This is a genomic window from Streptosporangium sp. NPDC050148 (assembly GCF_055586505.1).
Genome location: NZ_JBVJIA010000029.1, coordinates 1 through 57,671, shown reverse-complemented (window position 1 = coordinate 57,671; position 57,671 = coordinate 1). Strand labels below are relative to the sequence as shown.

At 72.4% G+C, this 57,671-nt stretch carries 47 protein-coding genes and 2 tRNA genes (1 of these 49 running past the window's edge); 19 read left to right on the top strand and 30 right to left on the bottom strand.

The features are described from left to right. The 3 genes from ACZ6RT_RS28245 to ACZ6RT_RS28235 all read left to right on the top strand — a co-directional run. Positions 1 to 369 carry the final stretch of an ABC transporter ATP-binding protein gene (locus ACZ6RT_RS28245; protein WP_470157100.1) on the top strand. Its footprint begins 1,470 nt before the window's first position, so 369 of the gene's 1,839 nt are visible here — the last part of the coding sequence; its start codon lies off the left edge, out of view; the stop codon is at positions 367 to 369. After that, positions 369 to 2,195, top strand: a complete 1,827-nt coding sequence (locus ACZ6RT_RS28240) for an ABC transporter ATP-binding protein (RefSeq protein WP_470157099.1) — start codon at positions 369 to 371, stop codon at positions 2,193 to 2,195. The genes ACZ6RT_RS28245 and ACZ6RT_RS28240 overlap by 1 nt, the downstream gene beginning before the upstream one ends. A gap of 173 nt (positions 2,196 to 2,368) precedes the next feature. After that, positions 2,369 to 5,923, top strand: a complete 3,555-nt coding sequence (locus ACZ6RT_RS28235) for a tetratricopeptide repeat protein (protein ID WP_470157098.1) — start codon at positions 2,369 to 2,371, stop codon at positions 5,921 to 5,923. A gap of 87 nt (positions 5,924 to 6,010) precedes the next feature. Here ACZ6RT_RS28235 and ACZ6RT_RS28230 read toward each other — a convergent pair whose 3' ends face one another. Both ACZ6RT_RS28230 and ACZ6RT_RS28225 read right to left on the bottom strand, forming a co-directional pair. Next, positions 6,011 to 6,685 carry a response regulator gene (locus ACZ6RT_RS28230; protein ID WP_399189972.1) on the bottom strand — a complete coding sequence of 225 codons (675 nt, stop codon included), beginning with the start codon at positions 6,683 to 6,685 and terminating at the stop codon, positions 6,011 to 6,013. Continuing rightward, the gene (locus ACZ6RT_RS28225; RefSeq protein WP_470157097.1) at positions 6,682 to 8,055 is read right to left on the bottom strand and encodes a sensor histidine kinase; all 1,374 of its coding nucleotides are present in this window, start codon (positions 8,053 to 8,055) and stop codon (positions 6,682 to 6,684) included. Before ACZ6RT_RS28225 ends, ACZ6RT_RS28230 begins: the two co-directional genes overlap by 4 nt. 233 nt (positions 8,056 to 8,288) lie before the next feature. Here ACZ6RT_RS28225 and ACZ6RT_RS28220 point away from each other — a divergent pair, with 233 nt between their 5' ends. Beyond that, entirely contained in the window at positions 8,289 to 8,813 is a 525-nt protein-coding gene (locus ACZ6RT_RS28220) for a hypothetical protein (protein ID WP_470157096.1), read from the top strand. 141 nt (positions 8,814 to 8,954) lie between these two features. Further along, a complete protein-coding gene (locus tag ACZ6RT_RS28215) occupies positions 8,955 to 9,500 on the top strand; it encodes an NUDIX hydrolase (protein WP_470157095.1) in 546 nt (181 codons plus the stop codon). Between the two features lie 64 nt (positions 9,501 to 9,564). Here ACZ6RT_RS28215 and ACZ6RT_RS28210 read toward each other — a convergent pair whose 3' ends face one another. The 4 genes from ACZ6RT_RS28210 to ACZ6RT_RS28195 all read right to left on the bottom strand — a co-directional run bounded on the left by ACZ6RT_RS28210 (position 9,565) and on the right by ACZ6RT_RS28195 (position 12,496). Next, positions 9,565 to 10,827, bottom strand: coding sequence for an NAD(P)/FAD-dependent oxidoreductase (locus tag ACZ6RT_RS28210; RefSeq protein ID WP_470157094.1), 1,263 nt, complete (start codon positions 10,825 to 10,827; stop codon positions 9,565 to 9,567). Then, a complete protein-coding gene (locus ACZ6RT_RS28205) occupies positions 10,824 to 11,015 on the bottom strand; it encodes a ferredoxin (protein WP_399189983.1) in 192 nt (63 codons plus the stop codon). The genes ACZ6RT_RS28210 and ACZ6RT_RS28205 overlap by 4 nt, the downstream gene beginning before the upstream one ends. A gap of 50 nt (positions 11,016 to 11,065) precedes the next feature. Further along, positions 11,066 to 11,995: a pyridoxamine 5'-phosphate oxidase family protein gene (locus ACZ6RT_RS28200; protein ID WP_470157093.1), complete on the bottom strand. Its 930-nt coding sequence runs from the start codon at positions 11,993 to 11,995 to the stop codon at positions 11,066 to 11,068. Between the two features lie 63 nt (positions 11,996 to 12,058). Continuing rightward, positions 12,059 to 12,496: a VOC family protein gene (locus ACZ6RT_RS28195; protein ID WP_470157116.1), complete on the bottom strand. Its 438-nt coding sequence runs from the start codon at positions 12,494 to 12,496 to the stop codon at positions 12,059 to 12,061. A gap of 176 nt (positions 12,497 to 12,672) precedes the next feature. Between ACZ6RT_RS28195 and ACZ6RT_RS28190 the strand changes: the two genes are divergently transcribed. From ACZ6RT_RS28190 to ACZ6RT_RS28165, 6 genes are all read left to right on the top strand, one after another. Then, positions 12,673 to 13,245 carry a CGNR zinc finger domain-containing protein gene (locus ACZ6RT_RS28190; RefSeq protein WP_470157092.1) on the top strand — a complete coding sequence of 191 codons (573 nt, stop codon included), beginning with the start codon at positions 12,673 to 12,675 and terminating at the stop codon, positions 13,243 to 13,245. Between the two features lie 142 nt (positions 13,246 to 13,387). Next, the gene (locus ACZ6RT_RS28185; protein WP_470157091.1) at positions 13,388 to 13,903 is read left to right on the top strand and encodes an SRPBCC family protein; all 516 of its coding nucleotides are present in this window, start codon (positions 13,388 to 13,390) and stop codon (positions 13,901 to 13,903) included. A gap of 203 nt (positions 13,904 to 14,106) precedes the next feature. After that, on the top strand, positions 14,107 to 14,634 hold the full coding sequence (locus ACZ6RT_RS28180; RefSeq protein ID WP_470157090.1) for a PadR family transcriptional regulator: 528 nt from the start codon (positions 14,107 to 14,109) through the stop codon (positions 14,632 to 14,634). Then, entirely contained in the window at positions 14,631 to 15,377 is a 747-nt protein-coding gene (locus ACZ6RT_RS28175; RefSeq protein ID WP_399189995.1) for an ABC transporter ATP-binding protein, read from the top strand. Before ACZ6RT_RS28180 ends, ACZ6RT_RS28175 begins: the two co-directional genes overlap by 4 nt. Before the next feature lie 5 nt (positions 15,378 to 15,382). Beyond that, complete coding sequence (locus ACZ6RT_RS28170) at positions 15,383 to 17,230, top strand: FtsX-like permease family protein (RefSeq protein WP_470157089.1); 1,848 nt, start codon at positions 15,383 to 15,385, stop codon at positions 17,228 to 17,230. Positions 17,231 to 17,317: 87 nt separating this feature from the next. Next, positions 17,318 to 17,485, top strand: coding sequence for an aldo/keto reductase (locus tag ACZ6RT_RS28165; RefSeq protein ID WP_470157088.1), 168 nt, complete (start codon positions 17,318 to 17,320; stop codon positions 17,483 to 17,485). A 28-nt stretch (positions 17,486 to 17,513) separates the two neighbouring features. Here the strand turns inward: ACZ6RT_RS28165 and ACZ6RT_RS28160 are convergent, their stop codons facing one another. Beyond that, positions 17,514 to 19,640 (bottom strand): response regulator, encoded by a 2,127-nt coding sequence (locus tag ACZ6RT_RS28160; protein WP_470157087.1) that lies wholly within the window; start codon positions 19,638 to 19,640, stop codon positions 17,514 to 17,516. 264 nt (positions 19,641 to 19,904) lie between these two features. Between ACZ6RT_RS28160 and ACZ6RT_RS28155 the strand changes: the two genes are divergently transcribed. Continuing rightward, entirely contained in the window at positions 19,905 to 20,966 is a 1,062-nt protein-coding gene (locus ACZ6RT_RS28155; RefSeq protein ID WP_470157086.1) for a hypothetical protein, read from the top strand. A gap of 15 nt (positions 20,967 to 20,981) precedes the next feature. Here ACZ6RT_RS28155 and ACZ6RT_RS28150 read toward each other — a convergent pair whose 3' ends face one another. From ACZ6RT_RS28150 to ACZ6RT_RS28115, 8 genes are all read right to left on the bottom strand, one after another. Continuing rightward, positions 20,982 to 22,256, bottom strand: a complete 1,275-nt coding sequence (locus tag ACZ6RT_RS28150; protein WP_399190006.1) for a glycosyltransferase family 4 protein — start codon at positions 22,254 to 22,256, stop codon at positions 20,982 to 20,984. After that, positions 22,253 to 23,548 carry a lipopolysaccharide biosynthesis protein gene (locus ACZ6RT_RS28145; RefSeq protein ID WP_470157085.1) on the bottom strand — a complete coding sequence of 432 codons (1,296 nt, stop codon included), beginning with the start codon at positions 23,546 to 23,548 and terminating at the stop codon, positions 22,253 to 22,255. Before ACZ6RT_RS28145 ends, ACZ6RT_RS28150 begins: the two co-directional genes overlap by 4 nt. Before the next feature lie 79 nt (positions 23,549 to 23,627). Continuing rightward, positions 23,628 to 24,932, bottom strand: a complete 1,305-nt coding sequence (locus ACZ6RT_RS28140) for a glycosyltransferase family 4 protein (RefSeq protein ID WP_470157084.1) — start codon at positions 24,930 to 24,932, stop codon at positions 23,628 to 23,630. Beyond that, positions 24,929 to 25,690, bottom strand: a complete 762-nt coding sequence (locus ACZ6RT_RS28135) for an NTP transferase domain-containing protein (protein ID WP_399190012.1) — start codon at positions 25,688 to 25,690, stop codon at positions 24,929 to 24,931. The genes ACZ6RT_RS28140 and ACZ6RT_RS28135 overlap by 4 nt, the downstream gene beginning before the upstream one ends. After that, positions 25,687 to 26,352: an HAD family hydrolase gene (locus ACZ6RT_RS28130; RefSeq protein ID WP_470157083.1), complete on the bottom strand. Its 666-nt coding sequence runs from the start codon at positions 26,350 to 26,352 to the stop codon at positions 25,687 to 25,689. Before ACZ6RT_RS28130 ends, ACZ6RT_RS28135 begins: the two co-directional genes overlap by 4 nt. After that, complete coding sequence (locus tag ACZ6RT_RS28125; protein ID WP_470157082.1) at positions 26,349 to 27,629, bottom strand: 2-phospho-L-lactate transferase CofD family protein; 1,281 nt, start codon at positions 27,627 to 27,629, stop codon at positions 26,349 to 26,351. The genes ACZ6RT_RS28130 and ACZ6RT_RS28125 overlap by 4 nt, the downstream gene beginning before the upstream one ends. Then, positions 27,626 to 28,441: a glycosyltransferase family 2 protein gene (locus ACZ6RT_RS28120; RefSeq protein WP_470157081.1), complete on the bottom strand. Its 816-nt coding sequence runs from the start codon at positions 28,439 to 28,441 to the stop codon at positions 27,626 to 27,628. The genes ACZ6RT_RS28125 and ACZ6RT_RS28120 overlap by 4 nt, the downstream gene beginning before the upstream one ends. A gap of 75 nt (positions 28,442 to 28,516) precedes the next feature. Continuing rightward, entirely contained in the window at positions 28,517 to 29,260 is a 744-nt protein-coding gene (locus ACZ6RT_RS28115) for a hypothetical protein (protein WP_399190020.1), read from the bottom strand. A gap of 548 nt (positions 29,261 to 29,808) precedes the next feature. Between ACZ6RT_RS28115 and ACZ6RT_RS28110 the strand changes: the two genes are divergently transcribed. Both ACZ6RT_RS28110 and ACZ6RT_RS28105 read left to right on the top strand, forming a co-directional pair. Beyond that, positions 29,809 to 30,621, top strand: coding sequence for a phytanoyl-CoA dioxygenase family protein (locus tag ACZ6RT_RS28110; protein WP_470157080.1), 813 nt, complete (start codon positions 29,809 to 29,811; stop codon positions 30,619 to 30,621). 84 nt (positions 30,622 to 30,705) lie between these two features. Beyond that, positions 30,706 to 31,572 carry an AraC family transcriptional regulator gene (locus ACZ6RT_RS28105; RefSeq protein WP_470157079.1) on the top strand — a complete coding sequence of 289 codons (867 nt, stop codon included), beginning with the start codon at positions 30,706 to 30,708 and terminating at the stop codon, positions 31,570 to 31,572. Positions 31,573 to 31,706: 134 nt separating this feature from the next. On the opposite strand, the gene ACZ6RT_RS28100 is transcribed toward ACZ6RT_RS28105, so the two are convergent. The 11 genes from ACZ6RT_RS28100 to topA form a co-directional block, all read right to left on the bottom strand. After that, entirely contained in the window at positions 31,707 to 32,042 is a 336-nt protein-coding gene (locus tag ACZ6RT_RS28100; protein ID WP_470157078.1) for a hypothetical protein, read from the bottom strand. 824 nt (positions 32,043 to 32,866) lie between these two features. After that, complete coding sequence (locus tag ACZ6RT_RS28095; protein WP_399190027.1) at positions 32,867 to 33,118, bottom strand: hypothetical protein; 252 nt, start codon at positions 33,116 to 33,118, stop codon at positions 32,867 to 32,869. Positions 33,119 to 33,451: 333 nt separating this feature from the next. Continuing rightward, positions 33,452 to 33,528: transfer RNA gene (locus ACZ6RT_RS28090), tRNA-Thr, on the bottom strand. A gap of 75 nt (positions 33,529 to 33,603) precedes the next feature. Continuing rightward, a complete protein-coding gene (locus ACZ6RT_RS28085; protein WP_470157077.1) occupies positions 33,604 to 35,109 on the bottom strand; it encodes an alpha/beta hydrolase in 1,506 nt (501 codons plus the stop codon). Between the two features lie 140 nt (positions 35,110 to 35,249). Then, the gene (locus tag ACZ6RT_RS28080) at positions 35,250 to 36,107 is read right to left on the bottom strand and encodes a PSP1 domain-containing protein (RefSeq protein WP_399190087.1); all 858 of its coding nucleotides are present in this window, start codon (positions 36,105 to 36,107) and stop codon (positions 35,250 to 35,252) included. A gap of 94 nt (positions 36,108 to 36,201) precedes the next feature. After that, positions 36,202 to 37,356, bottom strand: a complete 1,155-nt coding sequence (locus ACZ6RT_RS28075; protein WP_470157076.1) for a glycosyltransferase family 4 protein — start codon at positions 37,354 to 37,356, stop codon at positions 36,202 to 36,204. Then, positions 37,353 to 38,105 (bottom strand): hypothetical protein, encoded by a 753-nt coding sequence (locus ACZ6RT_RS28070; protein ID WP_470157075.1) that lies wholly within the window; start codon positions 38,103 to 38,105, stop codon positions 37,353 to 37,355. The genes ACZ6RT_RS28075 and ACZ6RT_RS28070 overlap by 4 nt, the downstream gene beginning before the upstream one ends. Positions 38,106 to 38,718: 613 nt before the next feature. Then, the gene (locus ACZ6RT_RS28065; protein WP_399190093.1) at positions 38,719 to 39,900 is read right to left on the bottom strand and encodes a DNA polymerase III subunit delta'; all 1,182 of its coding nucleotides are present in this window, start codon (positions 39,898 to 39,900) and stop codon (positions 38,719 to 38,721) included. Between the two features lie 129 nt (positions 39,901 to 40,029). Continuing rightward, positions 40,030 to 42,093, bottom strand: coding sequence for a dTMP kinase (gene tmk / locus ACZ6RT_RS28060; protein ID WP_470157074.1), 2,064 nt, complete (start codon positions 42,091 to 42,093; stop codon positions 40,030 to 40,032). A gap of 145 nt (positions 42,094 to 42,238) precedes the next feature. Further along, the gene (locus tag ACZ6RT_RS28055; RefSeq protein WP_470157073.1) at positions 42,239 to 43,639 is read right to left on the bottom strand and encodes a metallophosphoesterase; all 1,401 of its coding nucleotides are present in this window, start codon (positions 43,637 to 43,639) and stop codon (positions 42,239 to 42,241) included. 137 nt (positions 43,640 to 43,776) lie between these two features. Further along, positions 43,777 to 46,437, bottom strand: a complete 2,661-nt coding sequence (gene topA, locus ACZ6RT_RS28050; protein WP_470157072.1) for a type I DNA topoisomerase — start codon at positions 46,435 to 46,437, stop codon at positions 43,777 to 43,779. A gap of 157 nt (positions 46,438 to 46,594) precedes the next feature. Here topA and ACZ6RT_RS28045 point away from each other — a divergent pair, with 157 nt between their 5' ends. Beyond that, positions 46,595 to 46,780: a DUF5703 family protein gene (locus tag ACZ6RT_RS28045; protein WP_344892769.1), complete on the top strand. Its 186-nt coding sequence runs from the start codon at positions 46,595 to 46,597 to the stop codon at positions 46,778 to 46,780. Positions 46,781 to 46,960: 180 nt separating this feature from the next. On the opposite strand, the gene ACZ6RT_RS28040 is transcribed toward ACZ6RT_RS28045, so the two are convergent. The 3 genes from ACZ6RT_RS28040 to ACZ6RT_RS28030 form a co-directional block, all read right to left on the bottom strand. Next, positions 46,961 to 49,084, bottom strand: a complete 2,124-nt coding sequence (locus ACZ6RT_RS28040) for a chaplin family protein (protein WP_470157071.1) — start codon at positions 49,082 to 49,084, stop codon at positions 46,961 to 46,963. A 246-nt stretch (positions 49,085 to 49,330) separates the two neighbouring features. Beyond that, positions 49,331 to 49,951: a hypothetical protein gene (locus tag ACZ6RT_RS28035; protein WP_470157070.1), complete on the bottom strand. Its 621-nt coding sequence runs from the start codon at positions 49,949 to 49,951 to the stop codon at positions 49,331 to 49,333. A gap of 110 nt (positions 49,952 to 50,061) precedes the next feature. After that, positions 50,062 to 51,369 (bottom strand): M20/M25/M40 family metallo-hydrolase, encoded by a 1,308-nt coding sequence (locus ACZ6RT_RS28030; RefSeq protein WP_470157069.1) that lies wholly within the window; start codon positions 51,367 to 51,369, stop codon positions 50,062 to 50,064. A 167-nt stretch (positions 51,370 to 51,536) separates the two neighbouring features. Between ACZ6RT_RS28030 and ACZ6RT_RS28025 the strand changes: the two genes are divergently transcribed. The 3 genes from ACZ6RT_RS28025 (at position 51,537) to ACZ6RT_RS28015 (ending at position 53,539) form a co-directional block, all read left to right on the top strand. Next, positions 51,537 to 51,622, top strand: a tRNA-Leu gene (locus ACZ6RT_RS28025). A 512-nt stretch (positions 51,623 to 52,134) separates the two neighbouring features. Beyond that, positions 52,135 to 52,476, top strand: coding sequence for an Lsr2 family protein (locus ACZ6RT_RS28020; RefSeq protein WP_399190107.1), 342 nt, complete (start codon positions 52,135 to 52,137; stop codon positions 52,474 to 52,476). A gap of 385 nt (positions 52,477 to 52,861) precedes the next feature. Continuing rightward, positions 52,862 to 53,539 carry an SDR family NAD(P)-dependent oxidoreductase gene (locus ACZ6RT_RS28015; RefSeq protein WP_470157068.1) on the top strand — a complete coding sequence of 226 codons (678 nt, stop codon included), beginning with the start codon at positions 52,862 to 52,864 and terminating at the stop codon, positions 53,537 to 53,539. Between the two features lie 142 nt (positions 53,540 to 53,681). On the opposite strand, the gene ACZ6RT_RS28010 is transcribed toward ACZ6RT_RS28015, so the two are convergent. Then, positions 53,682 to 54,911 carry a hypothetical protein gene (locus ACZ6RT_RS28010; protein WP_399190110.1) on the bottom strand — a complete coding sequence of 410 codons (1,230 nt, stop codon included), beginning with the start codon at positions 54,909 to 54,911 and terminating at the stop codon, positions 53,682 to 53,684. Positions 54,912 to 55,405: 494 nt separating this feature from the next. Here ACZ6RT_RS28010 and ACZ6RT_RS28005 point away from each other — a divergent pair, with 494 nt between their 5' ends. Further along, on the top strand, positions 55,406 to 57,481 hold the full coding sequence (locus ACZ6RT_RS28005; protein WP_470157067.1) for a cellulase family glycosylhydrolase: 2,076 nt from the start codon (positions 55,406 to 55,408) through the stop codon (positions 57,479 to 57,481). Positions 57,482 to 57,671 lie beyond the last annotated feature (190 nt).

The window sequence follows — 57,671 nt, the reverse complement described above, 5'->3', positions numbered from 1 at the left end:
GGTGGCCAGCGCCAGCGTCTGGCCATCGCGCGGGCGCTGCTGACGAATCCGGCGATCCTCGTGCTCGACGACTCGACGAGCGCGATCGACTCCGCCACGGAGGACAGGATCCAGCAGGCCATCGACCGCGTCCAGGACGGGCGCACCACGCTCCTGATCACACATCGGCTCTCCCAGATCCGCTGGGCCGACAAGGTCCTGCTGCTCCGCCGGGGCGAGCTGGTGGACTTCGGCACGCACGACGAGCTGATCTCCCGGAGCCGTCTGTACCGGCGGATCTTCGCCCACTACGACGAGGTCGACCTGCCGGGCACCGGGGCCGCGGACCCGGCCGTGGTCGTGGCGAGCGAGCAGGGAGGGCACGCCTGATGGGCTTCGTCATGGACGGTCTCGACGCCGAGGACTACGACCGCACCTACAGCGACCGTGACCTGCTCCGCAGGATCCTGTCGTACTTCCGGCCGAAGCTGGGGTCGATGGTCCTGGTCGCGGTCATGATCGTGCTGTTCTCGCTGACCCAGGCGGCCATGCCGTTGCTGATCAGCGAGGGCGTGGACGGCATCCAGAACGGCACGATCGCCGACGTCGGCCTGCGGCTCAGCGCCGGCCTGCTGCTCGCCGGGGTGCTCGGCTGGCTGTTCAACTTCGTCCGCCAGTGGTACAGCGCGAAGGTCACCGGCGACGTCGTCCTGCGCCTGCGCGAGGACGCCTTCGACGCCGTGCTCGAACGCGACCTGTCGTTCTACGACGAGACCCCGTCGGGCAGGATCGTCAGCCGGGTCACCTCCGACACCGACGACTTCGCCACCGTCTCCACCCTCACGATGGACCTGATCAGCCAGGTGCTGATGGTCGGCTTCGTGGCGGTCCTGCTCTTCCAGCGCAGTGTCGGGCTCGCCCTGCTCACCCTTGTCGTGGCGCCGGTCGTCATGGCCGTGGCCCTGCTGTTCCGCAAGGTCGCCCGCACCAGCACCCGCAGGGCACAACGCTCGCTGAGCCGCGTGAACGCCACCCTGCAGGAGACCATGGGCGGGATCACCGTCGCCAAGAACTTCCGCCAGGAGCAGCGGATCTACGACGAGTTCCGCCCGATCAACCAGCAGAGCTACCGGGTGACGCTCCGCCAGGGCTTCGTCTTCTCCAGCATCTTCCCCGTGCTCTTCCTGGTCGCCGGGCTGGCCACGGTCGGTCTCGTCCAGGTGGGCGGCACCCGGGCGCTCGGCGGTGAGCTGTCCGCCGGTGACTGGTACCTCTTCCTGCAGAGCGTCGCGCTCTTCTGGATCCCGCTGACCTCCATCGCCGCGTTCTGGTCCCAGTTCCAGCAGGGCCTGTCCGCGTCCGAGCGGGTCTTCGCCCTGATCGACGCGCCGCCCCGGGTCGTGCAGACCGATCCCCGGCCGGTCGGCAGGCTCGCGGGCCGCATCGAGTTCCAGGGCGTCACGTTCGGCTACGAGGCCGGCAGCACCGTCCTGCGGGACTTCGACCTCGTCATCGAGGCGGGCGAGAGCGTCGCGTTGGTCGGCCACACCGGTGCGGGCAAGTCCACGCTCAGCAAACTGATCACCCGGTTCTACGAGTTCCAGGACGGCCTGCTGACGATCGACGGCCGTGACATCCGCACGCTGGACCTGGCCGGGTACCGGCGGCAGATCGGCGCGGTCCCGCAGGCGCCGTTCCTGTTCAGCGGCACCGTCGCCGACAACATCCGCTACCCGAGGCCGGAGGCGACCGACGAGGAGGTGCTGGCCGCCGCCGCGGCGGTCGGTGGCGGCGACTGGATCGACGCCCTGCCCGACGGCCTGCGGACCGACGTCGGCGAGTACGGCCGTGCCCTGTCCATGGGCCAGCGCCAGCTCGTCGCGCTGGCCCGCCTGCTCGTCCAGGATCCGGCGATCGTGGTCCTGGACGAGGCCACCGCCAGCGTCGACCCGCTGACCGAGGCCCAGATCCAGGAAGGGCTGGACCGGGTGCTGGCCGACCGCACCTCCATCGTCATCGCCCACCGGTTGTCCACGATCGAGCACGTCGACCGGATCATCGTGCTGGATCACGGCCGGATCGTCGAGGAGGGCGACCACGCCACGTTGCTGGCCCGGGGCGGTCACTACTGCCAGGTCTACAACACCTACTTCCGCCACCAGTCGCCCGACTACCGTCCCGGTTCCGGGTTCGTCTCCGTCACCGGTTCCACGTGACCGGAAACGCGGTCCGGCCGGGCCGGTCCCGCACACCAGGGCGGGATATCCGTAAACGGTGAAACGTCGCGCAAATATTATTAAGAAAGTCCTAAATTAGGATAAGGCGTTCTTCTGGATGCGTATTCTTGATTTAATCCTTAACGCCCTTCATAAAGGGTGATGATGTTGCGATGAGCGGCGATGAGAGCGGCGGCCGGGTCCGGCGGGGGTCGCGCCCTGTCACTCGCCCGAGGATCCCCCCGGGACCGCTGCGCGAGCTCAAGGATCTGCTGTACGAGCTGTACCTGGAGGCCGGCGCGCCCGCTCCCGGTGCCGTCGCAGCCATGATCGTCGCCGACGACGGCCTTCCCGCCGCTCCCGGGCCCGACGCCGTGCACCACATGCTGACCTCGGTCCGGCCGCCTCCCGTGCAGGCCGACGTGATCGCCGTCGTCACCGTGCTGGCCCGCCTGGCCGGGCAGGATCCCGGTCCTGCGGCCGGGCGGGCTCGTGAGCTGTGGGCGCGCAGCCGCCTGGCCGTCGCGGCGGGGGTGCCGATCCGCTCGCTGACCGACCCGTTCGCGCTCGGGGTGCACCCGTCGATCGACCGGGGGCCCGAGGCGACCGGCCCGGGAACAGGGACGGCGGGCCCGGGGGCCGGGACGACCGGCCCGGGAACCGGGACGACCGGCTCAGGAACCGGGACGACCGGCTCAGGAACCGGGACGACCGGCTCAGGAACCGGGACGACCGATCCGGGGGCCGGGACGAAGGGCCGGGGAGCCGGGACGACGGGCCCGCCGGGACTGCCCGTCTACGTACCGCGCCGGCACGACGAGGAACTGGCCGCCCTGGTACGGCGGGCGGCGGCCGGGCAGAGCGGCATCGCGATGCTGGTCGGCGACTCCTGCACCGGCAAGACCCGGACCTGCTGGGAGGCCGTACGGCTGCTGCCCGGCGGGTGGCGGCTGTGGCGACCGGCCGACCGGGACCGTCCCGAGGAGACCGCCGACGCCCTGGCCTTCGTCACGCCGAGGACCGTCGTGTGGCTCGACCGTTCCCAGCTCCACCTGCTCACCCCGGACGAGCAGGGCGAGCGGGTCGCCGCCGGGCTGCGGGCCCTGGTGCGCGACCCCGAACGCGGCCCCGTGCTGGTCCTGGGCACCATCTGGCCGGAGTACTGGACCGCGCTGACCGCCGCCCCCGCCGGTGCCGCGACCGGTACCGCCGCGGACGGCCCCGCCGGCGGTTCCATCGGCGGCCCTTCCCGTGCTCCCGCCGACCCCCACGCCCGGGCGCGGGCGCTGCTGACCGGCACCGCGGTCCACGTGCCCGGCCGTTTCACCGGGCCCGCGCTGGAGGCGGTGCGCGCGGCGACGGCGCGCGACCCTCGGCTGGCGCGCGCGTACGCCCAGGCCCGTGACGGCCGGATCGCCCAGTACCTCGCCGGCGCGCCCGCCCTGGTCAAGCGCTACCGCGACGCGCCCGCGCCGGTCAGGGCCCTGATCGAGGCGGCCATGGACGCCAGGCGCGCCGGCCACGGCCCGGTCCTGCCGGACGCCCTGCTCAGGGCCGCCGCACCCGGTTACCTGACCGGTCCGCAGCAGGAGGACCTGCCCCGGGACTGGTTCGACCGGGCCATGGCCCACGCCTGCGCGCGCCATCGAGGGGTCGGCGGCCCGCTCGTCCCGGTCCGTCCCCTTCCCGGCGTACCGGCCCGTTTCCGGCTGGCGGACCACCTGGAGCAGCTCGGCCGCGCCGGTCGCCGTACGCGTCCGGTGCCCGCGGCCGTGTGGGACGCGCTGATCCTGCACGCAGCCCCCGGAGAGCAGTTGTCCGTGGCCGTGCAGGCCCATGCCCGCGGCCTGCACCGCCACGCCCTCCGGCTGTACGGGAGCGCCACCGCCGCGGGCGATCCGGAGGCGGCCGGGCAGGCGATCACCCTGCTCCGGGAGGCGGGACGGGCCGGTGAGGTGCTGGCCTGGCTGCGGGCCCACGACGGGCTGGACGACGCCCGGGTCCTGCGCCGGATCACCCCCCTGCTGCGCGACGTGAGGCACCACGAGGAGGTGATCGCCGCCTACCGGCGCGCCGCCGAGGCCGGGAACACCGACGCGCTGAGGGAGGTGATCGAGCTGCTGGTGGAGACGGGACGGATCGGCGAGGCCGTCGTCCTGACGCGGGACCTCGCCCGGGAGGCCGACGCCGGTCTGCTCGGCTGGGCGGCGGCCCTGCTGGACCGGGCGGGACACCCCGAGCGGGCCCTCGCCGTCTACCGGCGTGCCGCCGAGGCCGGGAACCTGGACGCCCCGGCGTGGCTGGGCTCCCTGCTGCTGCGGACGGGCCGCGAGCAGGAGGCGATCACCGCCTACCTGCGCGCCGCGGAGACGGGCGACCGGCACGCCCTCGAACGGGCCGTCGCCCTGCTGGTGCGGACGGGACGGGCCGGGGAGGCGATCGCCCGGACGCGGGGCCTGGCCGAGCGCGGCGACCACCGCGCCCTGCGGCAGGCGGTCCGGCTGCTGGTGGAGGCGGACCGTACCGACGAGGCCGTCACCTGGCTGCGCGCCCGCGCCGAGCACGGTGACCATCGCGCCACCGCCGAGCTGGTCGAGCTGCTCCGGCGGCGGGGCCGGACCGAGGAGGCGGTCGGCTGGCTGACCGGGCGGGCGCGGGACGGCGACACCTACGCCTTCTGGCGGATGGTCGGGCTCCTGCGGCAGACCGGGCAGGTGGACCGGGCGATCGCCCGGCTCAGGGCACGGGCGCGGACCGGTGACGACCTCGCGCTCGAACAGGCGGCCCGGCTGCTGCGGCACACCGGCCGGACCGGGGAGGCCGTGGCCTGGCTGGCCTCCCGCGCCCGGGACGGTGACCGGCACGCCGTCGAGCTGGTGCCCTCCTTCCTGAGCGAGGCGGGACGCGTCACGGAGGCCATCGCCGCCCACCGGCGCGCCGCCGAGGCGGGCAACGCCGGTGCCCACTGGCCGATGGCCGTCCTGCTGTACGGGCAGGGCCGGTGGGAGGAGGCGCTGGACGCCTACCGCCGCGCCGCCGGGGCCGGCCGTGTCGGCGAGGGCTGGCGGATGGTCGAGCTGCTGGAGCGGACGGGCCGGACCGGCGAGGCCCTGGCCGCCTACCGCCGCGCCGCCGAGGCGGGGAACACCGACGCGGGCTGGCGGATGGTCGAGCTGCTCCAGCGGGCGGACCGGACCGGGGAGGCGATCGCCTGGCTGCGCGCCCGCGCCGGGAACGGCGACACCGACGCCCTGTGGAAGGCCGTCGAGCTCCTCCAGGAGTCCGGACGGACCGAGGAGGCCGTCAGCTGGCTGCGCGCCCGCGCCGGGGACGGGGACCTCGACGCCCTCGGGCGGCTCACCGCGCTGCTGCACCAGACCGGACGATCCGGCGAGGCCGTCGAATGGCTGCGGGCCCGCGCCGAGCACGGCGACGGAGCCGCCCTCGGGTACGCGGTGGACCTGATGCGCGAGACGGGCCGCGCCGAGGAGGCGATCGCCTGGCTGGACGCGCGTACCGAGGCGGGCGACCTGGAGGCCCTGGTCTGGTCCGCGGCCCTGCTGCGCGAGGTCGGCCGTCCGGACGGGGCGGTCCTCACCTATCTCAGGGCCGCCGAGCTGGGGGTCCCCGGGGCCCTGCGGCAGGTGACGGACCTGCTGAGACGGCTCGGCCGGACCGGCGAGGCCGACCGGCTGCGCAGGTACGGGATCACCCCCGGCGGGACCTGAGAGCCGGGCGGTCGGAAGAGAACCGGGTGGTCAGACGAGGACCGGGGGGTCAGACGAGAGCCCGGCGGTCGGGAGAGAACCGGGCGGTCAGGCCCCTCCGGGACGGACCAGGCCGCTCTCGTACGCGATGACGACCAGCTGGGAGCGGTCGCGGGCGTCGAGCTTGGCCAGCAACCGGCTGACGTAGGTGCGCGCGGTGGCCGGGCTGATGAAGAGCACGGCGCCGATCTCCGCGTTCGACCGGCCCGCCCCGACCTCGGCGAGCACCTCGCGTTCCCGCTCGGTCAGCCCCGCGATCAGGCCGGCGTCGAACCGCTCCGACGACGCCGCGACCGCGTTCAGGACCCGCTGGGTCACCGATGGCGAGAGCAGCGCGTCCCCGGAGGCGACGGTGCGCACGGCCTCCCGGAGCTCACCGGGCCCGGCGTCCTTCAGCAGGAAACCGGCCGCGCCCGCCCGGATCGCCGCGAAGAGGTACTCGTCGGTGTCGAAGGTGGTGAGCACGATCACCCGGACCGCGCGCAACCGCTCGTCCGCGACGATCCGCCTGGTCGCCTCGACACCGTCGAGGCCGGGCATCCGCACGTCCATCAGGACGAGGTCGGGACGCTCGGCGCGGACCAGCGCCACACCCGCCTCACCGTCGGCGGCCTCGCCGACGACCACGATGTCCGGTGCCCGTTCCAGCAGCGCCCGGAAACCCGCCCGGACGAGCTGCTGGTCGTCGACGAGCACGACCCGGATCGGCGTCCCGGCGCTCACCGGGCTCCCCCGGTGGTGTTCACGGAGGTGTTCGCGGAGGTGTTCGCGGAGGTGTTCGCGGAGGTGTTCGCGGCGGGGGTCTCGACGGGAGGCTCGACGGGAGGCCCGGCGGGAGCGGGGACGATGTCCGCGGCGGGACGGTCCGTCACCGCGAGCGGGAGCGTGACGTCCACCCGGAACCCGCCGCCTCCGCCGCCCGCCCGGACCGTGCCGCCGAGCAGTTCCACCCGTTCCACCATGCCGCGCAGACCGTACCCACCGCTCGTGACGCCCCGCGCGGCGTCCTTCCCGGCGGCGACGTCCGCAGCGAAGGGGACGGTGGTGTCAGCGGGGGACGCGAAGGGCTCGCCGCCGCGGCCGTCGTCGGTCACGCTGACCCGCAGCTCGTCCCCGTAGCGGACCACCACCTCGGCGGCGGTGGCGCCCGCGTGGCGCAGCGCGTTGGTCAGCGACTCCTGGACTACCCGGTAGGCCGTCGCCTCGACGACGTGCGGCACCGTCACCGGCTCGCCCAGGACCCGCACGGTCACCGGCAACCCGCTCTCGCTCGTGGTGCGGGCCAGCCGTTCCAGCTGGGCCAGCCCGCCGACCGGCGCGAGCGGGGTCGTCACCCCGCCTCCCTCGCGGAGCAGCCCGAGGGTCGCGCGCAGTTCCTTCATCGCGTTCCCGCTCGCCTGCCGGATGACCTCCAGCGCGGACCCGGCCGCGGGCGGATCGTCACCGAGCGCCTCGGCGGCGACCGCGGCCTGCACCGAGATGACCGTGACGGTGTGGGCGAGGACGTCGTGCAGCTCGCGGGCGATGCGCAGCCGCTCCTCCTCGGTCCTGCGCGCCGCCACCCGTTCTCGCTCCTCGGCCGCGGCCGCCTCGCGGTGGCGCATCTCGGCCCTGAGCAGGCGGCGGGTACGGATGCCGTCGCCCACCGTGATCATCGCGATCATCAGCGCCGCGGCCGAGGTCAGCTCCTGCCCGAAGAGGTAACCGGGGTCGTCGCCCTCACGGAGCCTGAAGAAGCCGGACACCGCGATCGTCGCCACGGTCACCCCGGCCGCCCACCGCCACCTGCCGGCCTCGGCCGCGGAGTACAGCGCGCCGGCCAGCGGGAGCGCCAGGCCGATCGGCGGGAAGTCCACGGCGTAGTACCCGATCAGTCCAGCGGTGGTGGCCAGCAGCACCAGGACCGGGAAGCGCCGCCGCAGGAGCATCAGCGCGCCGAACGCGGGCGCGAACAGGTAGGCGGCCACCGGTGGTGCCGGGCCGCCACCGAGGCCGGCGTCGAGGTCGGCGGCGATCGCGACGGTGACCACGGCCGTGACGGCCGCTCCGACACCCGCGTCGGCGACGCGGGCGTGGATCCGCACTGTCTGCACCCGGGCAGTGTACGAAAGGCGCACCGTCCGGCACCGCCGTCTGCGGGCGTATCCGTCGGGCGTCCCGGTACGTCGGGAGGCGACCCCGGGACGGGATCCCGGCCGGACGACCGGGCACCCCGCCGCCTCCTAGCCTCGTCCCGTCCCCGGACGAACGACCACTCGTCCCGTCCCCGGACGACCGACCACCCGAACGGACGGAACGGAGTTCCCTGATGATCCGCGCGCCGCGTGTGACGACCGCAGTCCTGATCGTGCTCGTATGGACCTCGATGATCTCGATGGGAGGTGTCATCGCCGAGACCGTGATGCTCTACCCGAACATCTTCCGGGACCCGCCCGCCTCGCTCGTCCTGACCCGCGAGTTCATCGTCGCCGCGGGTCCGTCCGACTTCTTCCCGCCGCTCGGGCTGACCACCGTGATCGGCGCCGTGCTGGCGTCCCTGCTCACCTGGCGTACGCCGTCGGTGCGCCGGTGGATCGTCCCCGCCACGGTCGTGTTCGTCTGCGCGGAGTTCCTGTTCTCCGCGCTCTTCTTCTGGCCGCGCAACACGATCATGTTCGTGGACCCGGTCGGCACCCACTCCGCCGCCTACCTGCGTACCGTCGCCGCCGAGTTCGAGACCGGCCACTGGGTACGGGTCGTCGGGGGCGTGGTGACCTCCGGGCTGGCCTTCACCGGCCTGCTCCGCTGGCACCGTGACCGGGTGGTCTCCGTCGCCGGCGTCGTCCGGCCGGGCGTGTCGGCCTCCCCGTGAGACGGGTCGTCCTCGTGCGATCGGGCCTTTCCGTGAGAGGGGCCTTTCCATGGGAGCGGCCTTCCCGCCGGAGTGGCGTTCCCGGTGTCGCGGCCGGATCGCGATGGCCGCCCCTCCGCGGCGGCATCTAGGATCATCGTCATGCCCGACGTGACCCTCCGACCGTCCGCGCGCATCCTGCTGGTCGACGGCGAAGATCGAATCCTGCTCTATCGCGGGCTGGGGATGACGGATGCCGCCGAGTACTCGTGGTTCACCCCGGGTGGCGGCATCAACGACGGCGAGCCCCTGAACCACGCCGCGGCACGAGAGCTCCGCGAGGAGACGGGGTACTCGGTCCCGCCCGAGGAGCTCGGGCACGTCGTGGCCGCCGCCGAGGGTCGCTGGCGCAGGGCCGACGGCCGGTTGTTCTTCTCCCGCGAGTCCTTCTTCTTCCTCCGCGGCCGACAGCTGGAGGTCGACGTCTCCGGCATGGAGGATCACGAACGGTCGCTGATCGACGGTTTCCGCTGGTGGTCCCTGCCCGAGCTCCGGAGCACCGACGAACAGGTGATCCCGTTCGGCCTGGCGGACCTGCTGGAACGCCTGCTCGCCGGTGACGTCCCCGACGAGCCCGTCACCCTCCCCTGGCACCATCCGGACCTCTTCGACCAGGTCACCGACCCGGGTCCGACCGGCCGCCGATGACCGGCAGGGCCGTGCCCGTCCCGATGAGCCGCGGCTCCCCGTCCCGACGAGTCGTGACGGGTGGTCACGAGCGGACTCGCGCGGGGTGGGCGCGTCCGTGCGCCGCGGACGACGCCGGGTCAAGGCTCGCCGCCTCCAGCCGGCGCCGGTAGGGGACGAGCCTGCCGGTACGGCCGACGGTCAGGGCTCCGACGAGCCTTCCGTCCCGGTGGTAGGAGACCTCCAGGTGCCGGCCCGGGAGGTCGTGCTCGTGGACGCGCACCTCGTCCGCCAGGGCGGGCAGGCCCGCCGACCGGATCCGGGCGCCGTGCAGGTCGGACCAGAAGCCGGGAACGCCGGTGAACGGGCGGGGCTCGTCCGGGTTCAGCAGGGTGTGCGCGGCCGCGGCGCCCTGCTCGGCGGCGTTGGTCCAGTGTCCGAGGACGATCGAGGTCCCGTCGGCGAGGCGGTGCGGGACGCGGGCGACGTCGCCGGCCGCGACCACGCCCGGCACGACGGTCCCGTCCGGGGTCAGGGCGCGCAGGTGGACGTCGCAGCGCACGCCGTCGCCGATGTCGATGCCGGACCCGGCCAGCCAGCCGGTGGCGGGTACGGCGCCGAGTGCCTGCACGGCCATGTCCGCGGGTGTCTCGGTGCCGTCGGACAGGCGGACACCGGACAGGCGGCCACGGGTGAACAGGAAGTCGGTCACCGTGGTGCCGGTCCGCAGGTCGATGCCCGCCCGGCGGTGCAGCTCGGCCACGAACGCGCCGGGGACCGACCCGATCGCCCGCTCCAGGGGCAGGCTCGCGGCCTCGACCAGGGTGACGGCCAGGCCGCGCGTGCGGGCGGCGGCCGCGATCTCCCCTCCCAGGAAGCCCGCGCCGGCGACGACGAGCCTGCGTCCCGGACGGAGTTCGGCCCGCAGCCTCAGCGCGTCGTCCCGGGTCCGGAGGGTGAGGACCCCGCGGTCCGGGTCGGGCCGGCCGCGGGCGGTCGCGCCGGTCGCGACGAGCACGCCGTCGTAGGCCAGCCGGGTGCCGTCGGCGAGGGTGACCGTCCTTCCCCGCGGGTCGAGGCGGACGGCCGGACGGCCGAGTTCCCACCGCGCCTCCAGGCCGTCCGGCAGCGGCAGGTCGTTGTCCCACGTCAGGCCGGGTGCCGGGTCGTGCGCCGGGTCCGCCGTCAGGATCCGCTTCGACAGCGGTGGCCGGTCGTAGGGCAGGTGGGGTTCGTCCCCGACGATGGTGAGGTCGCCGGTGAAGCCGCCGGCGCGCAGGGCCTCCGCCGCCCTGAGACCGGCGAGCGAGGCTCCGACGATCACCAGCCGGCCGGTGGTCGCGTTCACCGGGGGGTGACGCCGATGGCGCGGACGGGACAGCTCGCCGCGGCAGCCTCCACCGTGGCCCGCAGGGCGTCGGCGGGGGTGGCGTCGTACAGCAGGTGGTCGTCGTCGTCGAACGAGAAGACGCCGGGCGCCGCGAAGACGCACTGTCCGTGGCTCTCGCAGAGGTTCATGTCCACGGTGATCTGCACGGGTGGCTCCATTACGGGGTCGGGTACGCCGCGCGCCGAGCGGAAGACGCTCAGCGCACCGGCGGGTTGAATCGGGAGTAGGCCGGGGCGCTCCACCGCAGGGGGCTCGCGGCGGAGATCTCCCGTACGGCCTCGATCGAGAACTCCACCAGGCGCCGGGCTCCGGGGATCCGGGCGGCCTCCGCCGGATCCCACAGGGTGCGGGCCGTCCCGGTGAGGTGCAGCGCGGAACCCGTCTCCCAGCCGGGCAGGACGATGCCGGCCGCGGGGTTGAGGGCCAGGTTCCCCAGCGTCAGGAACATGGCGTTCCCGACGTAGTCGGGCCAGCGGAGCAGGGTGGGCGAGAGCACCTGGACGAAACCGGGGTTGCCGCCGCGGTGCGAGGCGTCGGCGTCTCCGCGGTCGGAGACGGTGGCGACGAAGAAGGTGTCGGCCTCGCGGACGGTGCGCCGCTGAGCCGCGTCGAGCGCGGTGCCGTCGGTGACGGTACGGACCAAAGCCGCCTCGGCGTCGGGTTCGAGGACGCGGTGGTCCCGCTTCTGCAGGTACTTGGGGCAGTTCGCGATGACCTGGTCGATGTCGACGCGCAGGCCGTCGCGTTCGACGACGGCGCGGCCGTTGATCCGCATCCGCCGCCGGGTGGCGGGCTCGATGGCGATCATGCCGACCGGGACGGACCCGTGGTGCCCGGCGACCCCGGCCAGGACGTCCTCCAGGGGGTCGCCGGGCGCTGGGAGCGCGCCGACGGTGAGGACCCGGGGCGTGGGCGTGCGCAGGAACCCGGGCGGGCCGGTGAGCTGGCTCGCCCAGACCCGTCCCGAGGCGTCCGCGCCGCCGACGACGATCATCGGCTGCTCGGCGAGGAACGCCGCGGCCACCTCCGGCACGGTCTCGCCGATACCGCCGAGGGAGAAGCCGGCCTGTTCGCCGAGCCCGGCACGGTTCTGTACCGCGATCTCGCCGCTGTGGTAGGTGGCCACGGTGATCCTTTCTCCGTGAGTCGTACGGCCGCGTGACCGCGGGTGCTCCGCGAGACGGTCCTTTCAGAAGAAGCCGCAGGTCGGAGCGCCGGGGACGGGGGCGGCCGCGGGGTCGGCGCCGGTGGGCGCGTAGATCTCCAGGCGGATGCCGTCGGGGTCGGTGAAGTAGACGCCCCCGGAGACGCCCTGCTCGCCGTGCGGGACCACGCCCTCGTAGGCGAACTCGGCGCCCAGGCCGCGCAGTACCTCCGCCGTCGCGTTGACCTCGTCGATGGTGTCGACCTGGAACGACAGGTGGTGCAGGCCCGGGGTGTTCACGCCGAACGTGCCCTCGCTCTGCTGCCACAGGGTGACCAGGAGCCGGCCGTCCCGCCCGAGGAAGGCCCAGCGGCGGTCGGTCTCGCTGCCCTCGGCCATGACCTCGAAGTCGAAGACCGTGCGGTAGAAGGCGAGCGAGCGCTCCAGGTCGGTGACGTTCAGCCCGACGTGCCCCGTCACCAGATTCGTGATTGTGCTCAAAGTCGTCACATGCCCTAGGTCGAGGTCGCGAGACGCTCCCGCAACCACTGAAAAGGACTTTAAGGGTTAGGTACGGGAGCGTCAACCTGTCATCCGCTCGTAAGGGGTTAGGATGGGGACGTCAACCCAGACCAGCCCCGTTCCCAAGGACCAGTTCAGTGCCGCGAGACCTCCCGGCGGACCCCCGGCCCCTGACCGGCGAGCCCCTGTCGATCGACCTGCTCAACACCCGCTGGATCGACGCCGCCGGCCATCACGACCTGCTGGACGGTGTCGGCGGGCTCGCGATCTGGCTCGGCTCCGCGCCCGTGCGCGACGCCCTGGGCGAGATGAACGCGCCCGCCGAGGAGGACACGCTCGACCGGCTGCTCCAGGCCAGGACGGCCCTGGACGGTCTCGTCCGCACCGTGCCCGCCTTCGGCGACGACGCGCTCCAGGCGGCGAACGCCGTGCTGGACCGCGGCCGGATCCACCGCTCGCTGCGACCGGACGGGCCGGCCACCGAGGTCCGGGTCGACCTGCCGTCGTGGGGACCGGCGTGGACGGCGGTCGAGGACTTCCTCCGGTTGCTGGCCGACCGGCCCGAGCGCGTCAGGCCCTGCGCGAACCCCGAGTGCATCCTGCACTTCTACGACGTGTCGAAGAACGGCACGCGTCGCTGGTGCTCCATGGCCGGTTGCGGCAACCGCGCCAAGGCCATGCGCCACTACCGGCGTACCGGCCGCGGCTGAGCGGCGGACGGGCCGCGCGCGGGCCGCGCACCGGCCGTCCACGAGGTTCGAGCAGGGCCTACCGGCCGGATTGTCGTACCCCCCGCGTAGCATCCACGCACGAGTGGTCGGACGATGCTCCACGGTCGGAAAGGACGTGCGGATGACGGAAGAGGCCTACGAGCCTATAGCGGTGTCCCGGCGCATCGAGGCTCCGGCGGGTGACATCTTCCGGATCCTGACGGATCCCACGCGGCACCTCGACCTGGACGGTTCCGGAATGTTGCGGGGGCCCGCCTCGGACGCGGTGATCTCCGGCGCCGGGGACGTCTTCGTCATGAGGATGTACTACGAGCTGCACGGCGACTACGAGATGAACAACCACGTCGTGGAGTACGAACCGGACCGTCGCATCGGCTGGGAGCCGGAGTCCGGGCTCGGCCACCCGGACGCGTCCTCGCCCGAGGCGCGGTGGGGGCATCGGTGGGTGTTCGACCTCGTCCCCGACGGCCCCGGGGCGACGATCGTGACCGAGATCTTCGACGCTTCCCGCCTGACCGAGAACAAGCGCGCCGAGCTGGACGGCGACCCTTCCTGGTGGATCGAGAGCATGTCGACGACGCTGGAGCGGCTCGACGCGCTGTGCACCGGAAGGTCGTCGCGCCGGGAGGAAGGATGACGCGGCCGTCCCTCCTCCCGTCCCTCTGACGACCCTGGCGACTCTGACGACCCTGACGACCCGGTCGGCTCCCTCGCGGACACGTCCCGGAACACTCGTCCCGCCTTCATGGAACGTTCCATGAACGTCACCCGCGCCGTACGGACTTGCCGTCAGAGAGGATAACCGTTAGACATAGGGGCTAACGGTTATAGGAGGGCGCGATGCAGCAGGAAGTGGTCCTGGCCATGCTGGCCAAGGAGCCGTCGCACGGCTACCAGCTGCGCGCCCGGCTGCGCGACGCGCTCGGCCCTCTCGGGGACGCGATGAACGCCGGCCAGATCTACGTCACGCTGACCCGGCTGGAGAAGGCCGGCCTGCTGGCGGTCGAGAGGTCCGCCGACGGCACCGACCGGTCGGACCGCAAGGTGTACGCGCTCACCCCCGACGGCCGGGAGCGGGTCGCCGAGTGGATCGCCGATGTGAGCTGGCCGAAACCCGGCCTCGCGGAGTTCCATCTCAAGCTGATCGCGGCGGCGTCGGCCCGGCTGGTCGACCCGCTCGCCCTCCTCGACGCCCAGCGCCGCGAGCTGCTGCGGCGACTGCGTGACGCCCAGCGCGCCGCCATGGCCGAGCCCGAGCACTCGGACGCGGCGCTGTTGCTGGAGGGCGTCGTGCTCCGGCTTCAGGCCGACCTGCACTGGCTCGAGGCGTGCGAGAAGAACTGGACCCACCGAAGGAGTGGATCGTGAGCAACGCCACCGGCACGCCCCTGCTTCGCGCCCGCGGGCTGCGAAAGGAGTACGGCGAGGGGGAGGGATTGGTGCGCGCCGTCGACGAGGTCGATCTCGACGTCGCCGCAGGAGAGACGGTGGCGATCATGGGGCCGAGCGGCTGCGGGAAGTCCACGCTGCTGCATCTGCTCGGCGGGCTGGACCGCCCCTCGGGCGGAGAGGTGTCGCTGAACGGCCGCCGTATCGACGACATCGGCGAGAAGGCCCTGGCCCGGATGCGGCGGACCGCCGTCGGCTTCGTCTTCCAGTCCTTCCACCTGATGGAGGAGCTCACGGCCGTGGAGAACGTCGAGCTGTCCGCGCTGCTGGCCGGACGCTCGCCGCGAGCCGCCAGACGGCGCGCGGAGGAGCTGCTGGAGCAGGTCGGGCTCGCCGGCCGGGCGCGTTTCCTGCCCTCCGCGCTGTCCGGTGGCCAGCGGCAGCGGGTCGCGGTCGCCCGGGCGCTGAGCAACGAACCGCTGGTCGTCCTGGCCGACGAACCGACCGGGAATCTGGACAGCGCCGCCACCATGGACGTCCTGCGGCTCTTCGAGGGCCTGCACCGGGCCGGCCAGACGCTGGTCATCGTCACCCACGACGCGCGGATCGCCGCCACCGCGGACCGGCTGATCTCGATGCGCGACGGCGCGTTCGTGGACGAGACCAGGCTGACCGGTGGCACCACCGGCCGGCTCGGCGCCCTCGCCGGGCTGGAGGACTGACGGCGATGGGCCGCATCCTGCTCGTGTGCCGCCTCGCCGTGCGCGACCTGCGGCGGCGCCGCGCCGAGACCGTGCTCCTGCTGCTCGCCATCATGGCGGCCACCACGACGTTGACGCTCGGGCTGGTCCTGCGGGACGCGGCCGCCGACCCGTACCGGAGCACCCGGGAGGCGACCGGCGGGCCCGACGTGGTCGTCGTCGGCGGTGACCGGACCGCGAGGCTTCCCGGTCTCGCGGAACTGGAGAAGCTGGCCGGTGCCCCCGGCGTCGTCGGCCACAGCGGACCGTACCCGGTCGTCCCCGCGAAGCTCCGGGCGGCCGATCGGACCTCGGACGTGCAGGTCGTGGGACGCGACACCGCGCCCGCGCCGGTCGACCAGCCCGAGATCGTACAGGGCGGCTGGGTCGGCGACGGTGGCGTGGTGGTCGAGGCCGCCTTCGCGGCCGCGCTCGACGTGCGCGTCGGTGATCCGGTCATCCTGGACGGCCGGTCGTTCACGGTCGTCGGCACGGCGGTCACCGCAGCCCTGTCGCCCTATCCGGGGGCGTCCTGCATCGTCCCGGCCGGTTGCATGAGCGACGTCGTTCCCGGTGACCCGGCCGGTGCCGGACAGCCCGCGGGGTTGTTGCACGAGCCGGGCCTGGTCTGGCTCACCCGGGCGGACCTGCGGAGCCTCACCCCGGATCCGGGTTCCCCTGCCTACGTGATGAACCTGAGGCTGGCCGACGCGGACGAGGCCCGGGCGTTCGTCGACGCGCACCAGCGTGGACACGGCGGCGCCGCTCTCATGCAGACCTGGGAGGACATCCGCGACGACGCCACCGAGCTGGCCGCGGACTCCCAGATCCTTCTGCTGATCGGGGCCTGGCTGCTCGGCCTGCTGGCCGTGGCCGGTCTTTCGGTGCTGGTCGGCGGCCGGACGGCCGACCAGACCAGGCGTGTCGGGCTCCTGAAGGGGGCCGGGGGCACACCGGGCCTGATCGCCGTCGTACTGCTCGCGGAGTACGTCCTGGTGGCCGTCGTCGCGGCCGTGGCCGGGCTGGTGGCCGGATCGCTGGCCGCCCCGCTGCTCACCGGGCCCGGCGCGGGCCTCGTCGGCGGCGCGGGCACGCCGTCGATGACCGTGTCCACGGCCGTTTCGGTGACCGCGGTGGCACTCGGGGTCGCGGTGGCCGCGACCATCGTCCCGGTCGTGCGCGCCGCCCGTTCCAGCACCGTCGCCGCGCTGGCCGACGCGCCGCGCCCGCCCCGCCGCGTCGGCCCGCTGATCGCGGTCTCGGCGCGACTGCCCGTCCCGCTGCTTCTGGCCCTGCGGGTCGCCGCCCGCCGGCCGCGACGGACCGTGCTGGGCGCGGTCAGCATCGCGATCACGGTCAGCGGGATGTACGTCCTGCTGGTGCTCGACGCCTTCCTCGCCGCCCAGCCGCTCGCGGGCGCGTACGACGGCGCCCAGGTGGAGGTACTGCGCCGGGTGCTCCTGGTCTGGACGGTCGTACTGCTCTGCCTGGCGGCGGTCAACGCCGTCGCCGTCACCTGGGCGACGGTGCTCGACAACCGGCATTCGTCGGCGCTGGCACGCGCCCTCGGCGCGACCCCCGGCGAGGTGAGCGCGGCACTGGCGGCCGCGCAGGTGCTGCCCGCGCTCGCGGGCGCCGTCGCGGGCGTCTTCCCGGGGGGTCCCGCGCTGTTCGCCGCGATCAACGCGATCACCGGCGGTGACGGCGGCAGGGTCGCGGCTCCCTCGCCCTGGCAGCTGCTCGCCCTGGTGTCGGCGACCGTGCTCACGGTGGCGGCGCTCACCTCCGTTCCCGCCCGTCTCGGCGGCCGTCGTCCCGTGGCCGAGACCCTCTAGGCCGGGCCGGCGCGACGCGGGGAGGGGCGGGGCGGGGCGGAAACCGCCCAGCTCGCCGAGGCTCGCGAGCCGGCCACCGTGGCCGCGGTGCAGAACCGCTTCCACCTCCTCGTGCTCGCCTGGCTGCTGGCCCGTTCCCCGGTGACCTTCGCCGTCCCCGGGACCTCCTCCGTCGCCCACCTGGAGGAGAACGTCGCCGCGGCCGGTCTGCGGCTGGACGAGGACGACGTCGCCAGGCTGGACGGGCTCGCCTGACCTCGGGGCGAGCCGGTGGGCGTCACCGTCATCCGGGGGAGGGACCGTCCTTCACGCCTGGACCGTCCACCAGACCGGCCTCGTGCGCAAGAAGCACCGCGTTGGCCCGGTTGGCCAGCCCGAGCTTGGCCAGCAGCCTGGAGACGTAGCTCTTGACCGTCGTCTCGGACAGGAAGCGGTCCGCGGCGATCTCCCGGTTCGTCAGGCCCTGCCCGACCAGGCCCAGCAGGTGGCGTTCCCGGTCGTTCAGTACGGCGATCCTGCCGAGCGCGGCCTCCCGGCCGGCCGCAGCGCGGGCCGACCGCTCCAGCAGGTGTCGCGCGGCCACGGGTGACAGCACGCTGTGCCCGCCCGCGACCACCTTGATCAGGCCGAGCAGGTCCTCGGGCGGTGTCGTCTTCACCAGGAAGCCGACCGCGCCCGCCTCCAGCGCCTCCAGCACGTGGACGTCCGAGTCGAAGGTGGTCAGCGCCACGACGGCGGGCGGCCCCGGCAGCCTGTTGATCTCCCTGGTGGCGGTGACACCGTCGACCCCGGGCATCCTGATGTCCATCAGCACCACGTCGGGGCGGGCGCGCAGCACCTCTTCCACGGCCTCGGCCCCGTCGTACGCCACACCGACGACATCGATCTCGGCGGCCGATCCCAGGATGGTCCGCAGGTGACCGAGGACCATCGGGTCGTCGTCGACGAGCAGGACCCTGATCACCGGCGGCGCGCCGGTGTCGTCGGCCGGGCCGGTGTCGTCCGGTGACCCGGCCCGCCGGGGGGTGGTCATGTCCCCAAGCGTATATATCCGTGCCGGACGCGCCGAGAAGGCCGACGGGGGCTCCGCCGTCCGTACCGGGCTCACGGCGGGGGCGAGCCCAGGGCTCGCGGCGGGGGCGAGCGTGGGAAGGCTCGCCGTGACCAGGTACCCGCCCTGCTCGGTGGGCCCGCTCCGCAGGGTGCCGCCGAGCAGGGACACCCGGCGCCGCAGGCCCGCCAGCCCCGTACGCGATCCGCTGGCGACCAGCGACGGATCGGCGGGCTCGGTGGGCGCGGTGTTGCGGATCTCGACGCGCACCGCGTCGGCACCGTGACGCAGGTCGACGGTCACCCGGGCTCCCGGTGCGTGTTTGCGGACGTTGGTCAGCGCCTCCTGCACCACCCGGTACGCGGCACGGGAGATCGCGGGAGACGCCGTGCCGGGATCGCCGCCGACGTGCAGCGACGCCCCGGCGGAGCCGGTCAGCTCGGCCAGGTCCCCGCCCCGGTCGTCCGTGCTCCGTGCCGCCCTCCGAGGGCGGTCCCGGCCACAGGCCCCGGGTGCCGCCGTCCCGCGGCAGTCCCGGTCACAGGTCACCCCTGCCGGCGCGGCCCGCTCGCCGCTCCGCATGACACCGATGAGATCCCGCAGTTCGACCATCGTCCGGGAGCCGAGGTCCCCGATCCGCCGTGCCGCCGCCCTGACGGCCTCGTCGTCGGTCGACGTCCGCAGGGCTCCTGCGTGCAGGACGATCTCGGTGACGTGATGGGTGACGACGTCGTGCATCTCGGCGGCCAGGTGCTGGCGTTCGGCCACGATGGCCCGCTCGTTGAGCAGATGCCGTTCGCGTTCGGCGATCTCGACCCGCTCGCGCAGCGAGCTCAGCAGGCTCGCCCGCGCCCGCACGTACATCGCGATCACGGCGGGCAGCACGGCGTAGACCGCACCGACGTAGAGGCCGGTCCAGGTCGGCTCCCACGGCTGGGCGTTCAGCAGCGCCAGCGCGCCGACGCAGGCGAAGGCCGTGGGTGTGGGCGTGGGCGTGGGCCACAGGTAGACCAGGATCCACACCGCGACGGGCGTCGCCAGCGGCACCGGGCCCGCGTAGAGCGCGTCGGTGGAGGTCAGCAGCCCGGGTGCGGCCAGAGCGGCGACCCGTGCGATCACGGCGGCGAGGACGACCAGGACACCGACCGCCCGGGGGCGGGCCGGTGCGAGCAGCAGGAGCCCGTCGACGACGAGGTTGAACACCAGTTCGGCCGCCGGACCCAGCGCCCCGGACGTCCGTTGTCCCGCGGCGTGGAGCAGGACCTGCAGGCCCACGTGGGCCACGACGACGGTGAACACCACGGCATGTCCCGCCCACCCGGGACTCCGGTCGCCGGCGAACGTCGATCCCGCTGTCATACCGCGCACCTTCCCCGCCGGGGAACGCCGTCACCCCGTCGTGGCGGCCGGAGAACCGAGCCGATGAAAACGCAACATCGGCGACGTACGACGCAACCCGGTTGCCGGGTCCGCAGGGGGGCCGAGGAATAGATTGTTCATTGTCCGTACGGCGATCCGGCAGGTCGACGACGCCGATGCCGATGGCGTCCATGCGCGACCGCGCGACCGCGCGATCCGACCTGCCGCCCCGTCGCCGTAGACCGTCTTCCGTGAGGACAACGGATGTCGAAGAACACGTCCCCCTCCGATCCCGTCCCCCGAACCCGGCCGGCCGACGACGCACTGGAGCCGAGACGACGGCGGTGGGCGCCGGTCGTCTCCCTGCTGCTGCTCGCCCCGTTCGTGGCGGAGTTGCTGCTCGGCGACATCGCGCTGACCTCCGTGGGCTTCGTGGTGGTCCTCGTCCCGCTCTACGGCTGCGGGGCCCTGCTGGTGCGTGAGCTGGCGCGGCGCACCGGCCGGGGCTGGCCCACGATCGCGCTGCTGGCGGGGGCCTTCGGCGTGCTGGAGGAGGGCTTCGCCACGATGTCCCTGTTCAACCCGGACTTCGCGGGTTACCGTCTGCTCGACGAGTCACCCCTGCCCTTCCTCGGCATGGGCGCGGAGTGGACGGTCTACGTGCTGTCGCTGCACGTCGTCTGGAGCATCTGCACGCCGATCGCGCTCACCGAGACCCTGTTCCCGGACCGGGCGCGGGTGCCGTGGCTGCGCACCCGCGGCCTGGTGGTCACCTCCGTCGTGTTCCTGCTCACCGTCGCGCTCTACGGGGCCGGGACGCTCTACTCGACGTGGACGGGTACCGGAGTGCCGATGTTCCGTCCCTCCGCGGCCCAGATGATCGCGACCGCGGTGGCCGCCGTGGTGCTCGTCCTGGCCGCGTTCGCCGTCCGGCCGGGCGCGGTGACGTCCCGCCTGCCCGGTTCCGTCCCGTCGCCCGTGCTCGTCCTCGCGGGTTCGCTGCTGCTGGCGAGCGTCGTCCGGCAGAGCGCCGACCACCTGCCCGGCTGGGTGAGCGTCGTCGTCTGCCTGTCGGCCGAGGTCGCGGCGGTGGCCGCGCTCCGACGGTACGGCCACCGGCGAGGGTGGGGGCCGGCGCACGTTCTCGCCGCCGCGTCAGGGGCCGTCGTCGCCTACGCGTGGTCGGGCTTCCTCCTGACGCCCATCGTCGGCACGACCGATCCGGTCGTCGCCCGCGCCGGCAACGTGCTGTTCACGCTGGTCGCCGTCGCGGTCCTCGCCCTCGCCGCACGACGCCTTGGCACGACCACGCCGGCCCGGCCGTGACCCGTGCCCTGCGGCTCAGGAGGAGCGCACCGGTCCCGGCCCGGCCGGCGTCCCTTCGAGCACGGCGCGGTAGACCGCGAGCGTCTCGTCGGCCGCCCTGCTCCAGCTCAGGCTCTCCCGGACGAACCTCTCCCCCCGGGCGCCGAGCGTACGGCGCAGTTCCGGGTCCGTCATGACCTCGATCACGACGCGGGCGATGTCGCCGGGGTCGGCGCTCCGGACGTAACGGACGGCGGGACGGTCGGGGTCGCCGAGGAAGATGCGGGAGAACCCGTCGCCGAGGATCGTGGGCCTGGCCAGTGCCATCGCCTCGGTGGCCACCAGGCCGAACGGCTCGAAGAGCGAGGGGAAGACGCAGGCGTCGGCCATCTCGTAGAACTCCAGGAGCGCCCGGCCGTCGACGAACCCGCCGGACGTCAGGACACGCCCCTCCAGGCCCGTCTCGGCGACGATCCGCGCCACCCCCGCGTCGTCGCCCTCCCCCACGATCACCAGGCGCAGGCCGGGAACGGCGGGCGCGATCGTCCGCATGGCCTCCAGCAGCGGGTAGACGCCCTTCTGGCGTTCGATGCGGCCGACGAACAGCAGCACCGGGTCCCCGGCGGCGATGCCGAGCCGGGCCCGCAGGGCGGCGGCCCCCGCGCGGAGCCCGTCGCGGTCGAACGCGGGGTCGGCGAGCACCCGCTCGTACGTGCCGCCCAGGCGCACGACGTCGATCGGCGTCCGGTCCCAGCCCGCGGCGATCAGCTCCGCGCGCACCTCCGGGGTGGCGACGACGACCCGCCGGGAGATCCGCGCCAGCCACCGCTCGACGGCGGCGAACACGTTCAGCGGGTCGTTGACGGTGCGCTGCGCCGCGACGCCGTACTCGGTGGTGTGCACGTGGAAGACGACCGGCAACCGCAGCACGTAGTGGCAGAGCAGTCCGCACAGGAAGTTCGTCGAGTCGTGCACGGCGACCAGGTCGGGCCGCTCGTCCCGGCCCGCACGGCGCAGCCGCAGGAAGTACCGCCAGTTGCTGACCACGACGTTCAGCGCGAGCAGGGCGAACTCGGCGCCCCGGGTGCGGTTGAGCCGCCGGCGCCGGCCGATCGCGCCGAGGACGCGGCCGCGCGGGCGGTGGACGGTGACGCCGTCGCCCCGCTCGTGCACGGTCTGGTTGCCGTCGTTGAGCGTGAAGACGGCCAGCCGGTGGTCGCGGGCCAGGTACGGCGTGATCAGCTCGACGTAGCGGCCCAGCCCGGCGGTGATGTTCGGCGGATACTGGTTGATGACGCAGGCGATCCTCATCGCTCGGCCTCCCGGGTGGATGGGGTGACCGCCACCGGGCCGTCCGGCCGGTACACCCGGCCGACGGCGACCACCACGACGGCCACCAGGATGAGATTGCTGACGGCGAACGCCACCAGCCCGCCGACCAGCCCCCACCAGGCGATGAACGCCGCCTGGCAGGCGAGCGCGGCGGGCGTCCCGGCGGCGAGACAGGCGATGAACACCTTGGCGCCCCGCACCCCGTCCATCGACAGGGCGACGAAGTAGAGGTTGAAGACGGTGTGCAGGCCGATGCCCACGGCCGCCAGCGCCATCAGCCCGACCGAGTACGGGTACTCCTCGCCCATCACGAGGAAGAACACCAGGCTGGCCGCGAAGGAGAAGACCGCGGTGGCCGCCGCGACGGCCGGGGCGAGCCGCGCGATCCTGCGCATCAGGGCGGGCTTGGCCATCGTGGCCATCATGGGCAGCAGCACCAGGCCGATCCCGTCGATGAACACCACGCCGAGCAGTCGCTTGGGGAAGCCGTTGTACAGGGAGTACACGCCGACGTCGGCCCGTCCGGCCCAGTGGTTGAGGAAGATCACGTCGACGCCGAAGAGCACGGCGGTGAACGTGGCGATGACGGTCACGTACGCGCCGTGCCGGTAGAGCGACCTCGCGAGGGCCGGCGACCAGGAGCGCGGCGCCACCCCGGACCCGGCCACGGCCACGACGGCGAAGACGAGGTTGGTCACGATGAGCGCGCCCAGGTACACCTCGGCGTCCTCGATCCCCAGCGCGAGCAGGCAGTACGCCGAACCGGCCAGGTAGACGACGGCGACGGCCAGCTTGAGCCCGGCCACGAGCGTGAACCTCTTCAGCCCGCGCAGGAAGCTCTCGGTGAGCTGGTTCAGGGTCATCGACAGCGCCAGCGCCAGGCCGAAGGCGAGCGTACGGGTGTCGACGCCGAGCGCCGCGGTCAGCAGCGGCGCGGCCAGCATCCCGGCGGCGAACAGGACCGTCCCGAGCACCAGCGTCGACAGGAGCGCCGTCGTCACCAGGGCCGGCCGGTCCGCCGGTTCGGCGCGCGGCAGCTCCTGGAACATGACGTAGTTGAGGCTGGTGAGCATGCCGACGGTGGCGATCAGCGCGATCGACAGGACGACGGTGAAGTGGCCGAACGCGGCGGCGCCGATCCCCCTGGCGATGACCAGCGTGGTGGCCGCCGCGGTGCCGCTGGCCAGGGTGCTCACGATCGTGGGCCCGGCCGCCCAGCGGTGCCCGTCGACGAGCCGCGCGACGCGGGCACGCACGTCCTTACCGGCCATCACGCCGCCCCTCCGGTGCGGGACGCGCGGACGAGCCGCGCGGCGCGGGCGCGCACGTCCCCGGCCGGTCGCCGGCGCGTCACCGGGCCGGCTCGGCGTACGCGGCCGGAGTGAGCTCGGCGTACGCGGCCAGGGTGAGCTCGGCCGTCCGTGCCCACGTGTACCGCTCGCGGACGTGGGCGGCGCCGCGCTCGCCGAGCCGGGACGCGGTCCGCGGGTCGTCCAGGCACCGCAGCAGGGCATCGGCCAGCTCCCGCGGCGAGTCGTTCCCGCACCGGACCGCGCCGTCCCCCACCACCTCCGGGGAGTAGCCGGGGCCGACGACCACGGGCCGGGCCAGCGCCATCGCCTCGATCGCGACCAGGCCGAACGGCTCGTACGTGGACGGGAACACGCACACGTCGGCGGCCAGGAAGTGGGCGAACACCTCGGCGGAGCCCAGGAAGCGGTACCCGGCGACCACGTGGCGGCCGACGCCCGTCTCGTCGATCAGCCGTGCCACCTCCGCGTTCTCGCCGGTGCGCGGGGACTGCGCGCCGATGAGCACGATCCGCACGTCGTCGTGCTCCCCGGCGACCAGCGGAGCCGCCCGGATCAGGGTGCGGACGCCCTTGTGCGGCGACAGCCGGCCCGCGAACACCACGAGCCGTCCCTCGCCGCCGGGCAGGTGACGGCGCCGGACCTCCGCGCGGAGCCGGTCGCGCTCGTCACCGCCCAGAGCGGCCAGCCGCAGCAGCTCGGGGTCCTCGAAGCCGTGCGGGATGACCCGCAGCCGGTCGGAGGGCCATCCGCACGCCACGAGCTCGTCGCGCATCCCGACGCTCGGCACCACGATCAGGCGTGCCGTCCGCGCCTGGGCGGTCTCCAGCGCGGCGATGCCGACCGCCACCGCGGACCGGCGCCGGGAGGGGGCGGCGTTGAGCTCACGGCTGTGCACGTGGAACACCACCGGGGTGCGGGCGAGCACCCGGCAGAGGATCCCGGCGACGCAGCCCATCCAGTCGTGCACGACGACGACCGACCCCGACGACCGGGCGCCGGCCCTGATGATGCGGGCCGCGACCCGCACGTTGAACGCGAGGATCCCGATCAACCGGGTGATCTGCAGGACGGCCGCCGGTGCCCGGGTGAGGCCCTCGGCCCCGCCGCCGGGTACGCGCACCCGGTGCAGGGTGACGTCGCCGATCCGCTCCGTCCGCGGCACCGTGTTCCGCGTGGTGGCCCCGAACACCTCGACGGGCGTGCCGAGATGCCGCATGGCGGCCATCATCCGCTCGGCGTACCGCCCGAGCCCGCCGACGACGTCCGGCGGCGTCTCGGCGCAGACGACGTAGACGGGGCGCGGCCGGGCCGCGGGCTCGCTCGGCTCGCTCGGCTCGCTCATCGGCCGCCGGCCTCGGCGTCGCGCAGGTATGCCCGCCGGGCGAAGTCGAGGTCGTCCTGGGTGTTGATGCCGCGCGCCTCGTCGGGGTCGTCCACCGGCACCACGGTCAGCGGCCGGCCGGCCCGCGACAGGTGGGGAAGGAACGGCAGGAAGTTGACCTCGCCGGTGAGGGCGCCCGGGGCGGCGTCGCGCAGGTAGCGCGTCCACTCCTCGCGCAGCCCGTCCGTGCCGAGGCAGAACACGCCGACGTCGCTGAGCCCGCCGGGACGGCACTCGTCGCCCTCGCGCGACTGCCGCACCCGCACCAGCGAGGAGCCGTCGGCCTCGTACTCGACGTACGGGTCCGCCATCGGCACCAGCGGGATCGTGAGCCCGCCCGCCCGGTGGGCGTCCACGACGCGGCCGACGGTAGCCGGGGACAGGTTCGCCTGGTCCCCCCAGACCACGAGGATCGCGTCGTACGCCTCCCAGTGCGGGGCGGCGCCGAAGATGGCGCCTCCCATGCCGGTCGGCTCGTCCTGGACGCTCACCGAGACGGCGCCGCTCTCGATCTCCCCGGCCGCGAGGTCCCGGAAGGGGGCCTCGCCCTCGGGGGAGACGACGACGTGGACGTGCTCGGCCCGGGGCCGCAGCCGCCGGTGGAGCAGGTGCCAGACGGTGACGCCGCCGGCGACCTCGACCATGATCTTCGGGATGCCGAAACCGAGCCGGGTGCCACGCCCGGCCGCCGGGATCACCGCGCAGACGCGCTCACTCACCGCTGCTCCTGGCGCAAGAGGGACACGATCTCGTCGAGGTCCGGTACGGCGATCGCCCCGGCCGCGGGCTCGGCGGCGTGGACCTGGAGCGTCACCAGCCCGGCGCCGACCGCGGACGCCACCCCGTGCGCGGAGTCCTCCACGACCACGGCGTCGGCCACGTCGACGGCCCAGCGACGGCAGGCGTACGCGTAGAACTCCGGGTCGGGCTTGCTCACCGGGACGTCGTCGCTGGTGAGCACGGCCCGGAAGCAGCCGTCCAGGGAGCGGGCCGCCAGGACCCGCTCGACCGACCCGCGGCTGCCGCTGGTGACCAGGTAGAGGGTGCGGCCGTCCTGCGTGAGCCGGTCGAGGAGGCGGCGGGCGCCGGGCAGCACGTCGACCATTCCCGCCTCGGCGTACTCGCGGTAGAGCCCCTGCTTGCGCCGGGCCAGCCGTCCGGCCGCGACGGTGTCGCCGGGGACCAGGCGGGAGGCCACCTCGGCGGTGCTCGCGCCGGCGTGGTCGGCGTACCGGAACGAGGCGAGCGCGCCGGGCGCGATCTCCGCGATCGCCTGGCGGAACGCGGCCTCGTGCGCCGGGCACGAGTCCACGAGCGTGCCGTCGAGGTCGAACAGCCACGTCCGGCGACCGGCGACCACGCTCGCCCGTGACGGGATCACTCGGCCCCCGCCAGTGCCGCCTCGCCGCAGATGGCCGTCAGGGCGTCGACCGTGCTGCGTCCGCCGTGCACGCCCGGGCGGCCGGGATCCTCCAGGTCGGCCGTGACCCACCGCGCCCCGGCCCACTCGCCGCAGTCGATCACGGACCGCGGCACCGGGGGCACGGCCGGCAGGCCGTCCGACGGCGTGACCGGGCGGGGGCACAGGACATGGGTGACGGTGCGCCGCTCGTTACGCGGGTCGCCGAGGTAGGACAGGGTGAGGTCGACCAGGTCGGGCGCGGTCAGCCCCTGGATGTCGTGGTCGTCCCGGGCGTTGACGACGAACACCTTGGCCACGGCCCGGCTCTCCGCGATCGCGTCCGCGACGCCCGGCGTCAGGTAGCTCGGCAGGAGCGACGAGTGCGGGGTGCCCGGCCCGTACACGAGGAGGTCGGTGTCCTTGATCGCCTCCAGCGCCTCCGGGTTCGGCGTGAGGTCGGCGCGGTGACGGGCCAGGACCTCCCGCACCCGCGCGGCGGGCAGCGCCTCCAGGTCGGCCCGGTGGTGGGGGCCGATCGGCCGGCGGAGCAGGAACAGGTCGGTGATCGGCTCGTCGTCCTGCGGCGCGACGATGTCGGCCTCGTCGGCCAGGAGGCGGCCGTTCCGCTTGAGCGCGGCCAGGAAGGCGTTCTCGCCGCCGGTCACGTTCAGCAGCCCGACCGGAGAGCCGAACGTGCGGGCGCAGGAGCGGACGGCGGCGTTGAAGTCCTCCCCCGTGCGGAGGTACGCGCCGGCGAACACGAGGTTGCCGAGCGCGCAGTCGCCCAGGTCGATCCCGTACGGTTCCGCGCCGAGCCGGCCCGCGAACAGGCGCAGGTCCCGCGTGATCTCCTCCCGCGCCTCGGGCCGCAGCGCGTCGAACGGCGTACCGGGGACCGGACCGGACGGCGGGCGGCCCGCGTGCCGCCCGGACGAGGCGATCTCGTCGATGAGGTCCCCGAGGCGCTCCGGCGTGGTCCCGGCCGGAAGGCGATGTTCGAGGACGGAGATCAGCGCGGCCTGCTGCGGATCGCCGCGGTCCAGGTGGAGCAGGCAGTTCTTGCGGAAGTCGGACGGGCCGAGCATCCCCGGCAGGTACCGTCGCAGCGCGCCGGTGGACATCCCGTTGTCGTACCCGTTGATCACCAGGGACAGGTCGAGCCCGGGGATGTCCAGCAGCCGGCGCGCGATGCTGGCCCCGCCACGCCCGCCGCTGAACATGGTGACCGAGTTCAGGGGGCGTGGACGAGTGCTCATCGGATCTCCTCGGTCACACGGGACGTCACCGGCCGTGGCGGGGGCGCCCCGGACGGGTCCGGCGCGCGCAGGACCCCCCGGCGCAGCAGCCAGTTGCGGTATCCCACGTAGCCCACGAACAGCGCCCGGTCCCGCGCTCCCTTCCAGAACCGCCACCCGCGGCTGCCGCCGCCGCGTTCCCGGTGCTCGATCGGGAGCTCCGTCCAGGTGTGGCCCAGCTCGGCGACCTTCGCCGTGATCTCCGTCGAGCAGTTCATCCCGCCGGACTCCAGCGGCAGGGCACGGAACAGCGGGCCGCTGACCACCTTGAAGATCGAGTTGAAGTCGCGGTAGCGGGTGCCGAGCAGGGTGTTGCTGACCGCGCCGCTGGCCGCCGATCCCCACCGGTACGCCAGGCCGTCGGCCTTCCTGATCCGCGCGCCGGAGAAGGCGAGCGCCTCACCGGCCTGGATGCGCGGGATGAACGTGTCGAGGTTGGCTATCGGGAACTGGCCGTCCGAGTCCAGCAGCACGACCCAGTCCAGCCGGGTGTGGGCGATCGCGGCGGCGATCGCGGCGCCCGCGCCCCGGTTGCGGTCGAACGAGACGACGACGAGTTCGGGGCAGTCGGCCTGCAGATCCTTGAGGATGGCTCCGGTCGCGTCGGCGCTCCCGTCGTCGCACACGACGATCTCCCACGTGCCGACCGCCGGGTGCCGCTCCAGGTAGTCGCGCCACTCCGTCACCGCCGCCGCGATGTTGTCCGCCTCGTTGTACGCGGGCGCCGCCACCGAGATGTCGACGGTGCGGGCCCCGACATGCGTGTTCGGCAAATCTCATCTCCCGTAAGGGCTTCGGATGCGGGCGTGACGGCCAGGACGAGACGGCCGCCGGAGCCGGTTACCGGACTACCGGACCGGCGTGGGCTCCCCGGCCCCCAGCAGGCGGGTGATCCAGCGGTCCAGGGGGAGCAGGTTGATCACGACGGCGATCGGGACGTGCGCGAGGGCGAACAGGATGGTCGCGCCGTACGAGATCGGACCGCCGGTGAACAGGTTGATGTGGGGCGCGTCGATGACCGGAGGGATCGCCACCGGGTTGACGGCGAACCACATGAGGTCGAGGAACCCCGAGAACAGGATGACGACACCGGTCGCCATGATCTTCAGGCAGCGCCCCGGGCTGCCGCCCCCGATCCGGTAGGCGGCGGCGACCGTCAGGACGATCGCCGGATAGAACAGCATGTACAGGTGCGTGTAGAAGACGTCGCCCTGCGCGCGCGAGACGTCGCCGTAGTAGAACCAGCTGATCCTGGGGATCAGGTAGCCGGTGAAGAAGACGAACGGGATGTAGACCAGCCACTGCAGACGCTGCGACACCCACGGGAAGAACGCGATGGCCACGCACAGGCAGGCGAACGCGAGCAGTTTGGCCGCGAGCTCCCCCGCCGTCTGGGTCTCCCGCCCGTGAGGGGTGGCCAGCCAGACGAAGGCGGCACCGGCCGCACCGGCGACCAGGGCCGTCCACCACAGGTGCCGGGCCCACCGACGCTGCCCGCGCAGAACGACGTCGGCGACGTTCCCGGGTAGGGTCGTGGTGACGTTCCCGTCCAGAAGCGACGGGGACGGCGGGCTTTCGTCACGTGCCGTCATGGAGAATCGGTACCTTTCTTCCAGACGACGGGTGATCCGAGATGGTTCATGAGCCCCGGCCACAGGCAACGGGAGCGCTCCCACTCAGTATGGCAGCAACCTCCCCAATAGTGCCTAAGTATATAAAAATGGGATCTTTCTAAGCATCGTTCTCCGGAAGAGGGATTCAGAGATGCGCACGAATCCCCAGGTGAACCGTCATAGAAAATTCAACTGCCGAACATATTCCTGGACGGAGAGTCCAACATGTGGGCCCCCGCCGAATGGTGATTCCGCAACTCGACTTTCGGACAATTCGTCGCGCGTTCCGTAAGGAACGTGCTTCTCCGCCCGGAGCGCCGCCCCTTCGCCTACCGTGCGTGACCGTCGGGCCCCGTTCCCGGCGGCGTACGGATACGACACGGGCCCGTCCCGCGTCGAGAGCGAGGTGCTCTCCGGCCGTGGGGCGGTCACCTCCGGTCTCCCCGCAGGGGGCTCGGCGGGCACCCGACAAAGGCGGTGCGGGAAATGTCGGGCGGCCGGGACCGGTGTCGCCGCACGATGGTGGCATGGACGACACGACCTTGGTATCCCGCTTCCTCCGCGACGGCTTCGTGAAGGTGGAGGGCGCCGTCGCGCCGCGCGTGGCCGCGGACTGCGCGCGGCTGCTGTGGCGGGAGACGGGCTGTGACCCGGACGATCCGGCGACGTGGACAAAACCCGTGCACTGGGTGCCCGGCCTGGCGCAGGGGCCGTTCGCCGCCGCGCCCAACTCCCCGTTCCTGCACCACGCGTACGACCTGCTCGTCGGCGCGGGACGCTGGGAGCCGCGCTACTCGCTGGGCACGTTCCCGCTGCGCTTCCCGCACGAGGAGGAGCCGGACGACGCCGGCTGGCACATCGAGGGGAGCTACCTGCCGGAGGGCGAGAGCTGGTACTTCACGAACCTGCGCTCCCGGGGCCGGGCCCTGCTGATGCTGTTCCTGTTCAGCGAGGTCGGGCAGGAGGACGCCCCGACCAAGATCCGCGTCGGCTCACACCTCGACGTGCCGAAGGTGCTGGAGAAGTACGGGGAGGACGGGGCGAGCGGGCTGACCCTCGCACCCGATCTGGTGGCCGCGTCCGACCACCGTCCGCTCGCCCTCGCCACCGGCTCCCCGGGCGACGTCTTCCTGTGCCACCCGTTCCTGGTGCACGCGGCCCAACCCCACCATGGGGTACGGCCGCGCTTCATGGCCCAGCCCCCGCTGATGCCGGCCGCGCCGTACGAACTGGAGCGGGCCGACGGCGCGTACTCACCCGTGGAGATCGCGATCCTCCGGGGCCTGGGGCAGGACGTCCCCGGCCCGGACGGGGCCGGCACCGACCACGGCGCCGGGTAGGGGACACCGCTCGATCGCTCACCCCGGCGAACACCTCCGATCACGGCACTAGCGTGGTGCTCGTCGATCGGAAGGGGACCGGGCGTGCTGGAGCGGCTGAACCAGGCCATGGAACACATCGAGCGCCATCTCGACCGGACCGTCGAGGTGGAGGAGGTGGCACGCATCGCCGCCACCTCGGAGTACCACCTGCGCCGGATGTTCTCCGCGCTCGCGGGCATACCGCTGTCGGAGTACATCCGGCGCCGTCGCCTCACCCTCGCGGGCGCCGAAGTGCTCGCGGGGCGGGAGACACTGCTGGAGATCGCGGTGCGCTACGGCTACGGCTCCGGCGAGGCGTTCGCACGGGCGTTCCGTGCCATGCACGGCATCGGACCCGGCGAGGCCCGGCGTACCGGCGCCGCGCTCAACTCCCAGTCCCGGATGACCTTCCGCCTCACCATCGAAGGGCGGAGCAGCATGCGATACCGCGTCGTGGACAAGGCGGACTTCACCGTCGTCGGCCTCAAGACCCGGGTGCCACTGGTGCACGCGGGGCCGAACCAGGCGATCATCGACTTCGTCCGCGGGATCGACCCACGGGCCCTGGAACGCCTGGAGGAACTGTCGGACCAGGAGCCGCACGGCATCGTCGCGATCTGCGACGACCTGGACCCCAGCCGCGCCGAGGGCACCGACCTCGACTACTACCAGGGCGTGATCACCTCCGTGGCCGCTCCGGAGGGCATGACCACGCTGGCCGTCCCGGCCGGCACCTGGGCGGTCTTCACCACCTCCGGGCCGGTCCCGCAGGCCATCCAGGAGCTGTGGCGGGACGTGTTCACCGAGTGGTTCCCGTCGAACCCGTACCGCACCCGCACCGGCCCCGAGATCCTGCGCACCTGCCTGTCGCCGGACAGGACCGAGGCCGACGCCGAGCTGTGGCTCCCGGTGGAACCCGAGCACGGCTGAACCAAACGGTACGGACGAACCGCCCTACGCCGCGTACGTCCTCATCCTCGGCCTGCGACCGCGTACGTCCGCGTCCTCGGCCTGTGGCGGCTTCCTCGGCCTGCGGCGGAGCGGGGTGCCCCGACCGACCCGGATCACCCGTCAATCTTTCCCTGTCGTTCCGATCCGGTGTCGAAGAGGGCCGTCAGGTAGGCGTCAGGCCCGAGGTCACTGTCCCGCAGCAGGGAGAACACCTCCGTGCCCTGCCCGATCGCGGCATCGAAGATCCTGAAGGACTGCGCGAAGTGCAGGTACTCGAAGCCCTGCCCGTCGGCGTACTCGGCCGCCTCCCGCTCGGCCAGCAGGATCGCCGCCTCGGCCGAGCCGGCCCGCCACAGGGTGACGCGTTCCTCGTACGTGTTCCGAGCGCCCCACCGGAAGAGACATCGGACCCCGTACCACTCATGACCGGCCCCGTCGCCGTGCCTCACTGTCGCACGGCACGCGAAAAGGCCCTCCCGGATCTCGAAGTCCATCGCATTCCCTCAACTGATGTGTTGCGACGACCACGAGAACGGACGTGATTCAGGAGGGCCTCTCCATCCGGAGCCGCCTCGGGAGGTCGAACCCCGGCTCCCTTCATTACGAGGCGAATCAGGAAGAGGCGGAACCTTGACGTACACCTGCTCCCACCTGCGCATACAGTCCACGGCAATTCACCGTCATCCGTCGTTGTCACACAGTTGGTGACGTCATACGCGACCAGACATGGGATCTGAGGGAGCACAGGCAAGGGACCCTCTCAGATCGTCATACCGGAGCATGCACACCGGAAAGTTTGGTGTGGCGGTCACGATGGAGTAAGTCGGTGATCACCTGACGAGATCCGGTCCGCCGCGCCCCGGAAAGAGCGATCACCTCGGCGACCAGGAACGCGCGCACGGCGCTACCGGTCTTTCCCGGAGAGGGTAGCCCCGGTGATACTCACGCCGATGGTCGGTGTGACGTTTCGGCGGGACCACTCTCGCATCACCGTCTAGTACAACTGGACACGAGTGATGATGCAGTGCGGTTCGGCCGCGTCCGCAACGACGACGTATTCGGCGACGCCCAAGATCCCATCCTTACCGAGCGGAACCCTGCGCTGCCGTGGCCACTGGACGGAAGCGGTGTGACCGGAGACATCGCCTCTCGTCTCGTTGATCTCAACGGAGAGCGCAACGACCCCGAGAACACCATCGGGCTGATCCGAGGATCGGCCAGAAGCTCCGCGACCCCTTCGGAGAAATGGCACGGCCATCCCTCCGCTTGGGGTTCACTCAAGGGGCAGTCCTTGCTGCCCTCGGCGGGCAAGGACGTCATCGAGCGTGGCGACGGGCAAGGTACCCTCCAGCGCGGCCCTACGGATCTGGTCGGCCTCGGGATCTGTGTCGAGCATCGCCTCACACCACCAACGACGCAGGATCGTCTCCACCTGATCCAGAGATGCTGTGCCGAGCTCCCGGTAGAACTCCATCCGCCGACCACCCTGCAGGGCCTCAGCGATCCCATCAACGGTGCGCTCCACCCGGGGCTCCCGGGGAGCGTGCGGATGGACAGGCTGAGCAGTCATACCGTGAGAATAACCAGAGGGGAGGCGTCACATCGGGAAAAGGCACGATGAATTCCAGAGCCGAGCATGCCCCTGACCGCGCACATCACCTGTTCAGAGAGCTTACGGACGCAGAACCGACCAGGAGACCCGGCTTCGCGGAAGCGCTCCGAGCACTCCGCGAGCAGCAGTCCACCGAACGCTCCGACCGCCGGAACGACGGGAGGAGCACGGCCTCGGACGAGTCGACTACGTTGCGGTACGGACACGACAAAGGCCCTACGGGATGATCCCGGAGGGCCTCTGACCTGGAGCCGCCTTGGGGAATCGAACCCCAGACCCCTTCATTACGAGTGAAGTGCTCTGGCCGACTGAGCTAAGGCGGCGTGTCGTGTCCTTCGACACGACCTATGGCAGTCTACAGGCTTCCGGGGGCTCTCCGCGCCCTGGAATCAGCGGAATCAGCCGATCTTGGGGCAGCGGGTCCCGTCCCGGGGAACGGCCAGGTCGATCAGGTAGTCGTCCACCAGACGGTCCACGCACGCCGAGCCGGTGAGATAGGCGGTGTGCCCGTCGCCGTCGAAGCCGACCAGGACGCCCGAGGACAGCTGGGAGGCCATGGCCTCGGACCACTCGTACGGCGTGGCCGGGTCCCGCTGGGTGCCGACGACCATGATGGGCGGGGCGCCGGGCGCGTCGATCCGCTCCCGGGCACCCCCCTCGACCGGCCAGTACGCGCAGGGCAGTGAGCTCCACACGACGTACGCCCCGAACAGGGGTGCCCTCGCCGAGGACTCGCGGGCCGCGGCCGCGTAGACGGCCGGGTCGGCGGGGTAGGGGGAGTCGACGCAGTTGACGGCCAGGTTCGACTCGGTCTGATTGGCGTACTCCCCGTCCTCCCGCCGGTCGATCAGCAGGTCGGCCAGGCGCAGCAGGGGGGTCCCGTCGCCCCGGAGTGCCCGGCCGAGCGCCTGGCGCAGGATCGGCCACGCCTGCCGGTCGTAGAGGGGAGTGATCATGCCGAGCGTGGTCCAGGCCTCGGTCACCGTACGGCCGTCGCCGGTCGAGTTGGCCAGGGGACGGGTGTCCGCGCGGCGGAGCAGGCCTGCGATCTCCGCGCGGGCGGAGGTGACCGACCCCGTGAAGGGGCAGGCCGCGGCCCGCAGGCAGTCCCGCAGGAAGGCGTCCAGGGCGGTCTCGAAACCGCGTGCCTGGGCCGCGTTCACCTCCAGCGGGTCCAGCGAGGGGTCCACGGCGCCGTCCAGGACCAGGGCGCGGACGCGGCCGGGGAAGAGGTCGGCGTAGACGGCGCCCAGATGCGTGCCGTACGACTTGCCAAGGTAGGTGAGGCGGGGGTCGCCGACGGCGGCGCGCAGCAGGTCCATGTCGCGGGCCGCGTCGGCCGTGCCGACGTGCGGCAGGAGCCCGGCCGAGCGGGCCTGGCACCCGGAGGCGAACCGCCGCGAGCCCTCCTGCAGCGCGGTGACCTCCCCGGGTGAGTCGGGCGAGGCGTCGAGGCCGACGTAGGCGTCCAGTTCGGCCGAGGACAGGCACCGGACCGGGGAGGACTCGCCGACGCCGCGCGGGTCGAAGCCCACGATGTCGAAGCGTTCCCGCAGGGCCCGGCTCACCACCGTGCGGGCGCCGCGCGCGTACCGGACCCCGGACGCGCCGGGACCGCCGGGGTTGAGCAGGAGCGAGCCGATCCGCCGTCCCGAGGCGGGGAGCCGGATCACGCTGAGCTCGATCCGCTCGCCGTCCGGCCGGGAGTGGTCGAGCGGCACGGCGAGCCGGGCGCACTCGAAGCCGTCCCCGCACCCGTCCCAGCCGAGCCCGTCCCGCACACCGGCGCCGACCGGGGTGCCGTCACCGCCGGAAGCACGGTCACCGCCGTCGCCGCCGGGACCGCCGCACGCCCCGGCGACCAGGGCCAGCGCCGCCAGGATTGCGGCCACACGCGATCTCACGCCTTGTCGCTCCGTAGGTCAGGTCGCGTACCGATCCGGCGTGAGAGGTCCGCCGTGCGACGCCGGGACTGGCGCGCCCCGTCCCCCGGGACACGCGTACGGTCCATTGTCCCCGACGGCGACGTCCGGCGCCGGGCGGATCAGCCCTCGGGCCCGCTTTCGGCCACCTTCACCGCGCCGCCGTACGCCGCGTCGTGCTGCTTGCGCGGGGAGCACACCGACGCCGACGGGCACGCGCAGCGCCGGCCGCTCTCCTCCAGGCGGACGACGACGGAGTCGGAGGGCACGTTGCGGGCCACGACCGTACCCGCGCCCTCCGGGGTGTCGACCTTGAGGCCGATGCGGGGCATCCTGCTGTGCGCGTCGAGGTAGAGGGGGTGCTCGTACTTCAGGCAGCACATCAGCCGGCCGCACGCCCCGGCGATGCGCAGCGGGTTGACCGGCAGGTCCTGGTCCTTGGCCATCCGGACGGAGACCGGCTCGAAGTCCTTGAGGAAGGTGGCGCAGCACAGGTCGCGCCCGCAGGGGCCGATGCCGCCCTGGAGGCGGGCCTCGTCGCGGGGGCCGATCTGGCGCAGTTCCACCCTGGCGCGCAGGTTGCGGGCCAGGTCACGGACCAGTGCGCGGAAGTCCACCCGGTGGGGGGCGGAGAAGTAGACCGTGTAGACGTTGTCGTCGTCCACGTAGTCGACGCCGACCACCTTCATGGGCAGGGCGTGCCTCTTGATCAGGCGTTTGGAGACGCTGCGCGCCTCTGCGCGCCGCCGCTTGTTGGTCTCGTCGCGGGTCAGGTGCTCCTCGCCCGCGATGCCCGCGCACACCGGCAGCCCCTCGACGTCCTCGCTCGTCCACTGGGGCGCCCAGACGCACTCGGCCACCTCGGGCCCGGAATCGGTGGGAACCAGTACCTTGTCCCCGACCTTCGGGCTGTGCTCGCCGGGATCGAGGTAGTACAGCCTGCCGTAGCGGGTGAAGCTCACCGCCATGATCATGCTCATGAGGCTCCAAAGCTGGGGGGACGGCTCCCGTTCACCCTACGCTCCACATCCGGCGGAGCGCTGGGCCCGTACGGGAAGGGCCCAGCCGCCGTGCTCAGCGGCCGAGTTCGGCGAAGGACTTCTCCCAGCGCTCGGCGATCGTGGAGATGTCGTAGTTCCTGGCCGCCTGCAGGGCGTTCTCCGCCATCCGGCGACGGCCCTCCTCGTCGTCGATCATCCGGATCAGCCCCTCCGCCAGGGCGTCCACGTCGTCGGCCGGGACCAGCAGCCCGTTGACGCCCGAGGTGATGATCTCCCGAGGACCGCGGGGGCAGTCGAAGCTGATCACGGGCACCCCGGAGGCGAAGGCCTCGATGATGGTCATGCCGAACCCCTCGAAGCGGGAGCTGACCGCGTGGATGGACGCCTTGGCGAGCTCGCCCTGGATGTCGCCGGTGGAGCCCATGAACGTGACGTTGTTGTGCAGGCGGAGCTTGACCGACAGCCTCACCAGCTTCTCGCCGACCCGGCCCTCACCGTAGATCCGCAGCTTCCAGTCGGGACGCTCCTCGGCCACCCGGACGAACGCCTTCAGCAGCCGGTCGTACCCCTTGACCGGCACCAGCCTGCCCGCCGCCAGCACGATCCGGTTCTCCTGCCGGGAGCGCGGCCGCGGCCCGCCCGGCAGCCCGTTGCCGATGGTGAAGACCCGGGTGGGCGCCCCGTCGAGCATGTTCCGGTAGTCGTGCTCGTCGGCCTCGGTCAGGGTGACGACCGCGTCCAGCTTCGGGTACCACGTCCGGATCTCCTCGAAGATCCCAGGCTGGTGCGCCTCGAAGTGCAGGTGCTCCTGGGCGATGGTGACGACCCTCTTGTGGGCGAACCTCGCGGCCATCAGGTTCAGCCCGGCGCGGGTGGTGATCAGCACGTCGCTGCGGAGCCTGCGGAGCTCGCGGACCAGGACCGTGTCGCTCCAGGCGTTGAAGGAGGCGTAGGCGCGCTCCTCGGGGTGGATCAGCGTGCTCTCCTGCGCGCTCAGGCGCGCGGCCTTCCTCGCGAACGGCCAGCGGACCTTGGCGCCCTCGCGCAGGTCCACCAGCGAGCGCAGCCTCACCCGGGGGGCCAGCGGCAGGAAGGGCCGGTCGGCGTGCTGGAAGACGCTGATGATCTCGACATCGTGCCGTTCCGACATCGCGCCGGCCAGGTCGAAGGTCGCGCGGATGGTGCCGCCCATGCCGTAGGCGTTCAGGATGAGAAAGGAGATCTTCACGAGGTCGCCTCCTCGACGCTGACCGCGACGGCGAGGCTGTCGGTCTCGGTGTAGTACGGCCGGACGCGGATCTGCGCCACCCGCTGGGCGGGGAAACGGACCTTGGTCTTCTTGTCGACGATGTCGTCGAGGCGGGTCGCCAGCGGGAGCCGGGTCCCGGCGATCTCCGCGTACAGGTCCCAGAAGACCCGGGGCCGTACCTGGTTCACGGTCATGGGTTCGATCTCCAGCGCCCCCTCGAACCACCGGCCCTGGAAGCTCGCCGGACCGCTCACCGGTTCCGGTCCCTTCCGCGCCACGGCCACCAGCCTGGCCTCCCCCCGGATCGGGTCGCCGTACGCGACGGCGCCCTCGGCCTGGATCACGCCGTCGTCCGCGGTCACGCGGATCACCTCGACGTACGGCTCGACCTCGCGCACCCGCAGGCCGAGCAGGCCGGCGGGGGTGCGGAAGGCCCTGATCTCCCGGCTGCGGCGGGTCTCGGCGTAGGACCAGAGCCCGTCGAGGCAGAACCCCGGATCGTCGGTGAGGACAGGCTCCCCGCGGTTGAAGGCCATCCAGTCCCCGGCGGGCAGGACCCTCAGATCCGCCGCCGGGCATTCCTGGCCGGTCTCCACGTGCCTGAGGACGATCTCCGCGTCGACCGGCTCGGGCCACTCGATTCTCAGCGTGTCGTCGTTCTCCACGCGGCTCGTCACGGCCCGCCCGCCCGTGGGCGAGATCATCCCGTGGCGTGCCTCGATGCTCACCAAGAGTCCCCCGGTCTTCGCTGCTCATCCCCATGAAGAAGGGCACTGTTGCACTGTTTTATAACAAAAACGCTAATTTTCGTCCGTGAATCTTAACGACTCACATCTCCACTTTGAGTCGACTTGGCGGAGAATGGTTCCATCTAATCGGAAAAATGCGGATAGTGACCACTCGGCCGCAGGCCCGCGCCCCTTACCGGCCGATATCGCGCCCCACGAGCCCGCGTATGCCGGGCTTCGGTACGCCGGAAAATTCCTCTCCCGGACATCCCGAACCCCGGCCCCGCCGGAACCGTACGGGCAGGGGCCGGGCGCGCCGGAGAACGGATCCCGGACCGTCCCGAGAGCACCGGAAAGACCCCTCGGGACCGCGGAACACCGCGCACGCCGAGGACGACCGGACCCGCCGGGCAACACCGCGGCGCCGCGGGTCGCGGCGGGGCGCCGAGGGGCGCCGAGGACGTCCGGGAGAACCACGGAGGCGCCGCGGAGCACCGGGGAACGCTCAGGAACGCCGGCGGCGCCGGGAGGCACAGAACACGGGAGTCGCCCGGTCGCGGAACGGCCCCCGAAGAGAAGCGAACCCGCCCCGCGGATCAGGGCGGGGTACGGGTCAGAGCCGGGGCCGGTGCAGGGAGATGGTCATCGACTCGACCGCCATCTGCGGGCTGACGTTGGCCGCCAGCCGCCTGCGGCAGCGCATGATCGCGTCGATCCTGAGCAGGGTCTCCTCCGGCGTGGAGGCGCGGGCCAGGTCCTCCAGGTCGGCGCGCCGGTCCTCGCTCGCCAGCTCCACCCCGGCGCCGAACTGCACCGCCAGCACGTCCCGGTAGAACGCCACCAGGTCGAGCAGGGCCGCGTCGATGACGTCGCGCTTGGTCCGGGTCGCCCGGGACTTCTGCCGGTCCTCCAGGTCCTTGAGCGCGCCGGCTCCGCCGCGGATCAGGCCCCTGTTGAGCCCCTTGCCGGTGGAGCCCTCACCGTAGGCCTGGCGCAGCTCGGTGATCTCCGACTCGTTCAGCGTCGAGGTGACCGCCGCGGCCTCGTCCTCGGCGGTCTTCACCAGCCGCTCGGCGGCCGTCACGCACTCCCCGACCCCCGTGAGCGACCGGGGGATCGAGAGCACCGCCTCGCGGCGTTCCCGCGCGGGCTCGTCCAGGGCGAGGCGGCGGGCGCGGTCGAGGTGCCCCTGGGCGGCCCTGGCGGCGAACTCCGCCATCGGCACGGGCACGTTCTCGCGCGTGGCCAGCACGTGGGCGACCGCGGCGGTGGGCGGGGTGACCAGCGTGACGAGCCGGCACCGCGACCTGATGGTGATCATCATGTCGTCCGGGGAGGGCGCGCAGAGCAGCCACACCGTCTTCGGCGGCGGCTCCTCGATGGCCTTGAGCAGCGCGTTGGAGGCCCCCTCGGTCGCCCGGTCGGCGTCCTCGAAGAGCACCACGCGCCAGCGGCCCAGCGTGGGAGCCCCGGCCGCGCGCAGGATGAGCCGGCGGGTGTCCTTGATGCCGTACGACAGGCCCTGCGGGCGGACGATCTCCAGGTCCGGGTGGGAGCCGACGGCCACCTGATGGCACATGTCGCAGTGGCCGCACCCCTGGTCGGGGCAGAACAGCGCCGCGGCGAACGCCCGCGCGGCCTCCTCCCGGCCGGATCCGGGCGGGCCGGTGAAGAGCCACGCGTGGGTCATGCCGGCGCCGCGCCCACCGGCCAGCAGGTCGGCCCCGGCCGCCGCGGCCCGGCTCAGCGTCGCCGCGGCCCGCTCCTGCCCCACAAGATCATCGAAGACTCCCACGCCCACCAACCTACCGCCGGTGCCGGCCCGCGGGCCCGGCGTCGCGCGTGACGGCCGGCGGCCGGCGACGCCCCTCGGCCGACGGACGCCGACCGGTGACGGACGCCGACCGGTGACCGGTGACGGCCGTCAGTCGCGGATCGCGGGCATGGTGCCGGTGACGTCCTCGGTCTCCCGCGGCACCGGGTCGGGCAGGATCTCGCGGACCCGGTCGTGAATGATCATTGAGACCTGGTTCTGCGGCAGGGTGCCGTCGACCACCAGGTAGCGGTCGGGCTCGGCGGCGGCCAGCGACCGGAATTCGCGGCGTACGCGCTCGTGGAACTCCTGCGGCTCGGACTCGATGCGGTCGGCGGCACCGCCCAGCCGGGTCAGCCCCACCGACGGCGGGACGTCGATGAGCACGGTGAGGTCGGGGACGAGCCCGCCGGTCGCCCAGCGGTTGATCATCACGACGTCCTCGGGCTCCAGCTCCCGGCCGGCGCCCTGGTAGGCCAGCGACGAGTCGACGTACCGGTCGCAGACCACCATCGAGCCGCGGTGCAGGGCCGGGAGGATGATCTTCTCCACGTGCTCGGCCCGGTCGGCCGCGTACATCAGCGCCTCCGACCTGGCCGACAGGCCCTGGTGCACGGCGTCGAGCAGGATCGCGCGCAGCCGCATGCCCACCTTGGTCGAGCCGGGCTCGCGGGTCTGCACGACGTCGAAGCCCTGGTCCCGCAGCCAGATCGCCAGCAGCCTGGACTGGGTGGTCTTGCCCGACCCCTCACCGCCCTCGAACGCGATGAACATGCCGTGCGCCTGCTCGGCCGTCTCGGGGGCGTACCCCCTGCCGCGCACCGCGGCGATCAGGTCCGCGACGATCGAGACGCCCCTGCGGTCGTCCATCTGCCGCAGCGCGACGATCCCGACGGCCGCGGCGAGCAGGCCGCCGACCAGCAGCACCAGGTTGGAGCCGTCGAAGGTGTAGACCGGGTCGGAGCCGACGAGGATCTCGCGCTTGCCGAACAGGCCCGCCAGGGTCGGCGCGACCGCCACCACCAGCAGCAGGGTCACCCGCGCAAGCGACTGCAGGAAGGAGAACGTCCGGCCGCGCAGGTTGTCGTCCACCTCCAGCCCGATCATGGTGTAGCCGATGATCCAGGCGATCCCCGCGCACGCGCCGAGCAGCACGGTCAGCAGGACCACGATCACCAGGTTGTGCACGAGCGCGATCGCCACCAGGAGCAGCCCGGCCACGATGATCGACAGGCCGAACAGCCTTCGCCGCGACAGCTCCCTCAGCAGCCGGGGCCCGAAGAACATGCCGGACGCCATGCCGACGAAGACCGACCCGAAGACCACGCCGTACGCCGCGTCGCCACCGCCCAGCTCGCCCACGTAGAGCTTGGCCACCCCGACCACGGCGCCGCCGCCGGCGAAGGCGCCCAGCATGCCGATGATCAGGCCGCGGATCAGCCGGTTGCCGCCGACGAACCGCCAGCCCTCGACGATCTGCCGCAGCACCGACGGGGTCCCGGCCGCGTCCGGCGCGACGGTCCTCGGGATGTCCTTGAGCGAGAAGATGATGACGGCCGAGATCAGGTACGCGAGCGCGTTGACGAACAGCGCGAGGTACGTCTCGCGCTGGGCCAGGAAGGGCACCACCCGGCCCAGCACGTCGTCGGCGAGCGAGAGCATCGCGAACAGCAGCGCGGCGACCGGGGCCGTGCCGTAGGTGACCAGCAGGTTGAGCTGGTTGGCCTCCTCCAGTCGCTCCCTGGGCACCAGGTTCGGCACCGTGGCGTCCTTGGCGGGGACCCAGAAGAGGTTCACGCACTCCACCAGGAAGGTGGCGACGATGATCCACTCGTACCTGCCCACCAGCGGGATGGACAGCACCAGCGCGAAACGCAGCAGGTCGCAGAAGAACATCGTCAGCCGCCGGTCGAACCGGTCGGCGAAGGCCCCCGCGAGCGGGCCCAGCACGACGGCCGGGAGCATCTTCGCCACGAAGACGCCCCCGATGGCCATGCTCTGGGTCTGGTAGCTCGATCCCGCCGTGAGGTTGCCGGCCAGGGCGGTCAGCGCCAGCAGGTTGAGCCAGTCCCCCAGGCTGCACACCGACATCGCCGTCCACAGCTTGCGGAACGGGGCGTTGGCCAGCACGTGGGGGGGCTTGCGGCGGGCGGTGCTCCGGCCGGGGATGGTCATGGTGTCAGCGTATCCAGGTGCTCGCCGGGCGGGGGAGGACAGGTCTCAGGCGGAAACGCGCGGCCGTCCGTTGGATGAGGGTAATACGTCCACCGTGCGCGTCGCAGGCGGCGCAGGCGAAAAGAAGCGCCGGGTGCCGGTGTTTCTAGAGTTTCTCGTTCCGGACCTCCAGAAGGGTTATCTCGGGCGGGGCCCCCACCCGGACCGGCGGACCCCAGAAGCCCGCGCCCCGCGTCACGTAGACCCGAGTGCCGCCCACCTCGCCGAGGCCGGAGACGACCGGCTGCTGGAACGGGATGATCAGGTTGAAGGGGACCATCTGCCCGCCGTGCGTGTGACCGGACAGCTGAAGGTCCACGCCGTACCCGGACGCCTGGACGGCCTGGATCGGCTGGTGGGCGAGCAGGACGGTGGTCCGGGAACGGTCGCGCCCGCCCAGGGCCCGTTCGAAGTCCGGGCCGTCCCCCGAGGCCGTACCGCCGATGTCGTTGACCCCGGCGAGGTCGAGCACGGCTCCCCCGTGGGCGATCTCGACGCGCTCGTTGCCGAGCGGGCGGACGCCGAGCCCGCGCAGCTCCTCGACCCACTCGGCCGGGCCGTTCGCCGTGTAGTACTCGTGGTTGCCGGTGACGAAGTAGGCGCCGTAGCGGGATTCGAGGTCCCTCAGCGGCCTGGCCAGCGGGCCGAGCTCGGCCACCGTGCCGTCGACCAGGTCGCCGACGACCGCGACCACGTCCGCCTCCAACTCGTTGATCATGCGGACGATCCGCCGGGTGTGCGCGACGCCGGTGAGCGGGCCCAGGTGGATGTCGCTGACCACCGCGAACCGCAGGCCGTTCAGGCGCGGGTCCAGCCTGGGCAGCGCGACCCCGACCCGCTCGATCACCGGGTCGCCCAGGGCCGTCCGGACCCCGTACCCGACCGCGCCCAGCGCGCCCGCGCCGGCGGCCACCGCCGCCGTACGGGCGATGAACAGCCTTCTGGTGATCCCGGTCTCCGTGGGGGCGTCCGCGGCGGGGGGCGTGTCCCCCTCGCCGGGGACGACGATCACCCCTCCGACCTCGGTCCCGCTTCCGTCCGGGGACCCGTTCCCGCTCCCGGCCGGGATCTCGGCCCTGGTCTCGGTACGGGTCGCGCTCTCGGTGCGGGTCGGGCTCCCGCTCCGGGACCCGCTCCCGGTACCGGACCCGCTCCCGGTGGGGGTCGCGGTCTCCGGGTGCTCGGGCGAACGCCTCGTCCGGTGCTCCAGCCCGCGCACGGTCAGCAGGGCCACGGCCCTGGGGATCTCCAGGACCACCAGGAACACGAACAGGTAGAACATCAACGCGATCCAGAAGAACCCCGGCCACGCCAGGAAGTGCCCCCACTCGCTGCGCGAGGCGACCAGCGTCACCGGGGCGAGCACGGCCAGCCCCACCAGGATGCGGGTCAGCACCCGGCGGGCCCGTCCGGGCCGCGTGGTCGAGCGGACCAGGCGCCGCCACAGGTAGTAGTGGACCACCGTGATCGCGCAGATGACCAGCGACACGAAGCCCACGATCGTCACTCGCCCTCTGCCCGGCACCCGCCGGCGGTCTCCGGCGCGTTCCGAAGAACGTCCGGGAACGTGAATGCGTTCCCCGCCCGCCGCGGGCCCCGGAGCCGGGGCCCGGTCCCACCGGGCGGCCTCAGGCCGTCAGGCCGTCAGGCCTTCGCCTTGGCCTTGGTGGCGCGGGGCCGCTTGGGCGCCGGGCCGCGGGCACGGCGGTCGGCGAGGAGCTCGGCGGCACGTTCGGTGGTGATCTGCTCGACCTCGTCGCCCTTGCGCAGGGAGGCGTTGGTCTCCCCGTCGGTGACGTACGGCCCGAACCGCCCCTCCTTCACCACGATCGGCTTCTTGGAGACGGGGTCCTCGCCCAGCTCGCGCAGCGGCGGCGCGGACGCGGCCTGCCTGCCCCTCGCCTTGGGCTGGGCGAACAGCTCCTTGGCCCGCTCCAGGGTGACCGTGAACATCTCCTCCTCGGAGGCCAGCGAGCGCGAGTCCGTGCCCTTCTTGACGTACGGGCCGAACCTGCCGTTCTGGGCGGTGACCTCCTGGCCGTCGATCTCCCCGAGCACCCGGGGGAGCGACAGCAGCTTCAGGGCGTCGTCCAGGGTGACGGTGTCCAGGGACATCGACTTGAGCAGCGATCCGGTACGCGGCTTGGGGGCGTCGGCCTTCTTGGTCCGCTTCTTGGTGCCCGCGCCCTCGGCCGGTGGCGGCTCCTCGGGCAGGATCTCGGTCACGTACGGGCCGTAGCGGCCGTCCTTGGCCACGATCAGGTGGCCGGTCACCGGGTCCTTGCCCAGCTCGCGGTCGCCCGTCGGCCGGGAGAACAGCTCCTCGGCCATCTCCGCGGTGAGCTCGTCGGGGGCCAGGTCCTCCGGCACGTTCACCCGGGCGCCGTCGCGGTCCAGGTACGGGCCGTAGCGGCCCACCCGGATCATGATGTCGGTGCCCCGGATGGGGAAGGAGCTGATCTCCTTGGCGTCGATCTCGCCGAGGTCGGTGACCATCTCCTTGAGACCCTCGTCGCCGTCCTCGCCGAAGTAGAACCGGCGCAGCTCGGGCACCCGCTCGGCCCGGTCGTTGGCGATGTCGTCGAGGACCTTCTCCATGTCGGCGGTGAAGTCGTAGTCGACGAGGTTGCCGAAGTGCTGCTCCAGCAGGTTGACCACCGCGAACGCCAGGAAGGACGGCACCAGGGCCGTGCCCTTCTTGAACACGTACCCGCGGTCCAGGATGGTGCCGATGATCGACGCGTACGTCGACGGCCGGCCGATCTCCCGGTCCTCCAACTCCTTGATCAGCGACGCCTCGGTGTAGCGCGCCGGGGGCTTGGTGGCGTGCGACAGCACGTTCAGCGCGGAGGCCGTGAGCGGGTCGTTCTCGGCCAGGTTGGGCAGGCGCTTCTCGGAGTCGTCCCGGTCGGTGGAGGGGTCGTCGGCACCCTCGACGTAGGCCTTGAGGAAGCCGTGGAAGGTGATGGTCCGCCCGGAGGCGCTGAACTCGACCCGCTCGCCCGCGCTGGAGGTGCCCTCGGCCTTGACGGTGACCGACTCGCCCACCGCGTCCTTCATCTGGGAGGCCACGGTCCGCTGCCAGATGAGCTCGTACAGGCGGAACATGTCGCCGCTCAGCCCGGTCTCGCCCGGCGTGCGGAACTCCTCGCCCGAGGGACGGATCGCCTCGTGCGCCTCCTGGGCGTTCTTGACCTTGCTGGCGTACACGCGCGGCTTGTCGGGCACGTAGGCCGAGCCGTAGAGCTTGATCGCCTGGCTGCGGGCGGCGGCCACGGCGGTCTCCGACAGCGTGATGCTGTCGGTCCGCATGTAGGTGATGAAACCGTTCTCGTACAGGCGCTGGGCGACCTGCATGGTCGACTTCGCGGAGAAGCCCAGCTTGCGGCTGGCCTCCTGCTGCAGCGTGGTCGTCCTGAACGGCGCGTACGGCTTGCGGGTGTACGGCTTGCGCTCGACCGATTTGACCTTGTACGACACCCCGGCCAGCCGCCCGGCCAGGGCGGTGGCGGCCTGCTCGTCCAGGTGGAGCACGCCGGCGCTCTTGAGCGTGCCGTTGCTCGCGAAGTCGCGTCCCTGGGCGACGCGCCTGCCGTCCACGCCGGTGAGCATGGCGGTGAACTCGTGCGGGACCTCGTCGCGGCCGGTGTCGAGCATGGCCTGCAGGTCCCAGTAGCTCGCGCTGGTGAACGCCAGGCGCTCGCGCTCGCGCTCCACCACCAGCCGGGTCGCCACCGACTGCACGCGCCCGGCGGACAGCTTGGGCTTGACCTTCTTCCACAGGACCGGGCTGACCTCGTAGCCGTAGAGGCGGTCGAGGATGCGCCGGGTCTCCTGGGCGTCGACCAGCCGCAGGTTCAGGGTGCGGGGATTGGCCACCGCGTCCTGGATCGCCCTCTTCGTGATCTCGTGGAACACCATGCGGTGGACCGGGACCTTGGGGTTGAGGACCTCGCGCAGGTGCCAGGCGATCGCTTCGCCCTCGCGGTCCTCGTCGGTGGCGAGATAGAGCTCGTCGGCGTCCTTGAGCAGCTGCTTGAGCTTGTTGACCTGAGCCTTCTTGTCGTGGTTGACGACGTAGAGCGGCTCGAACTCATGATCCACGTTGACGCCGAGGCGCGCCCAGGACTCTCCCTTGTACTTCTCCGGGATGTCGTCGGCCTTCTCGGGGAGGTCGCGAATATGCCCGATGCTGGACTCCACGATGTAGCCGCGGCCGAGGTACCCGGCGATGGTCTTCGCCTTGGAAGGCGACTCGACGATCACCAGGCGGGTTCCGCCGGCGTTGCCGTTCTTGGCTGGCACGCTGCTTCCTACCTCGCTGTTCGCATTCGTTCCCCGTTTTCTTCCCCTCGGGTTACCCGATCTCGGTCGGGGGCACTCCCAAGGGAAGCCGTAAGGACGCAGAATAAAGCCCTATGAGTGTCGACGTCCCTCGGCTCACCCTCGGAGACTAATCGCTGTGCTCGACTACTCCTACTTGGTTCTCCACCTTCCGCGCGGTACCTCCCGGGACATGGCCCGGCGCATACTCACCGAACATGCAGAATACGGTGACTGGGAACTCGACCGCCTGAGACTGTATCCCGACGGCCGTCGGGACGTCCGGTTGCGCCGGAAGATCATACGGGTGAGCAGGACGATGTGACCGCTGACATGGCTTTGCCCGCCCCGGGCCGCGCCCCCGGAACGGGCAAAGCTTCCCTGCCTCGCCGGGCGGGGGGACACCGCGCCGGGATGGCGCGGCGTCTCGTCTCACCGCCGTCGAGGCGTCTGTGCGTCGCCCTCAGTGGCTCTGAGGAAAACAGTCCAGCAAGGTAGTGATCTCTTACTTCTGGCCGAAACGGATGCGGCGGGTGGTACCGAAGACCGCCGCGGCCGCCGCGGCCAGGCCGCCGACCAGCAGGGTGACCAGGGAACCGACGTTCATCCCGGTCACGCCGACGGGCTGGGCGGCGCTCATCAGGCCCAGGTCACGGACGGGCAGCGCACCGGCCGGGGACGAGGAGACCAGCCCCTCGACCGGGGTGGCGGCCAGCGGCGAACCGCTCGCGGCGCCCTCGGACCTCTCGGCGCTCCCGGCGTCCGCGGTCTCGGCGGGGGTGACGGGCATCAGGGGAAGCCCGGCGGGGACGGCCGCCGGAGCGGCCTGGGACCGGTCCGCCGCACCCTGGGCACCGGCCGCCTGGGCCGCACCGTCCAGGGCCGGAACGGCGGGAAGGGAGGGCAGCAGGCCGCTGGTCCTGTGCTTGGCGGGCTTGGCGTCCCAGCCGCCGTGGCCACCGCTACCACCGTGACCGCCGTTGCCACCGTGGCCGCCGGGGTGGCCCGGGTAGCCGGGGTGACCGGGGTGACCCGGGTGACCGGGGTGACCGGGGTGACCGCCCACGCGGGAGCCGCCCAGGCAGCCCGCGGCGGCGTCGCCGAGCACGGCCACGGCGTTGCCGCAGGCGTTGATCGGAGCGGTGATCGGCGCGACCACCTGGTTACCGCCCAGCACGCTGTTCCGGCCCGAGGTGGTGTTCCCGCCCGCGCCACCCGCGCCCGGCCCGCCGCTGCCGACGGACGCACCGCCCTGGCAGCCCGCGAAGGCGCCACCGAGCACGGCCACGGCGTTGCCGCAGACGTTGATCGGAGCCGTGATCGGGGCGACCACCTGGTTACCGCCCAGGACACTGTTCCGGCCCGAGGTGGTGTTCCCGCCCGCGCCACCCGCGCCGGACCCACCGGCTCCGGCGGTCACGCCACCCGGGCACCCGGCCCGGCCGTTGCCGACGGCGTTTCCGCAGGCCTCGACGGGGGCGACGATCGGCGCCACCACCTGGTTGCCGCTGCCGGCCCCGAAGCGGCCGTCGGTGTCGTTCCCGGGACGGCCGGGACCCCAGCCGGGACCGCCGGGGCGGGGCCCCTGCTCGTACCCGCCGGGACCCCCCGGACGCGGGCCGCGCTTGCCGTGGTCACGGTGGTCACCGTGGTCCCCGCGGCCGCCCTGGTTCCAGTGGCCGCCCTGGTTCCCGCGGCCACCGTGGTCCCCACGACCGCCGTGGTCCCCGTGACCGCCGTACCCCGGCTTGCCGGGCCGGTCCGGCGTGCCGGGGCCCCCGGGCCTCCCCGGACCGTCGGGTCCCCCCGGACGCCCCGGGCCGTCGGGCTCCCCGGGACGGCCCGGCCCACCCGGACGACCCGGACCTCCGGGCCTTCCCGGCCGCTCGCCGACGACCTCGGCGCCGCCCCGGCAGCCGGAGAACGCCTCGCCGACGACGGCGACCGAGTTCCCGCAGATGTTGATCGGGGCGGTGATCGGCGCCACGACCTGGTTGCCGCCCAGGACGCTGCCCCGGCCCGACGTCCGGTTGCCACCGGCCCCGCCGCCGCCCTGGCCGCTGACGGCGGCGCCGCCCCGGCAGCCGGCGGTGGCCCCGCCGAAGATCGCAAAAGAGTTGCCGCAGGCGTTGACCGGGGCGGTGATCGGCGCGACCACCTGATTGCCGCCGCCGATGCTGTGGTCGCCGTTCGTCCGGTTGCCACCCGCGCCGCCCCCGCCACCGGGGCCGCCGCCCTGGCCGCGGACCGAGGCGCCGCCACGGCAGCCCGCCTCGGAGCGGCCGAACACCGACACGGCGTTGCCGCAGGCGTTGACCGGGGCGGTGACGGGAGCGGTGATCTGGTTGCCGCCCAGGACGCTGCCCCGGCCGGAGGTCTCGCCGGAGAGGTCGTCCCCGCCGGGGGTCTCGGCCGAGGCGCCGCCCCGCGAGGAGGCGGCCGACTCGCCGAGCACGCCGACGGCGTTGCCGCTGATGTCGATGGGCAGGGTGATCGGCGCCTTGATCTGGTTGCCGCCGCCGATCGAGTGCTCGCCGTCGGTGTCGGCGAGGGCCGTGCCACCGCCCATGGTCATGACGCCCAGCGCGAGCAGTGCCGCGGGGGCCGTACCGGTAACCCACGTACGCATGATTGAAACTCCTAGCATTTCGGGGGGAACTGACCCTCGTGAGGGCGTGCGAGGCCATGCGAGGGCCGGACGGGTCCGCACAGCGGAAGCCTCGACGGGCCGTCACGAGGAAGGGGATTGCTGTCGCGTCGGCCTGCTCGCCGCTCACCGATGGAGCGGTTCTCCCGGGGACGGGGATGACGAGGGCAGGCTCCGCGACCGGCGGGTCGTCCCCGGGGGAGTGACGGGCCGGTCCGCGAGACGAGGTCAGTCAGGAGAGAAAGAAGGGTCGTCCGCCGCTGTGCGGACGACAGGGGGGAGCACGAACGCGGGCGGTACACGCTGCGTCGTCAGTCGCGGGTCATAGGCGAACCACGCGACATCCCCCGGACCCGGCCCGAAGTAGCCGGATCCACCACCGCTCTGGGGCACGAATCCGTTGGCGCCAGAGCCATGGTCGACGGTGGCGGGTGCCGGAGATTCCGGGGTGGACTGGCTGGTCAGCCCGTCCACACCTCGCCCCGCCATGGCCTCGGCGTTGTCCGTCGCCGACGGCCCGCCGCTGCCCGTGGGGAAGTCATCGGCCGTCGTGGCCGATCCGGAAGCGGCCGTGTGAGGGGTCCGGGAGAGGGCCTCTTCCGCCGCCGCGGTGGAGTCCGCGACCGCGGGAGCGGCGCCGAGGAGGCCGAAGACGACGGCGAGCAGCCATGCGGCGGTCAGGAGACCGCCGATGGCGAGGGCTCGCGCGACGCCCCGCCGAGTGCCGGCCGCGAACCGCGCCATCCGGTCAGCCCGGCCGGGGATCGTGTCGTCGACGGGAAGGGTCACGAGCGCGCGTCGGGCAGCGGGCGAGAACGCCCTCCACTGCACGTGCGGCACGCGTGCCACATGACCTCCCGAGAACTCCTGGACGGGCCCGCTTCGACACGAGCCTTCCCTCAACGGAGAGTCACGTTAGCAGCACGCGCCGTCAACGCAACGGTTTTCCCTCGAACGCCTCAGCAACCGTCCAGGAAGCGGTCAAGAACCCTGACCCCGAACCGGAGCGAATCCACCGGAACCCTCTCGTCGATCCCATGGAACATCCCGGAGAAGTCCAGGTCCGCGGGGAGCCTCAGGGGCGCGAACCCGAACCCGCGCATACCCAGGCGGCTGAACGCCTTCAGGTCCGTACCGCCGGAGAGCGTGTACGGCACGGCCAGCGCGCCCGGGTCCTCGGCGAGGAGGGCGTCGGCCATCGCGCGCACCAGCGGCCCCTCGAACCCGGTCTCGACCGCGATGTCGTGGTAGACGAACTCCCTGGTCACATCGGGGCCGAGCAGCTCGTCGAGGGTCTCGAAGAACTCCTCCTCGTACCCCGGCAGGAAGCGGCCGTCCACGTGCGCGGTGGCGGTCTGCGGGATCACGTTGGCCTTGTACCCGGCCTCCAGCATCGTCGGGTTGGCGGTGTTGCGCAGGGTGGCGCCGATCATCCGCGCCAGCGGCCCCAGCTCGGCGACGGTCTTCTCGGGGTCGTCCAGGTCGAGCTCCAGCCCCAGTGCCCCGGCGGTCTCGCGCAGGAACACCTCGACCGTCCGCGTCATCCGCAACGGCCACTCGTGGCGCCCGATGCGCCCCACCGCCTCGGCCAGCTCGGTGACGGCGTTCTCGGCGTTGAGCATGGACCCGTGACCGGCCCGGCCGGTGGCGGTCAGCCGCATCCAGGCGATGCCCTTCTCCGCGGCCTCGATCAGGTAGAGCCTGCGCCGCTCGTCGATGGTGACGCTGAACCCGCCGACCTCGCCGATCGCCTCCGAGCACCCCTCGAACAGGTCCCTGTGCTTGTCGGCCAGCCACTGTGCCCCGTAGGTGCCGCCGGCCTCCTCGTCGGCGGTGAACGCCAGCACCACGTCCCGGGGCGGGCGGCGCCCCTCGCTGAGCCGCTGCCGCACGACCGCGAGGATCATGGCGTCCATGTCCTTCATGTCGACCGCGCCGCGTCCCCAGACGCAGCCGTCGGCGATCTCGCCGCTGAGCGGGTGCAGGGTCCAGTCGCCGGCGTCGAACGGGACGACGTCCAGGTGGCCGTGGAGCAGCAGCGCGTCCCGCGAGGAGTCCTCGCCGGCGATGCGGGCGACCACGTTGGCCCGGCGGTCGTCCGACTCCAGGATCTGCGGCTCCAGTCCCACCTCGGCGAGCTTCTCGGCCACGTACTCGGCGGCGGCCCGCTCGCCCGGTCCCGCGTTGTCGCCCGCGTTGGTCGAGTCGATCCTGATCAGGTCACGGCACAGCCCGGCGACCTCGTCCTCGGCGTTGATCGCGGTCATGTGGGGCTCCTCGGGGTTCGGTACGGCGTCACCTCCCATCCTGCCGTCGCTCCCCTTCCCGCGGCACCCCGGGCCGGACCTGGACTCTTACCGATATGACGCGCGCTCAAGAGTTTGCTAACCTAAGTCCGCCGACGCGGGATGACGGTCCCTCGTGCAGGCACCACGTCCGGGTGGCGGAATAGGCAGACGCGCTAGCTTGAGGTGCTAGTGCCCTTTGCGGGGCATGGGGGTTCAAGTCCCCCCTCGGACACACACCGTGGTACGCGCTGGGCCTGACCTTGGTCATCACGACATCCCTCCCCGAGGGGTCGTGGACCGGGTGCAGGCCCATTCGCATGCAGAGGCCGTTTTCCGCCGGCGTTCTTCGCCGAACACGGCATCCGGGCCGCGTTCCGGTGGCCGCAGCCGTCCTCTCCCCTTCCTCCGGGCCTCCGCGGCGATCCTCGCTCTCCGATCCCGCCGGGAGAGAAAACGTTCGGTCCTTCATCGGGAGGGCAGGAGGATTGCGAACACGCAAAGGCATGTTTTCCCCCCGGACCTCGGGATGCCGGGGTTACGAGGCACGAAAAGAAAACACGAAGGCGACCGGCGTCGGCACGACCCGACTATGATCGCGGCATCGGGGTACGGGGTGGTCGCACCGCTTCCGGTAGCTCCTCTTACCTGAGAGGAGTCCGCAGCTCATCACGCTGATCCCGTCGGGTTGAAGAACCACCGTGAATCGCTGAGGCATGCCTCACCACAACATATCTGGAGAATGACATGGCTAAGAAGGTCGTGGAGACTTTCGTCGACGACCTCGACGGCGGCGAGGCCTCGGGCACCGTTTCCTTCGCTCTCGAGGGGGCCGCCTACGAGATCGACCTGAGCGACGAGAACGCGGACAGGCTGCGTGAGGTCCTGGCCCCCTTCATCAACGCCGCCCGTCCGATCCGCCAGGAACGGCAGGGACGCGGCCGCAAGGGAGGCACGACCGGCAGCCGCGCCATGGACCGCGAGAAGAGCGCCAGGGTTCGTGAATGGGCGAAGACGCAGGGGATGAACGTCAGTGAGCGCGGCAGGATCGCCTCGTCGATCGTGGAAAAGTACGAGGCCGCCCATTGACGGTGTTCACCCGGCTTTCCCGGGGAGACCTCGCCCGGCCCGGCCGGAATTGCGGGGGAGCGTACTCGATGGAAGCGCGGACGCACGGGCCGGTATGGTTCGCGCCGGTTCGGCGTGAACCATACCGGCGATCGGTGCGAGCGGTCCCGTAGAAGAGGAAACGACCACCGGGCGGCCACGGAGAGGAACTCGTCCGGCCTTGTGGGACGGGCGACGACCGCTCCTTGCGTTCCTCCCGGGTCCTTTCCGCCGAGCCTCACGGCGGGCGTGGAGGTCGCCTTCCGCGCCCCGGCGTGACCGGCCGTCCTCCGTGACGCCCGCGGCCTTCCCGTAGGTGTCACGCGCGCCGGATGCCGGGACCGCGGGAACGAGACAGGGGAGCGTCATGGGGCATGTGCTGGTGACCGGTGCCACCGGAGGGATCGGGAGGGCGCTGGTCGGCGCGCTGCTGGAGGCCGGGCATCGGGTGACCGCCGTGGGGCGCGACGTCGGGCGGCTGGACGTGCCGGGGATCGAGGCGGATCTGGCCGACCCCGGGACGCTCGCCGCCGCCGTGGGAGCCCTGGCGGACACGGGGGAGTTACCGGACGTGCAGGCGCTGGTGCACTGCGCGGGCGTCTCCCCCGTCGCCACCGTCGCCGACACCGATCCGGAGACGTGGCGGCGGACGCTGGCGGTGAACGTGGTCTCCGCCGCCGAACTGGTGCGGCTGACACTGCCGTCGCTGCGGCGTTCCAGAGGGCATGTGATCTTCGTCAACGCCTCGCCGGGGATGACCGGTGTCCCCCGCTGGTCGGCGTTCGTCGCCGGCAAGGCGGCGCTGCGGGAGCTGGCCGACTCACTGCGCGAGGAGGAGGCGGCCCACGGGGTACGCGTCACCACGATCCATCCCGGAGGAACGGCGACCGACCTGCTGGGCGAGGTCAGGAACGCCTTCGGGCGCCCGTACGATCCCGAGCTGTGCATCCGGCCGCGGACACTGGCCGGGATGATCGTCTGGGTGCTCGGCGCACCGGCCGACGCCTACGCCTGCGAGCTGTCCGTACTGCCGTCACCGCGCTGAGGCCTCGTGCCGGGAGCGGGGGCGGAAGCGGCCGAGGACCCCTTCGAGGCGGGAACGCGGGACGGCGCGCGCCCCGGGGGTGGGGCGCGCGCCGTCGCGTGTCGGAGGAGGACGTCGGGAGGAGGACGTCGGGAGGTAGGCGTCAGGAGGAGATGGTCAGTGTGCCGTCCCCGTTGCGCGCGCACGTGACGACCGTACGGGTCGCGGCGTTGAGGGCGCCGGTCAGGCACTGGCCGAGGACGGCGTGGCCCGCGGCGTTGGGGTGCCATGCCTCCTGGCAGGTCTGGAAGTAGCTGACGCAGGTGTTCGCCACCCGCTGGACGTCGAGCTTGTCCCAGCCGGACAGGCTGGTGACGAACGTGCCGGACGGCCCGTCCTGCACCCGGACCGGCGTGGCGAGCGCGTTCTCCGGGCTGCCCGGGTTCTCGCAGAGCCGGGCCCCGTCGAAGGCCTTCTGGACGTCCAGCACCCGCAGGTCGGCCGCCGGGCGCTCGGCCGCCAGCGTGTTGTACGCGTTCCTGACCAGGGAGCCGAGGTTCTGGGAGAACACGTGCCCGGGGGCGAGGCTCGCGCGGTGGATCGGGCAGCCGGCGGCGTACCGCTCGGCGCCGAGGGCGCGGAACTTGTCGCGGGTGTCGCTGCGGTTGTCCTCCTCGCGGTACTGCGAGGCGACGTCGAGCGGCAGCGGGTTGGTGTAGTTCTGCAGGACCACCCGGTGGACGCCGTCGGCGTCGATCTGGGCGAGGGTGTCGAGGACCTGGCGCAGGGCGGCGGTGGTCTCGGTGGTGGCGGCTGCGATCTCGGCGTCGGAGGCCAGGTCCGAGACGGTGCAGGGCTCCTGCGGCACGTCGCCGCCCAGGTAGGCCCAGAACTCCCACCAGCCCGTCCAGGCGTCGGCGATGAAGCGGTTGGCGCAGACCGAGGCCACGTCGCCGAAGGTGAACTGGGAGTTGTTGGAGCCGAGGCCGATGAGGACGACGTCGATGTCGTGGGTCTGGGCGACGGCGCGCAGCTGGTCGAGTTGCGAGGCGACGGAGCGGCCCTTGGGGCGGGCACCGGAGGGGTTGGCGATGTCGGCGGGCTGGCCGCCGGAGCACGCGAGGTTGAAGCGGTCCTGGACGCCGGGGAACGACGCCTTGAACAACGAGGCGTTCGCCGAGCGGTGACAGAAGAAGGCGTTGCTGTTGGCCGCCGACCAGCCGGGGAATCCCTGTGGCGTACCGGAGGCGTCGACGACGGGCTGGTAGTCGCCCGCACCCTCCCCGCTGACGAAGCTGTCGCCGAGCGCGACGGCGGCGGTGGGCAGGGCCGCCTGCGCCGTTCCGCCCTGAACGATCTGGATGCCGACCGCACCCATCAGGAGCGCGACCATTGCAGCCGCACGCCGGAGAACCCTCACAACCGCCCCATTTCCTACAAAACATACATGAAATAACGGATAAGAGATCACAGCATGTCGTACCAATGGCGTCAACATCTCCGTACGGCCCGACCGCTCCACCTAAGAGATCTCGTATCGGGCTGATCGTCAAGCATGCATTTGCTCGCCCTGGTAGGGCTTCCGGTGATCGGGCAGGCCGGGCCGGATACGGGATTTCCCGGCATCGCAGATCCCTCGCCGAGCGGCCTCCGCACCCGGTGCGCGACGACCCGGCGTCCTGGTGCGCGGGGGTGCCGTGTCCCGGTGCGCGGGAGTGCCGTGTCCGTCATGGCCCCGTCGCTGAAATTTTCAGACCTCCGCTGAATTCCGGCGCGTTCAGGAGCAGGTCAGCGGCGGGCCTGGGGAAACGCGCTGTACACGTGCGCGAAACGGGCCAAACATGGGAGCGCTCCCCTACGGGTGCTCCTTCCACCGGAGGCTTGAAGATGAAGACATTACGGTTGTGGGCCCTGTCCACGGCGGTCGCGCTCCTGGCGGTGATCGGGGTGACCCTCACCTCACCCGCGGCCAACGCGGCGGTCGCCTGCTCGGTGACGTACGCCAAGACCTGGGACGGCGGCAGCGGGTTCGGCGCCAACATCACGATCAAGAACCTCGGCGACGCGGTGAGCCCGTGGACGCTGACCTACACCTGGCCCGGCACCCAGCAGGTCACCCAGGGCTGGAACGGCACCTGGACCCAGTCGGGCAGGAACGTGACGGTGACCGCCCCGTCGTACGCCCCGGGCCTGGCGTCGGGGGCGAGCGTCACCGTCGGTTTCAACGGCAGCTCCAGCGGCGCCAACGTCGCCCCCACGACGTTCGCCGTCAACGGCGTGAGCTGCGGCGGCACCCCGACGCCCACTCCCACCCCGACGCCCACACCGACTCCCACCCCCACTCCCACGCCGACCCCGACGCCGTCACCCGGTAACGCGCAGGCCGTCGTGGCCGCCATGCAGCCGGGCTGGAACCTGGGCAACTCCCTCGACGCCACCGGCGCGGACGAGACCTCCTGGGGCAATCCGCGGATCACCGCGGCACTGCTCGACAACATCAGGGCGCAGGGCTTCAAAAGCATCCGGATCCCGGTGACCTGGGGCCAGCACCAGGGCGGGGCGCCCGGCTACACCATCGACGCGGCGTACATGAACCGGGTGAAGGAGGTCGTCGACTGGGCCCTCGCCGACGGGTTCTACGTGATGATCAACATTCATCACGACTCGTGGCAGTGGATCAACACCATGCCGACCGACCGGGCGAACGTCCTGGCCCGGTACAACGCTACCTGGACCCAGATCGCGAACACGTTCCGCGACTCCTCGGCCAAGCTGGTGTTCGAGAGCGTCAACGAGCCGCAGTTCACCGGAAGCTCCGGGGACGCCCAGAACGCGACCCTGCTGAACGAGCTCAACACGTCCTTCCGGAACATCGTGCGCCGGTCGGGCGGCAACAACGCGAGCCGGTTCCTCGTCCTGCCGACCCTGCACACCTCGGCCGACCAGGCCAGACTCGACGAGCTGGCCGCCACGTTCACCGCGATGAACGACCCCAACCTCATCGCGACGGTCCACTTCTACGGGTACTGGCCGTTCAGCGTGAACGTCGCGGGCGGCACGCGCTTCGACGCCACCGTCCAGCAGGACCTGACCGGCGCGTTCGACCGGGTCCACGCCTCCTTCGTGGCCCGTGGAATCCCCGTGATCATCGGTGAGTACGGCCTGCTGGGCTTCGACCGGCACACCGGCACGATCCAGCAGGGCGAGAAGCTGAAGTTCTTCGAGTTCCTCGGCCACTACGCGCGGAGCAGGCAGATCACCACCATGCTCTGGGACAACGGCCAGCACTTCAACCGGACCACGTTCCAGTGGTCCGACCCCGAGCTGTTCGCGCAGATCAAGTCCAGCTGGACGACGCGTTCGGGGACGGCCTCCTCCGACCAGGTGTTCGTCGCGAAGGCGTCCGCCGTCACGAGCAGGACGCTCACGCTGAACCTGAACGGCACCTCCTTCGTGGGGCTCCGCCACGGGAACACGGAGCTGGTGCGCGGCACCGACTACACCGTCTCGGGCGACCAGCTCACGCTCACGGCGTCCGCGCTCACCCGCCTGGTGGGCTCGCGCGCCTACGGCGTCAACGCGACACTGTCGGCCCGGTTCTCCCAGGGTGTCCCGTGGCGGATCGACGTCGTCACCTATGACACGCCGACCGTGCAGAACGCGAGCGGGACGACGAGCGCCTTCGCCATCCCCACCTCGTTCAAGGGCGACCGCCTCGCCACCATGGAGGCCAAGTACGCCGACGGCAGCAACGCAGGCCCGCACAACTGGACGTCGTTCAAGGAGTTCGACGTCGCGTTCGCGCCCGACTACGCCGCGGGCACGATCATCTTGAAGCCGGCCTTCTTCGCCGAGGTCAACGACGGCTCACGGGTCACGCTCACCCTGCACTTCTGGAGCGGTGCGACCGTGACCTACCACGTCACCAGGTCCGGGAGCTCGGTCACAGGCACCACGAGCTGACCGGGCGGGCCCTGCCCGGCACCGTCACGGCGGGCCGCGGTCCGGCGGAACCGGATCGTGGCCCGCCCGAGCGGAACGCGCCCACCGCCCGGGGGGGGGGGGGGGGGGGGGGGGGGGGGGGGGGGGGGGGGGGGGGGGGGGGGGGGGGGGGGGGGGGGGGGGGGGGTGGGAGGGGGGGGGGGTGGGTGGG

Bases quoted from the DNA above. Each gene is read 5' to 3' on its own strand.
- ACZ6RT_RS28155 (WP_470157086.1), top strand. From the start codon at position 19,905: ATGTCGAAGAACACGTCCCCCTCCGATCCCGTCCCCCGAACCCGGCCG.
- ACZ6RT_RS28080 (WP_399190087.1), bottom strand. From the start codon at position 36,107: ATGAGCATGATCATGGCGGTGAGCTTCACCCGCTACGGCAGGCTGTAC.
- ACZ6RT_RS28125 (WP_470157082.1), bottom strand. From the start codon at position 27,629: ATGAGCACTCGTCCACGCCCCCTGAACTCGGTCACCATGTTCAGCGGC.
- ACZ6RT_RS28145 (WP_470157085.1), bottom strand. From the start codon at position 23,548: ATGGCCGGTAAGGACGTGCGTGCCCGCGTCGCGCGGCTCGTCGACGGG.
- tmk (WP_470157074.1), bottom strand. From the start codon at position 42,093: ATGACCATCCCCGGCCGGAGCACCGCCCGCCGCAAGCCCCCCCACGTG.
- ACZ6RT_RS28235 (WP_470157098.1), top strand. From the start codon at position 2,369: ATGAGCGGCGATGAGAGCGGCGGCCGGGTCCGGCGGGGGTCGCGCCCT.
- ACZ6RT_RS28015 (WP_470157068.1), top strand. From the start codon at position 52,862: ATGGGGCATGTGCTGGTGACCGGTGCCACCGGAGGGATCGGGAGGGCG.
- ACZ6RT_RS28040 (WP_470157071.1), bottom strand. From the start codon at position 49,084: ATGCGTACGTGGGTTACCGGTACGGCCCCCGCGGCACTGCTCGCGCTG.
- ACZ6RT_RS28180 (WP_470157090.1), top strand. From the start codon at position 14,107: ATGCAGCAGGAAGTGGTCCTGGCCATGCTGGCCAAGGAGCCGTCGCAC.
- ACZ6RT_RS28240 (WP_470157099.1), top strand. From the start codon at position 369: ATGGGCTTCGTCATGGACGGTCTCGACGCCGAGGACTACGACCGCACC.
- ACZ6RT_RS28160 (WP_470157087.1), bottom strand. From the start codon at position 19,640: ATGACAGCGGGATCGACGTTCGCCGGCGACCGGAGTCCCGGGTGGGCG.
- ACZ6RT_RS28020 (WP_399190107.1), top strand. From the start codon at position 52,135: ATGGCTAAGAAGGTCGTGGAGACTTTCGTCGACGACCTCGACGGCGGC.
- ACZ6RT_RS28110 (WP_470157080.1), top strand. From the start codon at position 29,809: ATGGACGACACGACCTTGGTATCCCGCTTCCTCCGCGACGGCTTCGTG.
- ACZ6RT_RS28150 (WP_399190006.1), bottom strand. From the start codon at position 22,256: ATGAGGATCGCCTGCGTCATCAACCAGTATCCGCCGAACATCACCGCC.
- ACZ6RT_RS28140 (WP_470157084.1), bottom strand. From the start codon at position 24,932: ATGAGCGAGCCGAGCGAGCCGAGCGAGCCCGCGGCCCGGCCGCGCCCC.
- ACZ6RT_RS28010 (WP_399190110.1), bottom strand. From the start codon at position 54,911: ATGGTCGCGCTCCTGATGGGTGCGGTCGGCATCCAGATCGTTCAGGGC.
- ACZ6RT_RS28005 (WP_470157067.1), top strand. From the start codon at position 55,406: ATGAAGACATTACGGTTGTGGGCCCTGTCCACGGCGGTCGCGCTCCTG.
- ACZ6RT_RS28115 (WP_399190020.1), bottom strand. From the start codon at position 29,260: ATGACGGCACGTGACGAAAGCCCGCCGTCCCCGTCGCTTCTGGACGGG.
- ACZ6RT_RS28215 (WP_470157095.1), top strand. From the start codon at position 8,955: ATGCCCGACGTGACCCTCCGACCGTCCGCGCGCATCCTGCTGGTCGAC.
- ACZ6RT_RS28185 (WP_470157091.1), top strand. From the start codon at position 13,388: ATGACGGAAGAGGCCTACGAGCCTATAGCGGTGTCCCGGCGCATCGAG.
- ACZ6RT_RS28030 (WP_470157069.1), bottom strand. From the start codon at position 51,369: ATGACCGCGATCAACGCCGAGGACGAGGTCGCCGGGCTGTGCCGTGAC.
- ACZ6RT_RS28170 (WP_470157089.1), top strand. From the start codon at position 15,383: ATGGGCCGCATCCTGCTCGTGTGCCGCCTCGCCGTGCGCGACCTGCGG.